General features: G+C 67.7%; 32 protein-coding genes. 6 read left to right on the top strand and 26 right to left on the bottom strand.

The annotated features are described in order from the left end of the window. The 3 genes from AB4Y79_RS20545 to AB4Y79_RS20535 all read left to right on the top strand — a co-directional run. On the top strand, nucleotides 1-218 hold a 218-nt coding region (locus tag AB4Y79_RS20545), incomplete at its 5' end, for a hypothetical protein (protein ID WP_441865877.1). A 102-nt stretch (nucleotides 219-320) separates the two neighbouring features. Continuing rightward, the gene (locus tag AB4Y79_RS20540; protein ID WP_441865875.1) at nucleotides 321-959 is read left to right on the top strand and encodes a VOC family protein; all 639 of its coding nucleotides are present in this window, start codon (nucleotides 321-323) and stop codon (nucleotides 957-959) included. Nucleotides 960-1,170: 211 nt separating this feature from the next. Continuing rightward, nucleotides 1,171-3,057, top strand: a complete 1,887-nt coding sequence (locus tag AB4Y79_RS20535) for an HNH endonuclease signature motif containing protein (protein WP_441865873.1) — start codon at nucleotides 1,171-1,173, stop codon at nucleotides 3,055-3,057. Nucleotides 3,058-3,169: 112 nt separating this feature from the next. Here AB4Y79_RS20535 and AB4Y79_RS20530 read toward each other — a convergent pair whose 3' ends face one another. From AB4Y79_RS20530 to tdh, 6 genes are all read right to left on the bottom strand, one after another. Continuing rightward, complete coding sequence (locus AB4Y79_RS20530) at nucleotides 3,170-3,949, bottom strand: CPBP family intramembrane glutamic endopeptidase (protein WP_441865871.1); 780 nt, start codon at nucleotides 3,947-3,949, stop codon at nucleotides 3,170-3,172. Between the two features lie 108 nt (nucleotides 3,950-4,057). Beyond that, nucleotides 4,058-4,846 (bottom strand): DeoR/GlpR family DNA-binding transcription regulator, encoded by a 789-nt coding sequence (locus AB4Y79_RS20525; RefSeq protein ID WP_387453911.1) that lies wholly within the window; start codon nucleotides 4,844-4,846, stop codon nucleotides 4,058-4,060. A gap of 99 nt (nucleotides 4,847-4,945) precedes the next feature. Next, nucleotides 4,946-6,157 (bottom strand): imidazolonepropionase, encoded by a 1,212-nt coding sequence (hutI, locus tag AB4Y79_RS20520; protein WP_441865868.1) that lies wholly within the window; start codon nucleotides 6,155-6,157, stop codon nucleotides 4,946-4,948. Nucleotides 6,158-6,168: 11 nt separating this feature from the next. Beyond that, entirely contained in the window at nucleotides 6,169-7,284 is a 1,116-nt protein-coding gene (locus AB4Y79_RS20515) for an NAD(P)/FAD-dependent oxidoreductase (RefSeq protein WP_441865866.1), read from the bottom strand. 69 nt (nucleotides 7,285-7,353) lie between these two features. After that, entirely contained in the window at nucleotides 7,354-8,550 is a 1,197-nt protein-coding gene (locus AB4Y79_RS20510) for a glycine C-acetyltransferase (protein WP_441865864.1), read from the bottom strand. Nucleotides 8,551-8,558: 8 nt separating this feature from the next. Next, nucleotides 8,559-9,605, bottom strand: coding sequence for an L-threonine 3-dehydrogenase (gene tdh, locus AB4Y79_RS20505; protein WP_441865861.1), 1,047 nt, complete (start codon nucleotides 9,603-9,605; stop codon nucleotides 8,559-8,561). A 132-nt stretch (nucleotides 9,606-9,737) separates the two neighbouring features. On the opposite strand from tdh, the gene AB4Y79_RS20500 reads away from it, so the two are divergent. Next, on the top strand, nucleotides 9,738-10,649 hold the full coding sequence (locus AB4Y79_RS20500) for a LysR family transcriptional regulator (protein ID WP_441865858.1): 912 nt from the start codon (nucleotides 9,738-9,740) through the stop codon (nucleotides 10,647-10,649). A gap of 49 nt (nucleotides 10,650-10,698) precedes the next feature. Here the strand turns inward: AB4Y79_RS20500 and AB4Y79_RS20495 are convergent, their stop codons facing one another. The 5 genes from AB4Y79_RS20495 to AB4Y79_RS20475 form a co-directional block, all read right to left on the bottom strand. Next, nucleotides 10,699-11,364, bottom strand: a complete 666-nt coding sequence (locus AB4Y79_RS20495; RefSeq protein WP_441865855.1) for a DUF5666 domain-containing protein — start codon at nucleotides 11,362-11,364, stop codon at nucleotides 10,699-10,701. 205 nt (nucleotides 11,365-11,569) lie between these two features. After that, the gene (gene gatB, locus AB4Y79_RS20490) at nucleotides 11,570-13,078 is read right to left on the bottom strand and encodes an Asp-tRNA(Asn)/Glu-tRNA(Gln) amidotransferase subunit GatB (RefSeq protein WP_308931544.1); all 1,509 of its coding nucleotides are present in this window, start codon (nucleotides 13,076-13,078) and stop codon (nucleotides 11,570-11,572) included. After that, the gene (gene gatA, locus AB4Y79_RS20485) at nucleotides 13,078-14,649 is read right to left on the bottom strand and encodes an Asp-tRNA(Asn)/Glu-tRNA(Gln) amidotransferase subunit GatA (protein ID WP_441865852.1); all 1,572 of its coding nucleotides are present in this window, start codon (nucleotides 14,647-14,649) and stop codon (nucleotides 13,078-13,080) included. Before gatA ends, gatB begins: the two co-directional genes overlap by 1 nt. A 2-nt stretch (nucleotides 14,650-14,651) precedes the next feature. Beyond that, nucleotides 14,652-14,948 (bottom strand): Asp-tRNA(Asn)/Glu-tRNA(Gln) amidotransferase subunit GatC, encoded by a 297-nt coding sequence (gatC, locus tag AB4Y79_RS20480; RefSeq protein WP_018763018.1) that lies wholly within the window; start codon nucleotides 14,946-14,948, stop codon nucleotides 14,652-14,654. Between the two features lie 145 nt (nucleotides 14,949-15,093). Further along, nucleotides 15,094-16,572 (bottom strand): CitMHS family transporter, encoded by a 1,479-nt coding sequence (locus tag AB4Y79_RS20475; protein WP_441865849.1) that lies wholly within the window; start codon nucleotides 16,570-16,572, stop codon nucleotides 15,094-15,096. Nucleotides 16,573-16,784: 212 nt separating this feature from the next. On the opposite strand from AB4Y79_RS20475, the gene AB4Y79_RS20470 reads away from it, so the two are divergent. Further along, nucleotides 16,785-18,554, top strand: a complete 1,770-nt coding sequence (locus AB4Y79_RS20470; RefSeq protein ID WP_441865846.1) for an ATP-binding protein — start codon at nucleotides 16,785-16,787, stop codon at nucleotides 18,552-18,554. Then, nucleotides 18,547-19,209, top strand: coding sequence for a response regulator (locus AB4Y79_RS20465; RefSeq protein WP_441865843.1), 663 nt, complete (start codon nucleotides 18,547-18,549; stop codon nucleotides 19,207-19,209). Before AB4Y79_RS20470 ends, AB4Y79_RS20465 begins: the two co-directional genes overlap by 8 nt. A gap of 87 nt (nucleotides 19,210-19,296) precedes the next feature. On the opposite strand, the gene AB4Y79_RS20460 is transcribed toward AB4Y79_RS20465, so the two are convergent. The 15 genes from AB4Y79_RS20460 to AB4Y79_RS20390 form a co-directional block, all read right to left on the bottom strand. Continuing rightward, nucleotides 19,297-19,677, bottom strand: coding sequence for a RidA family protein (locus tag AB4Y79_RS20460; RefSeq protein ID WP_308931549.1), 381 nt, complete (start codon nucleotides 19,675-19,677; stop codon nucleotides 19,297-19,299). Nucleotides 19,678-19,725: 48 nt separating this feature from the next. Next, nucleotides 19,726-20,229 (bottom strand): GNAT family N-acetyltransferase, encoded by a 504-nt coding sequence (locus AB4Y79_RS20455; protein WP_441865839.1) that lies wholly within the window; start codon nucleotides 20,227-20,229, stop codon nucleotides 19,726-19,728. A 153-nt stretch (nucleotides 20,230-20,382) separates the two neighbouring features. Further along, on the bottom strand, nucleotides 20,383-21,192 hold the full coding sequence (locus AB4Y79_RS20450; RefSeq protein WP_441865836.1) for an inositol monophosphatase family protein: 810 nt from the start codon (nucleotides 21,190-21,192) through the stop codon (nucleotides 20,383-20,385). After that, complete coding sequence (gene ligA, locus AB4Y79_RS20445; RefSeq protein WP_441865833.1) at nucleotides 21,189-23,528, bottom strand: NAD-dependent DNA ligase LigA; 2,340 nt, start codon at nucleotides 23,526-23,528, stop codon at nucleotides 21,189-21,191. The genes AB4Y79_RS20450 and ligA overlap by 4 nt, the downstream gene beginning before the upstream one ends. A 79-nt stretch (nucleotides 23,529-23,607) precedes the next feature. Beyond that, nucleotides 23,608-24,231 carry a hypothetical protein gene (locus AB4Y79_RS20440; RefSeq protein WP_441865830.1) on the bottom strand — a complete coding sequence of 208 codons (624 nt, stop codon included), beginning with the start codon at nucleotides 24,229-24,231 and terminating at the stop codon, nucleotides 23,608-23,610. A 122-nt stretch (nucleotides 24,232-24,353) separates the two neighbouring features. Beyond that, a complete protein-coding gene (locus tag AB4Y79_RS20435; RefSeq protein WP_441865828.1) occupies nucleotides 24,354-28,799 on the bottom strand; it encodes an FtsK/SpoIIIE domain-containing protein in 4,446 nt (1,481 codons plus the stop codon). After that, on the bottom strand, nucleotides 28,796-29,500 hold the full coding sequence (locus tag AB4Y79_RS20430; protein WP_441865825.1) for a hypothetical protein: 705 nt from the start codon (nucleotides 29,498-29,500) through the stop codon (nucleotides 28,796-28,798). Before AB4Y79_RS20430 ends, AB4Y79_RS20435 begins: the two co-directional genes overlap by 4 nt. Nucleotides 29,501-29,588: 88 nt before the next feature. Next, complete coding sequence (locus tag AB4Y79_RS20425) at nucleotides 29,589-31,346, bottom strand: protein kinase domain-containing protein (RefSeq protein WP_441865822.1); 1,758 nt, start codon at nucleotides 31,344-31,346, stop codon at nucleotides 29,589-29,591. Then, nucleotides 31,343-33,430 (bottom strand): FHA domain-containing protein, encoded by a 2,088-nt coding sequence (locus AB4Y79_RS20420; RefSeq protein ID WP_441865819.1) that lies wholly within the window; start codon nucleotides 33,428-33,430, stop codon nucleotides 31,343-31,345. Before AB4Y79_RS20420 ends, AB4Y79_RS20425 begins: the two co-directional genes overlap by 4 nt. Beyond that, nucleotides 33,417-34,352, bottom strand: coding sequence for a PP2C family protein-serine/threonine phosphatase (locus AB4Y79_RS20415; RefSeq protein WP_441865816.1), 936 nt, complete (start codon nucleotides 34,350-34,352; stop codon nucleotides 33,417-33,419). The genes AB4Y79_RS20420 and AB4Y79_RS20415 overlap by 14 nt, the downstream gene beginning before the upstream one ends. Continuing rightward, nucleotides 34,349-36,079: an RDD family protein gene (locus AB4Y79_RS20410; protein ID WP_441865813.1), complete on the bottom strand. Its 1,731-nt coding sequence runs from the start codon at nucleotides 36,077-36,079 to the stop codon at nucleotides 34,349-34,351. The genes AB4Y79_RS20415 and AB4Y79_RS20410 overlap by 4 nt, the downstream gene beginning before the upstream one ends. Further along, nucleotides 36,076-38,718, bottom strand: coding sequence for a transglutaminase-like domain-containing protein (locus AB4Y79_RS20405; protein ID WP_441865810.1), 2,643 nt, complete (start codon nucleotides 38,716-38,718; stop codon nucleotides 36,076-36,078). Before AB4Y79_RS20405 ends, AB4Y79_RS20410 begins: the two co-directional genes overlap by 4 nt. Further along, nucleotides 38,715-40,058 (bottom strand): DUF58 domain-containing protein, encoded by a 1,344-nt coding sequence (locus AB4Y79_RS20400; protein WP_441865808.1) that lies wholly within the window; start codon nucleotides 40,056-40,058, stop codon nucleotides 38,715-38,717. The genes AB4Y79_RS20405 and AB4Y79_RS20400 overlap by 4 nt, the downstream gene beginning before the upstream one ends. Before the next feature lie 74 nt (nucleotides 40,059-40,132). Next, nucleotides 40,133-41,104: an AAA family ATPase gene (locus tag AB4Y79_RS20395; RefSeq protein ID WP_308931559.1), complete on the bottom strand. Its 972-nt coding sequence runs from the start codon at nucleotides 41,102-41,104 to the stop codon at nucleotides 40,133-40,135. A gap of 78 nt (nucleotides 41,105-41,182) precedes the next feature. After that, the coding region (locus AB4Y79_RS20390) for an Ig-like domain-containing protein (RefSeq protein WP_441865804.1) at nucleotides 41,183-46,622 on the bottom strand (5,440 nt) is incomplete at its 5' end.

The following is a 46,622-nucleotide window of genomic DNA, read 5'->3' as shown; positions in this document are numbered from 1 at the left end:
TCACCGTCACCGCACCCACCAGCTTCGGCAACATCACCGTCCACGCCGGCGGCACCCCCACCCCAGGAACCTCCAACCTCAACTTCAGCACCGACCAAACCACCCCCAACCTCGTCATCACCCCCGTCGCCGCCGACGGAACCATCGCCTTGACCAACAACTCCAGCGGCACCGTCCACCTCATCGCCGACACCTCCGGCTACTACATCGCCGGTTAGGGGCCGGGCTGCGGGGCCGGACTTTGACCACGGCCGGAGGCGAAAATCCAAATAAGGGTACCCTTAGCTGAGAGCCTGATCACAAAGTGCCAAGATGTTGCCATGCGCATGGATCACGTCTCTTACGCCTGTGAACACGATGGCCTCGCGGCCACTACCGAACGTATTTCAACTGCCCTCGGCGTTGAGGCAGTGAAGGGCGGGGTCCACCCCCGGTTCGGCACCCGGAATATGATCATCCCCCTCGCCGGGCACAAATACCTCGAAGTTGTGGAGGTCCTGGACCACCCGGCCTCGGATAAGGCACCGTTCGGACAGGCAGTTCGTGCCCGATCCGCAGCGGGCGGCGGCTGGATGGGATGGTGCGTCGAAGTGGACAACCTCGCCCCGTTCGAGGAACGCCTGGGCCGCGCCGCCGTGAACGGCAACCGCAAGTTCCCGGACGGCCGCGAACTCGTTTGGAAGCAGATTGGCATCCTGGGCCTCATTGCAGACCCCCAGGTTCCCTACATGCTGAAGTGGGAAGGCGACCCGTCCCTGCACCCGTCCAACGCCTACGAGAGCAATCTCAAGATGAGCTGCCTGACCATTGCCGGCTCCGCGTCGCGGGTGACCGAGTGGCTGGGCGAGCCGGTGGAGAAGCCGCTTGAGGACGTTGCGGTCGAATGGGTAGCCCCGCACGGCACCCCCGGCATTCTGTCCGTCACGTTTGAAACGGCAAACGGGGCCGTCACCATCTGATCCTCTCCTACCCCTCTCCGGCTTATTTCCGGAGAGGGGTCCTACGGGCCTGCGCCCAAACAGCTTCGGCCGCCATCGGGTGGTGACAACGGCGTCACCACCCGATGGCGGCCGAATTCTTTTAGGCGTCATCTGGCATCTCTGATCTGGAAGCGGCCATGAATCACACGCCTCGGCTTTGAATGTCAGACCCTCGTTGGATGATGTTTTTATGGGAATTGGTACGGATCCGGCGGTGGTGATGGAGGGTGTTCGTGCCTCTGTCGCTGCCTTGGATGCGCTGGACCTTGAAGATGCTTCCTTGGCTTCCGCCAGTGCTTGTGTTGGTGACGGTGTTGATGTGTTGGAGCGCCGGTATGAGATCCGCCTGGAGAGGATGGAACTTCGGTCCCGGCTGGCCGCGCAACTCGCAGCGGGACAGGCACAGGATGCCGTCGACGCTATCGAGTTCCAGCAGGCAATGCTTGCCCCGAACACCTCTGTTCAGGACTGCACGTTCGCGGAGATGTCAGTGGTGGAGGAGATTGCCGGGGTCCTGACGATCAGTTCCGGGGCGGCGGGGGCGTTGGTAGGGCAGGCACGGCGGGTCTGTTCCCTGCCGCCTTTGTTTGAGGCCCTGGCTGCAGGTGCCGTGTCCTGGCAGCACGCCCGGATTGTGGCCGATGAGACCGAGGGCCTCACGCCCGCAGGTGCTGCCGGGCTGGTGGCGCATTTCTTCGACCCCGACGCACCCAACCCCGCCCGAGGCGCCGCACCCGGTGAACTCGTTCCGTCCCGGTTCCGGGCGAAGGTCCGTGGGTGGCGGGAACGCCACCACCCCGAAACCCTGGAGAAACGCCACGCCAAGGGGGTGTCGGACCGGCGGATGGACTACACCCCGGACCGCGACGGCATGGGCTGGATCTCGCTCCACCTGCCCGGTGACACCGCCTGTGCCATCTGGAACCGCAGCACCGCCACCGCCCGCGGCCTCCAAGGCCCGACGGAAGAGCGGACCCTCACCCAACTCCGCGCCGACGTCGCCGCCAGCCTCCTCCTCGGCGCCGGGCTCAGCACTGCGGCTGCTGGGAGCACCAACCACACCGACCACACCAACCCGGCCCTCGGGTCCGGCACCACCTCCACCGGTGGCACCTCCTCCACCGGTGGCACCGAACACGCCAGCGCGGCTACAACTGGGGCCGGCCGCGACACGGCTCCGGTGCATGCCACCGGTATGGCCAGCACCGAGGGTACTGGGACCGACGGTGCGGGGACCGCTGGCGGGCTTGGGAAGGTTCCCGTTCCGCGGGCGGAGGTCCTGGTCATGGTGCCGGTGTTTTCGCTGCTTGGCCTCACCGATGAGCCAGCCGTGCTGGACGGGTTCGGGCCTATCCCGGCGTCGATGGCGCGGAGGCTCGTCGCGGACGGGGCGGAATCGTTCTACCGGGTCCTGGTCGACCCTCGCGACGGGGCACCCCTGGAAATCGGCCGAACCCGCTACCGGCTGCCCGAGACCATCAAGAAATGGATCCGGATGCGCGACGGTAAATGCACCTTCCCCGGCTGCAACAACCGCACCACGGACAACGACACCGACCACCTCACCGCCTGGGAACACGGCGGCACCACCGGCGCCAGCAACCTCGGCCAGCTCTGCCCCAAGCACCACCGGCTCAAACACGCCAGACCCTGGATACCAACACCCGCAACAACGAATGAGCCACCCGGCTGGACCTCACCCACCGGCCGACACTACAAACCTGAACAACCAGACCGGGAACCAACCCAGTGGCCACCAGCAACCCTGCCGGTGAATGTTGACGCGGGGCTAAATGAGAGGGGCGCCCCGCCGAGGACCTCAACTTCTCCGGAGGTGACGACCACTTCAACACTGCCGGACCCGGTATGGCAGCTGGAGGAGCAGCAGTTCCAGCAACTCATCGCCGGGATGCCCGCATGGCCGGACCCGCCACCCGAGGAACCACAAGGCAACCACCTCCTGGACCCGGATGAGTTTTGCTGCACTGATTCCCTGTGGGACGACTTCTTCGCCGTGCCATTCCGGTTGCCTGCCGACCCGCAAGCCGATTGGCAACAGCTGGCGTCGCACACCTGAGTGGGGCGTCACGCATATCAACCCAGTGCTCACGCTGTATACGATCCACGACTACCAACCCAGAGATCAACACCTTCCGCAGGGGCTGCCAGCGGCGGATAAAGTCTCCGTGCTACCCCAGCCCCACGGCCTTGCCAAAGAGGCTGAAGCCGACGAAAGCCACGATATCCAGCAGGGCGTGGGCGATGACCAGCGGCATCACGCGTCGGGTTCGGGTGTACAGCCACGCGAAGACCACACCCATGATCGCGTTGCCAATGAACGGCCCGAAGCCCTGGTACAGGTGGTAGCTGCCACGCAGCAGGGAACTGACGGCGATAGCGAGAGGTGCGCTCCAACCGAATTTGCCGAAACGGTCCAGGAGGTAGCCCACCACGATGACTTCTTCCAGGACGGCGTGCCTGATGGCAGACAGGATCAGGACGGGCACCGTCCACCAGTAGGCGTCGAGCGCGCTGGGGATGATCGCCGTCGTGATTCCCAACGCACGGCCGGCAGCGTACAGACCCAGCGACGGTATCCCGATCAGGGCGGCCAGTCCCAGGCCCTGCAGCAGGTCCCTTCCAGGCCGTGCAAAGTTGAACCCAAGTTTCCGGAACGCAGAACCCGATTGACCGGCCTCGCCCGGGGCAGCCTGGCGCTGGTCCGTGAGGAAGTAGAGGACCAGCAGCACGGGAACCAGAGCAAAGATGATGTCCAGCAGCTGGTAGGTCAGGTCGAAGTACTCGCGCGTACTCTGCGACCGGTTCAGCGTGGAGGTGCCCTCCGCCAGCGGCGCACGGGTCATCTTATCCAGCAGCTGCACCACAGAGTAGACAGCCGACTGGCCGAGGGACAGGCCCAGGACGATCCAGACTTCGAGCCGCAGGCGACGGCGGGAGGGAACCAGCATGTTCCCATCTTGCCTTCAGTTTCTGGATCCGGGCTGATGGAACGGCCGTGTGGGCCATTAGCCTTGGCGACACCGAGGAGCCAGGCGGGAAATCAGACACCGCGCGAGTCAGGCGGGAGCGATGATCACTTCCGTGCCTCGGGCTTCGAATGCCGCCTTGTCGCGGGCAGAGATGCCGGAATCGGTGATGAGCCGGGTGAAGTCGTAGCCGTCCATGGTGGCGAAGGCCCGGACACCCACTTTGGAGGAGTCGGCCAGGACGTAGGAAACGCGGGCCCGGCTGGCGAGCAGGGCGTTGACTGAGGCCTCCCCTTCGCCGGTGTTGGTTGGCCCCACTTCGGGATCGATGCCGTTGACGCCGATGAACGCGATGTCGAGCACCACTTTTTGCATGATGATGTCCGTGTACGGTCCCACCAGCTCGTAGGAGCGCGGGTTGAGGATGCCCCCGGTGACCATCACCTTGATGTTGGGCCGCACCGCCAGCTGGCCGGCAATGTTAATGGCATTGGTGACCACGGTGAGGGTTGGCTGGTTGGACGGGGCGTTGAGGTCTTCCCGGGTCGCCAGAATCTGCGCGAGCGCCGTGCTGGTGGTTCCCCCGCACAGACCAATGACTGCTCCGGGCCGGATCAAGGCCGACGCGCACTGCGCGATCTGTTCCTTGGCCTCTGCGTGATCGTCCCGGTTGTAACGTCCGGGCAGGTCGTAGGCCAAGGCGCCGGTGGTGGCGCCGCCGCGGGTTCGGGTCAGCAGCCGCCGCTTGGCAAGGCTGTCCAGGTCGCGGCGGGCAGTGGCCGGAGAAACATTGAGGGTGCTGACGATCTCGTCAACTTCCACTTGGCCGGTCTTGGCCAGCAGGTCAAGAATTGCCGTCAGCCGGTCAGTGCGCGTCATGCAAGAGGCCTTTCCATACACCAGCCACCACACCCGGATGACGTTTCCTGATTATAACCCAGGGCAAACAATCAAGAACAATCATCAATCCGGCGATTTTTACCGCACCCGCACTCCGGCCCGCCACACAGCGTACGTCAACGGCATGCCAGGGCGGTAAGCAAGGTGCGTCGCGGAAGGGGCGTTCAGCAGTTGCAGGTCGGCCCGGTGCCCGACGGCGATCGACCCCACGGCGCGTTCACCGTCCACGTCGCGGCCACTTTCCTTGTGCAACGCCAGCGCACCGCCGTAGGTGGCAGCGCGTACGGCTTCGTGCACGCTCAGGTGCATCTGGAGGACGGCGGTGGTGACGCAAAACGCCATGGAACTTGTGTAGGACGTACCCGGATTGCAGTTGGAGGCCAACGCCACCTGGACTCCCGCATCCAGGAGTGCCCGGGCGGGGGCCAGCGGCTGGCGGGTGGAAAGGTCGCAAGCGGGCAGGCAGGTGGCCACGGTTCCCCGGTCGCCCGTTCCGGCCGCGGGGTCCCACCCCGACCACGAGGCCGCCAGCGCCTTTACGTCCTGCCCGGAAAGATAGTTGACGTGATCCACGCTGGCGGCGCCCAGCTCAACGGCAAGTTGCACACCCGGCCCCTCGCCCAGTTGGTTGCCGTGCACGCGCAGGCCAAGCCCCGCAGCCCGGCAGGCCAGCAGGACGCGGCGCGACTGCTCTGCAGTGAAGGCGCCTTCCTCGCAGAAAACGTCGGCCCATTGGACATAGGGCCTGACGGCGGCGAGCATCGGACCACAGACCAGGTCCGTGTAGGTCTCCGGGTCCTGGCCGGCAGGAACCAGGTGCGCCCCAAGGAAGGTCACCTGGTCTGCCACCGTGGAAGCGATCCGGGCGCTTCTGGCCTCGTTTTCGATGTCAAGGCCGTATCCGGTCTTCGTCTCCAGGTAGGTGGTTCCCTGCGAGACGGCCTCGGCTACCCGGCCCATCGCCAGCCGCGTAAGATCAAAATCGGACGTGGCCCTGGTGGCATTCATGGTGACGGCGATGCCGCCGGCTGCGTACGATTCGCCCGCCATCCGGGCTTCAAACTCTGCCGTACGGTCCCCGGCAAACAGCAGGTGGCTGTGGGAGTCCACCCACCCCGGCAGCATGGCCCTTCCGCCGGCATCGACGGCGTCGTCCGCGGCGGGTGCGTCAGCCGCAGCGCCGATCCACGAGATGCGCTCCCCCTCAACCACTACCGCGGCGTCCTTCAGGAGCCGGTGTTCGAGGTCCTGCGTCATCAGCTCGGCGATATTGGTGATCAGGGTGCTCATGGGACCATTCTTCAGCGTCGGATGGACCAGCGGGTGGCAGCCAGTGCGTGCGCTGTCCGGTATTCCGGACTCGTCCCGCCTGTGTCGCCGCGTCCGGATTGTCCGGCAAGGATCTGGGTGGCCGCCAGCTCCGCCAGGGCCGCGGAAGTCTGGAAGCCGTAGCCGCCCTGCCCCGCAAGCCAATAGAACCCGGCTGCTTCCGCGTCGAACCCCGCCACGGGTACCCCGTCGGCCGCTTCGGTGCGCAGGCCCGTCCAGGCCCGGCGAACTGCCGTGATACCGAGGCTGGTGAGAGAGTTCAGCTTCTCCACCAGGCGCTCCACGTCGCCGGGCCGCGGCCGCGCGTCCTCCGGACCACTGGGCACTGATTCCGACGGCGAAATCAGCACATCGTCACCGTCCCGGCGGAAGTAGAACGTGTTGTCTGCTGCCGCCACCATGGGACTGCCTTCAGGCAGAGGGCGTTCGACGGCGGCAATCGCCGCAGTGCGCCGGTACGGTTGGAGGCCGAGCTTCTCGACGCCGCTGATCACGGCGAGCTCGTCGGCCCAGGCACCCGCCGCGTTGACCAGGACGCCGGCCTCAAAACCCTCGGCTCCGGCACCCACCTGCCATCCCGAACCCAGCCGCTGGGCCGAATGGACGCGGGCACCCGTAATGATGTCCGCCCCTGCGGCGAGCGCGCTCTTGCGGTGATCTTCCAACAGGACCGGTGCATTGCAGCCGAAGGAACCGGTGTCCAGCCCGGCCGCCGTGAATGTTCCCGGCAGGAGGGCTGGACACAGCTCGAGGGCACGGTCGACCGTGATCGGCTGCATGTGTCCGCTGGCCTCGGAAGCCACCTCCGGCTCGGAGCCGATCAGCATGAAACTGCGCGGCGTCAGGACCGGTTCCTGCAGTTCCTGATCGCGGGCCGAGAGCAATTCAAGGGTCCGGACGGTGAGTTCCTGCACCACGGGTGGTCCGTAGCTGGGGATGAGCTGGCGGGCGGAGCGGGAGGACGTATGGTACGCCAGCTCCTGCTCCGCCTCCACCAGCGCCACGCTGCAACGTCCCGCCAATGCGGACGCCAGGGACAGGCCGGCAATGCCGCCGCCAACGATCAGGACATCGTAATGTGCTGCCATCGGTCCATCCTCGCAGAGATAGGGCCCGCAGGAACTCCTGCCTGGCTGGAAGTCCCCCGGCGCTCCCCTTTAGGCTGCGGCCCCGGCACGGCTGGCGACGAAGGCACGAACGCATGCTTCGACGTCGTCCGCTGAATGCGCCGCGGACAACTGCACCCGGATCCGGGCGGCACCCCGCGGGACCACGGGGAAGCTGAACGCGGTGACGAAGACGCCGTGCTGCAACATCCGGTCGGCCACGTTGGCCGCCATCACGGCGTCGCCGAACATGACGGGCACGATCGCATGCTCGCCCGGGAGCAGGTCGAAGCCTTCCTCGGTCATCCTGCGGCGGAACAGTGCGGCGTTCTCGAACAACTGGCGCCGCAGTTCCGCCGAATTCTCCACGAGGTCGAGCGCCTTGACCGTCGCCGCCACAATAGCGGGAGCCAGCGAGTTGGAAAACAGGTACGGCCGTGCCTTTTGCCGCAGCATGGCCACGATCTCGCCGCGGCCGGACACGTAGCCGCCGGACGCCCCGCCCAGGGCTTTGCCGAAGGTTCCCGTGTAGATGTCCACCCGGTCCGAAACCCCTGCATGCTCGGGGGTGCCCGCGCCGGTTGCCCCCATGAAGCCCACCGCGTGGGAATCGTCCACCATCACCATGGCGCCGTACTTTTCGGCGAGGTCGCAGATGGCCTCGAGCGGGGCGAGGAATCCGTCCATCGAGAACACTCCGTCGGTGACGATCAGCTTCCGGCGGGCGTCCTGTGCCTCCTGCAGCCGGGCCTCGAGTTCGGCCATGTCCTGGTTGGCGTAACGGTAGCGGCGGGCCTTGCACAGGCGGATGCCGTCGATGATGGAGGCGTGGTTGAGTGCGTCTGAAATGACGGCGTCGTCGGGGCCAAGGAGGGATTCGAAGACGCCGCCGTTGGCGTCGAAGCAGCTGGAGAAAAGGATGGTGTCCTCGGTCCCCAGGAACGCGGACACCCTGGCTTCAAGTTCCAGGTGCAGGTCCTGGGTGCCGCAGATGAACCGGACGCTGGCCATGCCGAACCCGCGTTCATCCATGGCGGCTTTGGCCGCGCTGATAATGTCCGGGTGGTCTGCCAGGCCCAGGTAATTGTTGGCGCAGAAGTTCAGCACGTCGGTACCCGGAGTGCCGATCTGCCCCGCGGTGATGTGGCTGGACTGCGGTGAGCTGATGCTGCGCTCGGTCTTATAGAGCCCGGCAGTGCGGATCTCATCCAGTTCGTCGCGGAGCTGGTCCTTGATGGAGGTGTACATGGGGTTCCTTACAGTCGGGTCCAGTCGAGGACAACTTTGCCGCCCACACCGCTGCGGGCGATGCCGAAGCCCTTCTCCCAGTCCGTGGCGGGCAGCATGTCCGTGACCACGGCGGAGATTCCGGCGTGCAGCACGGGGTTGGAGGAGAGCATGGCGCTCATGGCGTACCAGGTTTCGTACATCTCGCGGCCGTAGATGCCTTTGAGCGTGAGCATGTGGGTGACCACCTTGCCCCAGTCGATGGTGATGTCCTGGCTGGGCAGCCCCAGCATGGCGATCCGGCCACCGTGGTTCATGTTGTCGATCATCTCAGGCAGGGCGGTGGGGTGGCCGGACATTTCCATCCCGACGTCGAAGCCCTCCCGCATGCCAAGCTCCCGCTGGGCGTCACGGACCCGGGTCGTGGAGACATCGATGGCGAGGTCGGCGCCCAGTTGCTTGGCCAGCTCCAGGCGGGGCCGTGAGACATCCGTGATGGCGATCTTCCGCGCCCCGGCGTGGCGGGCGACAGCGATGGCCATCAGGCCGATGGGACCTGCGCCAGTGATGAGCACATCCTCGCCCACCAGGGGGAAGCTGAGCGCGGTGTGGACGGCGTTGCCGAACGGGTCAAAGATGGCTCCGAGTTCCGGCGTGACCGAGGGGTCGTGGTGGACCCAGACGTTCGTCTCGGGGATCACCACAAACTCGGCGAAGGCGCCGTCGCGCTGGACTCCCACGCTGACCGTATGGATGCACATCTGCCGGCGCCCGGCACGGCAGTTGCGGCAGATGCCGCAGACCACGTGGCCTTCGCCGGAGACACGGTCGCCGACCTTGACCTCGCGGACGTCCTCGCCCACTTCCACCACTTCGCCGTAGAACTCGTGGCCGGCGATGAGCGGAGCCTCGATCATTCCCTGCGCCCAGGCATCCCAGGACTGGATGTGCAGGTCGGTTCCGCAGATCCCGGTGGTCATCACCCGGATCTTGACGTCCGCCGGGCCAGCCGCGGGTTCCGGACGGTCAACGAGTTCGAAACCGGCTTGCGGGCCGGCCTTGTACAGAGCCTTCATTGGCATCCTTACTTCTTGGCATTCATGTCAGCGGTGTTGGTGTCCTCCTCATTGAAGCCCCGCTAAAGCATTAGCACAACAGGAATCTTCTCAATCGACGATTTAGCTTCTCCTAATGGATACACTGGCGGAATGGAAATTCATCAGCTGGAAATCCTCCGCGAGCTCGGTGCGCTGGGAAGCGTGAAGTCGGTGGCCGACACCCTCATGGTCACCCCGTCGGCGGTATCGCAACAACTGGCTCATCTGCAGCGGACAGTGGACGTGCCGTTGACGCGAAAAGAGGGCCGGAACCTGGTGCTGACGGAGGCCGGCCAGGTCCTCGCCGACGCGGGCGCCGCCGTCGTCAGTGCCATGGCCGATGCCCGCGGCGCGCTTGGCACTTACCACGGCTCGCCCGCCGGCAGGGTGACCCTCAGTGGCTTCCACAGTGCGGGGCAGGCCCTCTTTGGCCCGCTGGCCCGGATGCTGGACCGGCCTGAACACCCACGGATTGAGCTCTCGGACGAGGACGTTGCCCAGCAGGACTTCCCTGCCCTCACTGCCCGGTATGACCTTGTGCTGGCACACCGCATGGACCACAGCCCCCGCTGGCCCACCGAACGTGTCGCCGTGATCCCGCTGGCGCATGAGCCGCTGGACGTAGCGCTTCCAGCCGGGCACCCGTTGGCCCGTCAGGACACGGTCACCGTGCACGACGTCGGCGCCGAGGCCTGGGTGACCAGCCACCCCGGCTACTCCCCCGCCGACGTACTTGGCGCCGTCGCGGCCGTCTCCAGCCGGGAACCGAACATCATCCACCGGATCAACGACTATTCCACGGTGGCGGCCCTGGTGGCCGCCGGGGGCGTGGTGGGGCTGCTGCCCAGGTACACCGCCGGGCCAGTCCTGAATCCGGACATCGTCCTGCGCCCGCTGGAAGGCATCAGCACACGCCGCCGGATCGATCTGCTGGCCAGGCCGGAGAACCTGAAGCGGCGGGCTGTGGTGCTGGTCTGCGAGGCGCTGGAGGACATTATGGCAGGGCTGGTGCGGCAGGGCTAAGCGGGGCTTCCCAGGAGGGCCCAATGCCGGTGCGGCTGGACTGGCGGAGTTACGCCCCTTCGTCATCCTGCTGGTTGCCCGCACCCATCTTGTGGCCCATGCCATGCCCGCGACCCAACCCCAGGCCGGGGCCGTCGCCGGCACCCTCGACGATCCGCTTGGCGGTGGCCTTGTCCCCGTCCTTGACGCCCGCTATGCGCACGGTGTCCCCGGTGGCGATGTCCGCAATGGTTCCGTCCGCCGGCTTACTGCGCGTACCGTCGTCGGCCGCTGGAAGTTTGGTGATTTTGGTGTCCGCGTTGACGGTATAGGACTGGGTGAAACCGTCCTCGCTCTTGACGGTGATGGCGGAGTCGCTGACGGACTCCACGGTTCCGCGCTGTTCGAGGACTGTCTGGAAGGTTCCGTCGGGCTGCATGACCACTCCCTCACCGTGCAGCGGCTGTGCCCGCTGGGCCTTTTGTTGGCCGGGTGCCTTTTGCTGCCCTGGCGCCTTCTGCTGCCCTGGCGCCTTTTGTTGGCCTGGCGCCTTTTGTTGGCCCGGCGCCTTTTGTTGGTCCCGTGCAGTCTGGGAGGGCTTTGGCGCGGCCTGCGAGGGGGACGGTGTTGGCGTTCCGGTTGCCGACCAGGCGAGGGCAACCCCGGTCCCGGAAAGAGCCAAGGCCACCGCCCCGGCCAGTATTGCCTTGCGCATCCTCAATGGTTCCCGGACCATGGTTGTTCCTCCCGCAGCGCTGCCAGGGCATCGGCGCCCTGTGACCACCTGTGCCCTGTGCGCTCCAGTGTAAGTCCGCTACGCCAGCGCGGCCACGGGTACTTTGCCGCCTGTGGAAACTGAGTACCTAACGAAAAAACCGGGTAGCAGCCACTGCCGTTTCGAGGATCCGAAACGGCGGTGGCTGCTACCCGGCAAAGAGGGACTAGGCGTTGACGCCCAGCTTCTCCAGGATCAGCTCGCGCACGCGGGCGGCGTCGGCCTGGCCACGGGTGGCCTTCATGACCCCGCCCACGATAGCGCCGACGGCCTGCACCTTGCCGGCGCGGATCTTGTCCGCGACGTCGGGCTGCGCGGCAAGGGCGGCGTCGATGGCTTCCAGGAGGGGCCCGTCGTCGGACACGACAGCGAGGCCGCGCTTTTCGACGATCTCTTCCGGGGTGCCCTCGCCGGCCAGCACGCCATCCAGCACCTGGGAGGCCATCTTGTTGTTGATCTTGCCCGCCTCCACCATGCGGCTCAGCTCCACCACGGTGGCAGCCTGGACACCCAGCTGGCCCGGGTCAACATCGGCGGCCTTGGCGCGGCCAACGATCTCGCCCATCCACCACTTGCGGGCCACGGATGCGGAAGCCCCGGCAGCGATGGTTTCCTCGATTTCGTCCATGACGCCGGCGTTCACCACGTCGCGGAATTCCAGGTCTGAGTAGCCCCAGTCGGCCTTGAGCCGCTTGCGGCGCTCGGCCGGCGGTTCGGGCAGGGTGGCGCGGAGTTCCTCGACCCATTCGCGGGAAGCGACCACGGGCACCAGGTCAGGTTCCGGGAAGTAGCGGTAGTCGTCGGCGTCGGACTTCGGCCGGCCCGAGGTGGTGGTGCGGGTGTCCTCATGCCAGTGGCGGGTTTCCTGGACCACCGGGTTGCCGGAATCCAGGACGGCGGCGTGGCGCTGGATCTCGTAGCGGACGGCGTGTTCGACGGCGCGCAGCGAGTTCACGTTCTTGGTTTCGGAGCGGATGCCGAAGCGTTCGCGGCCGTGCGGACGAAGCGAGACGTTGGCGTCGCAACGGACGTTGCCGCGTTCCATCTTCGCGTCGGAGACGCCGAGGTTCTTGACGATTTCACGGACGGCAGCCACGTACGCCTTGGCGAGCTCCGGCGCACGGGAGCCGGCACCCTCGATGGGCTTGGTGACGATTTCCACCAGCGGAACGCCTGCACGGTTGTAGTCCACCAGGGAGAAGTCGGCGCCCTGGATGCGGCCGGTGGCGCCGCCCATGTGGGTCAGCTTTCCGGCGTCCTCCTCCATATGGGCGCGCTCGATCTCGACACGGAACACGGTGCCGTCTTCAAGCTCGATATCCAGGTAGCCGTCGTACGCGATGGGTTCGTCATACTGTGAGGTCTGGAAGTTCTTGGGGGTGTCCGGGTAGAAGTAGTTCTTCCGGGCGAACCGGCAGGATTCGGCGATCTTGCAGTTCAGCGCCAGGCCGATCTTGATGGAGGACTCGATGGCCGTCCGGTTCACCACCGGCAGCACACCGGGCATGCCGAGGTCCACCTCGTTGACGTTGGTGTTGGGCTCGTCGCCGAAGACGTTGGGCGCGGAGGAGAACATCTTGGTCTTGGTATTGAGCTCCACATGGACCTCGAACCCCAGGACGGGATCGTACTTCTCCATGGCCTCTTCGAAGCTCAGGATGTCATCGGTGCTCATTATTTTGCCTCCTGGGTTTCGAGGGATACAGCGCCCAACGCGGGAGCCTGGGCCAGCAGCGGGCCGCCCCACTTGGCTTCCAGCAGTGATTCCAGGACAGCGCCCACCCGGTAGAGGCGGGCATCCTCGCGGGCCGGGGCCAGCAGCTGGATGCCCACGGGCAGGCCGTCCTCGTCCGCCAAGCCGCCGGGGAGGGACAGGCCCGGCACCCCGGCCAGGTTGGCGGGAATCGTGGCGACGTCATTGAGGTACATGGCCAGCGGGTCGTCCAGTTTTTCGCCGAGCGGGAACGCCGTGGTGGGGGCGGTGGGCGAAATCAGGACGTCGGCCTGGGCGAAAGCGGCCTCGAAGTCCCGTTGGACCAGCGTGCGCACCTTCTGGGCCGAGCCGTAGTAGGCGTCGTAATAGCCTGCGGACAGGGCGTAGGTGCCCAGGATGATGCGGCGCTTGACCTCGTCGCCGAAGCCGGCGGCGCGGGTGGCGCCCATGACGCGTTCAATGGTCATGGGGCCATCCTCGGGCAGGACCCGCAGGCCGTACCGGACGCCGTCGAACTTGGCCAGGTTGGAAGAAGCCTCGGACGGCATGATCAGGTAGTAAGCGCCCAGGGCGTACTGGAAGTTGGGGCAGGAGACCTCCACGATCTCCGCGCCGGCGTCCTTGAGCAGCTCCAGGGCATCGTTGAAGCGGTTTTCAACGCCGGCCTGGTAGCCCTCGCCGTGCAGTTCCTTGATGATGCCAATCCGCAGGCCCTCGACGTTGCCGGTCTTGGCAGCGGCAACAAGGTCAGCCAGCGGCTCCGGCAGGGAGGTGGAATCGCGGGGGTCGTGGCCGCCGATCACCTGGTGCAGCAAGGCGGAGTCCAGGACCGTGCGGGTGACGGGGCCGATCTGGTCCAGGGAGGAGGCCATGGCGATGGCACCGTAGCGGGAAACACTGCCATAGGTGGGCTTCACGCCGACGGTGCCGGTAACGGCGCCTGGCTGGCGGATGGAACCGCCGGTGTCCGTGCCGAGCGCCAGCGGGGCCTCGAAAGCCGCGACGGCGGCCGCTGAACCGCCGCCGGAGCCGCCCGGAATCCGGTCCAGGTCCCACGGGTTGCGGGTGGGTCCGTAGGCGGAATGTTCGGTGGAGGAGCCCATGGCGAACTCGTCCAGGTTGGTCTTGCCCAGGATGGGCATCTTCGCGGCGCGCAGGCGTTCCACCACGGTGGCGTCGTACGGGCTGTGCCAGCCTTCGAGGATCTTGGAACCGGCGGTGGTGGGCTGGCCGATGGTGACGATGAGGTCCTTGACGGCGATGGGGACGCCGGCCAGGACGTGCAGGGCTTCTGCCTCGGCGCCGCCCGCGGCGCGGATGGCGTCCACCTCGGCGGCGACGGCGAGCGCTTCTTCGGCGTTGACGTGCAGGAACGCGTTAACCTGTCCGTCCACGGCGGCGATCCGGTCAAGGTACGCCTGGGTGGCCTGGACGGCGGTGACCTCGCCGGCGGCGAGCTTTTCTGCCAGCTGCGCAGCGGAGAGGCGGATCAGGGTTTCGGCGCTGATGCCTGTGGGGTTCTGTTCAGTCATGGTTATGCCTCATCCAGGATGGCCGGGACCTTGAAACGGTTGTCATCGGAATCCGGTGCGCCGGAGAGTGCCTGTTCCGCCGTGAAGGTGTGTCCTACGACGTCGTCGCGGAAGACGTTGGTGAGCGGGATGGGGTGGGAGGTCGCCGGGACGTCATCCCCCGCGGCCTCGCTGACGGACTTGACCGAATCGACGATGACGGCGAGTTCGCCGGCCATCCTGTCCAGCTCTTCGGCACTCATCTCGATGTGAGCGAGCCGCGCGAGATGCGCGACGTCGTCACGGTTGATCGCAGCCATGGATCTCCCCTGCAAAGTTCGAATTGTTTTCCGATCCAGTCTAGTGGGGAAACGCCGATGCCCGTCTGACATCCCCCAGCGGGCGTCAGACGGGCACCTTCGAGCCAGGCCCTGCCTCGGGGACAGGAGCACAGGCAGCTACAGACTAACCGATACCAATGGCTCCGGTCAGCATCCCGACGCCAAGCATGACCAGGGAGATGACGGCGGTGCGCCACAGGACTTTCTTGTGGTGGTCGCCCAAGTCCACCTTGGCGAGCGAGACCAGCAGCAGGATGGCCGGAACCAGCGGGCTCTGCAGGTGGAATGGCTGGCCGGTGATGGAGGCCCGGGCCATGTCCGCGGCGCTTACTCCATAGTGTGCTGCTGTCTCGCTGAGGACCGGCAGGACGCCGAAGTAGAAGGCGTCGTTGCTCATGAAGAAGGTCATGGGGATGCTCAGCACACCGGTGATGACAGCCATGAACGGGCCCATGGAGGACGGGATGATCTGGACCAGCCAGGCGGACATCGCTTCGACCATGCCGGTGCCCTTGAGGACGCCTGTGAGGACGGCGGCGGCCATGACCATGCTGACCACGGCGACGATGGAGGGTGCGTGCGCAATGAGCTGCGCGCCCTGGTCCTTGACCTTGGGGAAGTTGACCAGCAGGGCAATGGCGGCGCCCACCATGAACACGAACGGCAGCGGGATGACGTTGGCCACGAGGACCACCATGACGGCGACGGTCAGGGCCAGGTTGAACCAGAACAGCTTGGGCCGCAGGGTGCTGCGGTTGGGATCCAGCGCGGTGTCGGCGAGTCCGGCGCCGCCGTCCTCAACGAGAGTGTCGGTACGCTCCAGCACGGCCACGGAGGATCCCGCCGGGAAGCCGTCGACGGCGGGGGCTGCTCCGCCGGGGGTGCCGCCCTTGCGTCCGCGGCCGGTTCCGGCAGAAGTGCCGCCGGTGGAGGCGCCGCCGTCGAACTCTTCCGCAGTGTCAGGCACGCCCCAGATCTCGGGAGCGGTGGCACGGAGGCGGTTGCGCTCCTGCAGGCCCAGGAGCCAGGCGAAGGCGAAGACGACCACCAGGCCGGCCACCAGGGACGGGATCATGGGGACGAAGACGTCGTTGACGTCGATCTTCAGGGCGGTGGCGGCGCGGGCCGTGGGGCCGCCCCAAGGCAGGATGTTCATGGTGCCGTTGGCCAGGCCGGCGACGCAGGTGAGGACGACGGGGCTCATCTTCAGGCGCAGGTAGACCGGCAGCATGGCCGCCGTGGTGAGGATGAACGTGGTGGACCCGTCGCCGTCCAGCGATACGGCCGCCGCGAGGATGGCGGTGCCCAGGACAACCTTGGCGGGGTCGTTGCCCAGCTTGCGGAGGATGAACTTGACCAGCGGGTCAAACAGCCCGACGTCGATCATCAGGCCGAAGTAGATGATGGCGAACATCAGCAGGGCCGCCGTGGAGGTCATGGACTTCATCGAGTCCATCACCATGTCGCCAATGCCCAGGCCGGCACCGGCGAAGAGGCCAAAAACAGTAGGGACGATGATCAACGCCAGCACTGGCGTCAACTTCTTCGTCATGATCAGCACCATGAAAACCGCGATCATGGCGAATCCAAGTATTACCAGCACAGCCGGCTCCTTCTTGTGAACAGCGGCACAGCGGTGTGACGCGTGCTACAGACTGTAGGGTGGCCCCCGTCACGGCGGTGCCTTTGCCTCGATTGATTGGCATACTGCTTATTGGGAGCATTTTGCTCATTGTGCTCACGCTGTTTCGGCACCTGCCGGCAGCCGTTACCGTAGAGCCATACCTGTCACGCCACGCCCGTCAAGGAGGATGAATGCAGCGTCCCGCGCCCCGGCAACCGCTGCGCTTTTCCACCCAGATGCTCCTGCTGCAGGTGGCCGTGGTGCTCCTGGTGGTGCTCCTGAGCGCCGCGGTGCATGCCTGGCTGACGTACGACCGTGTGGGCAGCGACGCGGAGAACCAGGCGCTGACGCTGGCCCGGACCGTAGCATCAGATCCGGAGGTCAGGGCAGACGTGCTGGCCATCAGCGGGCAGCCCGGCACTCCCCCACCCGCCGAGCTTCTGGCCGGCCCGCTGCAGGCCTCCGCCGAGGCCGCACGGACCAGGACCGGCGCCCTGTTCGTGGTGATCACCGACGAAACCGGTATCCGGCTGGCCCACCCGGATCCGCAGCGGCTCGGCGAAAAGGTGAGCACGGATCCCTCCGAGGCGCTGTCCGGGCAGGAAATCACCACCCGGAACACCGGAACGCTGGGCCCTTCCGCCGGCGCGAAAGTTCCCGTTTACGCGCCCGGCACCGCCACGGTGGTGGGTGAGGTGAGCGTGGGCTACTCCATGGAAACCGTGGCCCAAAGCGTGAGCCGCGACATCGGGCCGGTGGCCCTGACGGCTGCCGGAGCCCTGCTGGCCGGGGTGCTGGGGTCCTTCCTGCTGCGCCGCCGCCTCCAGCGCCTCACCCTGGGGCTGGAGCCCGAAGAGATCAGCACGCTGGTCCACGACCAGGTGGCGGTGCTGCAGGGCGTGGACGACGGCGTCATCGGCGTCAGTGCCGACGGCCGGGTCAGCGTGTTCAACGCCGCCGCGCAGCGCCTGCTCGATTTGCCCGACCTGTCCGGGACGCGCTGGGAGGACGCCCCCGTCCCTGCGCAGCTGAAGTCCCTCACCAGCCCCGTCCCCGTAGCCGCCGCTCCCCGGTTGGCTGCCGCCGGTCCGGAGGCGAACGCCACGGGACCGGACGCCCTGGAGCTGGTGGCCGGCGGCCGGGTCCTGGTGGTGAATGCGCGCAAAGCACTGCACCGCCGGGAGGATCTGGGCTGGGTGGTCATGCTGCGGGACCGGACCGAGCTGCAGGAGCTCACGCGGCAGCTGGACGCCGTGGGCACCATGTCCACCGCACTGCGCGCCCAGCGGCACGAGTTCGCCAACCAGCTGCATACCCTGGCCGGATTCCTCGGCATCGGGCAGCACCAGGAGGCCCGCGACTACCTGGCCGGGCTGGCCGCCACCGGTCCGCTGAAATTCCCGGTGGACCAGGCCGAACTGCTCCAGGACCCCTACCTGCAGGCGTTTGTGGGGGCCAAGGGCGTGGAGGCGGACGAGCGCGGCGTCGCCCTCCGCATCGGCCCCGAAACCCTGGTCCGCGGCCACGTCACGGAGGCCCAGGATGTGACCACGGTGCTGGGGAACCTGATCGACAACGCCGTCAACGCCGCCGTTGCAGGATCCTCGAACGACCGCTGGGTTGAGCTCGAGGTACTGGATGAGCCGGGCGACGACGGCGGGACGCTGCACATCGTGGTGGCGGACTCCGGCGACGGGCTGGCGGAAGGCACCGATCCCGAAGGCGTATTTGCCGAAGGTTTCACCACCGCCGCGGGCCCGGTCCGTGCCGGTGGCGGGCAGGGCTTCGGCCTTGCCCTGGCCCGGCAGCTGGCACGCCGCCGGGGCGGGGACGTAAAGGTGCTGGACGGTGGCACCGCCGGCGGCCCGGGCGCCGTGTTCATGGCGGTCCTTCCGCACACGACGGCGGGAAACCCCGCCGCCAAGACCCCGGGAGCCGCCGGAAAGGATAACAATGGCTGATGATTTTCGGGTCCTGATCGTGGACGACGACTTCCATGTGGCCAAGCTGCACGCAGCCTACGTTGACTCAGTGGCCGGGTTCCTGGCCTTGGCCCCCGTTGGCACGGCCTCGCTCGCTCTGCAGGCCATCCACAGCCTGCGCCCGGACCTGGTGCTGCTGGATGTCTACCTGCCGGATGCTTCCGGCCTGGACCTGCTGCAGCAGCTGGATGTGGACACCATCATCCTCAGCGCCGCCTCGGATGCCGCGTCCGTCCGGGTGGCGTTCCGCCGGGGCGCCCTGGGGTACCTGCTCAAGCCCTTCACCGCCGAGTCGCTGTCCCAGCAGCTTCGCTCGTACGCTCGGTACCGGCGCCTCCTGAGCCAGGCCGGGGCACTGGACCAGGAGGCGGTGGAGCGCGCAAAACGGTCGCTGATCCCGGGGGACGTCACGTCGTCGTCAAAACCCCGCTCGGCAACCGAAGCGGCGGTGCTGGAATCACTGGCTCCGGGCGAACAGTATTCCGCCGCCGAGGTGGCGGCCCGGGTAGGCGTCTCCCGTGCCACGGCGCAACGGTACCTGTCGTCGCTGGCCGACGACGGCGCGGTGGACATCCAACTGCGCTACGGCACCACGGGCAGGCCGGAACACCGCTACGGCCTGCCGGGGAGGTAGGGCAGGAAAACGCTAAGCGATGCAGGCATCCGGAAGCGTGCGTCTAAGCGAGGCACGAGCGAGCACGCGGAGGATTGCTGCATCGCTTTACGCGCTCTTCTGGGCGACCAATTCGATCTCGACGAGCATGTTCGGGTCCAGGAACGGCAGCACGTGCACCAGGGACAGGGTGGGCCGGATCTCACCGAACACTTCGCCGTGTGCCTTGCCTGCTTCCTCCCACTTACTGATGTCCGTCAGGTACAGCTTGGTCTGCACCACGTCTTCGTAGGCGAAGCCGGCGTCGGCCAGGACCTTGCCGAGTTTCTGCAGGATGTACTGGGTCTGCGTGTAGAAGTCATCTCCCACGATGCCGTCCTCGCCGCTGGCCGCGGTGGCGGAGATGTAGAGGGTGTTGTCCACCTGGACGGCGCGGGAGTAGCCGAGGGTCTGTTCCCAGACGGAGCCGGTGCCGAAGGTTTTACGCATGGGTGGGCCTTTCAAAGCCGGAATTGGGTCGCCACCACTGTAGGGCCGCTACAGGTCGCGCCGGTAAACCAACAGTTTTGTGTCGGTTCCGGGAACGAACCAGTCCCGTTCGGGCACCCGGTGGAAGCCGGTCCTGCGGTACAGGCCGTGCGCGCTTTCCCAGTCTTTCCCCGTGGTCAGCGCCACCGCGCGGATGCCGGGCAGGGTCCGGGCGTGGCTGATGATGGCTTCCACCATGGCCCGGCCGGCGCCGCTGCGCTGGACGGCAGGGTCCACCACCAGCATCCGGAATTCCAGTTCGTCCGGCAGGGCAATGTCGGCATAGGGTTCACCGGCGAGTGCCAGGGTGACCGAGCCGATGACGGTGCCCTGCCGTTCGGCCACCCAGATGGTGGCCTGTTCCGCGCGGGCCGCAACATCCATGACCTTGACCATGTACGGGTGGGCGGCGTCGTCGAAATACCCTGCGGCAAGGTAGGAGTCGCCGGTGATGCGGGCGACGTCGCCGAAGTCGGCCTCGACGGCGGGACGGATGGTTAGCTGCGGCTGCACCCGTCAATGGTAGTGGCGAATGGGGTCCCCACCGGGCAAAACGGGGCTTTCCGTGATCGAACTATCAGTACCGGCACGGCTTGGTGCCTCAACCCGTCTTTCCCACGCGTCCCCCAAACCTGCCCAAGCGGGAACGTTCCGCGGGGGTCCTGCTCAGAGCGGAAACTTCCCGGACAGTTCCAGGCTGGCGGCGCAGGTCCAGGCGTCCAGGCGCTCGTCGTCGGAAGGACCGCCGTCGAGCGGGCTGGTCAGCCGGGGCCTGCGCACCCAGCAGCCTGCTTCTTCGGCGATCAGGGCGCCGGCCGAGAAGTCGTGCTCGTTCAGGCCGCGTTCGCCGTAGGCGTCGTGGGTTCCGTCCGCCACCATGCACAGGTCAAGGGCAGCGGAACCGAGCCGCCGGACGTCGGCGAAGCCGTCCATCAGCGTGGCGAACGCGGCCGCCTGCTCGGAGCGGACGGCAGGCTCGTAGCTGAAACCGGTGGCGAGGATCTGCCCGGTACGGCCGGAGACCGGCCCTTCCAGCCGGGTGACGTTCCCCCGCTCCTCCAGCCACGCACCCTGGCCGCGGGCGGCGTAGTACACCCGTCCCAGGGCCGGGGCGTTGACGACGCCGGCCTGCCAGACGCCGTCGGCATCGGCGACTGCCACAGAGGTGGCGTAGTAGACGATGTTGCGGATGAAGTTGGTGGTGCCGTCAAGGGGGTCGATGGACCAGCGGTAACCGGTGGGGTTGGCGGGGCGGGTGGTTCCCTGTTCCTCCCCGGTGACGACGTCGCCAGGGCGGGTGGCCACGATGACGGCCCGCACCGCGTCCTCGGCGGCGACATCGAAGGCAGTGACCCAGTCCCCGGCGGCGCCCTTGTTGCTGGGGTCCAGTGCGTTGCCATCACGGCCGGAGAGTACCTGTGCACCAGCCGCGGCGGCCTGCCGGGCCACGTCCAGCAGTTCAGAAGTGGACATCATGCGCTTTCCTCCGCGGTGGTGTCATCGAGTGTAATTTGGCCGGCACTGTCTTGTTCCGCGGCGCCTTGGTCCGCGGCGTCGCCGTCCGCCGTGTTCCCGTCCGCTGCGGCGTCGCCCAGGGCTGCCGGGCCGCCGTCGAGCAACTGCCGGAAACCGTCCTCATCCAGCACCCGGACGCCCAGCTGTTCCGCCTTGTCCAGCTTGCTCCCGGCGCTTTCGCCCGCCACCACGTAACTGGTGTTCTTGGAAACAGAGCCCGCGGCCTTGCCGCCGCGCAGCAGGATGGCTTCCTTGGCTTCGTCGCGGCTGAAGTTCGGCAGGGAGCCCGTGACAACCACGGTGAGCCCTTCGAGGGTGCGCGGCATGGACTCGTCGCGTTCGTCCTCCATGCGCACCCCTGCGGCGGCCCAGCGTTCAACGATCTCCACGTGCCAATCCTCTGCGAACCATTCCTTGAGCGCCGCGGCGATGGTGGGGCCTACGCCATCCACGTGGGCGAGCTCCTCTTCGCTGGCGGCCCGGATGCGGTCCATGGTGCCGAAGGCCTGGGCCAGGGCCCGTGATGCCCGCGGGCCGACATGCCGGATGGACAGCGCCACCAGGACCCGCCACAGGGGCTGGGCCTTGGCCTTTTCCAGTTCAGTGAAGAGTTTCCGGGTGTTGGCCGTGGGCGCAGAGGGCGACTTGGCCGTGCCCTTGCTGTAGAAGTACGGCACCAGTTCGAACTCCCCGGTGGGGACGCCCTTGGACTTCTTCTCCCGGCGGATCCGCACGCCGGCCAGGTCCTCCGGGGTGAGCTCGAACAGCCGCGCTTCGGACGTCAGCGGCGGCACCTCCGGTTCGGCCGGCTGGGTCAGTGCGATGGCTGCTTCCCAGCCCAGAGCCTCAATGTCGAATGCCCCCCTCCCAGCCACATGGAACACCCGCTCGCGGAGCTGGGACGGGCAGGACTTGGAATTGGGGCAGCGGACGTCCACGTCCCCCTCTTTGGCGGGGGCCAGCGGGGTCCCGCAGGAGGGGCAGTCGACGGGCATCACGAAGTCCCGGACCGGCGGGTCCTGCTGGTCGCGCAGGGCCAGGACCGGGCCGACGATTTCGGGGATGACGTCCCCTGCCTTCCGCAGGATTACGATGTCGCCGATCTTGACGCCCTTGGCTTTGACCACGTCCTGGTTGTGCAGGGTGGCCATCTCCACGGTGGAGCCTGCCACCTTGACCGGCTCCATCACGCCGAAGGGTGTCACCCGGCCCGTCCGGCCCACGTTGACCTGGATATCCAGCAGCTTGGTGTGCACTTCTTCCGGCGGGTATTTGTAGGCCACGGCCCAGCGGGGAACGCGGGTGGTGTAGCCCAGGGCCCGCTGGGTGGCGAAGTCGTCCACCTTGATGACGATGCCGTCGATTTCGTGGAGCAGCTTGTGGCGCTGGTCCCCGTACCGCTGGATGAAGCCCAGGACGTCGTCGCGGGCCGCCAGCACCTCGAAGTAGGGGCTGACGGGCAGGCCCCATTCCTTGAGCTGCTGGTAGGTTTCCGACTGGCTGCGGGCGTCAAGCCCTTCGCGGGCGCCGATGCCGTGCACGAACATCTTCAAGGGCCGCTTGGCGGTTTCCGCAGGATCCTTCTGCCGCAGCGAACCCGCCGCCGCGTTGCGCGGGTTCGCCAGCGGGGCCTTGCCGGCCTCGATCAGGGCTTCGTTGAATTCGGCGAACGCTTTGGACGGAATGAAGACCTCGCCGCGGATTTCCATCTCGGCGGGAAAGCCGCTGCCGTGCAGTTCCTGCGGGATTTCCTTGATGGTGAGCAGGTTGTGGGTGATGTCCTCGCCGGTGGTCCCGTCGCCGCGGGTGGCCGCGCGGACCAGCTTGCCGTCCCGGTACAGGAGGTTGACGGCGAGGCCGTCGATCTTGAGTTCGGTAAGCCACGCGGCCTTGGTTCCCCCGTCACCGATCTTCCCGATGCTTGCCTCCGCCCGGTTGAGCCACGCTTCGAGTTCCTCCAGCGAGAAGACGTCTTCCAGGCTGTACATCCTCTGCAGGTGCTCCACCGGGGCGAACGCGGCGGAAACTTCACCGCCCACCTCCTGGGTTGGCGAGTCGTTGGCCACCAGTTCCGGATGCAGGGCCTCGATCTCTTCCAGGCGGCGGAAGAGGGTGTCGAACTCGGCGTCCGACACCAGGGGCGCATCCTCCTGGTAGTAGGCGAACCGGTACTTCCGCACCAGGTCCGCGAGGTTCTCGTATTCCTCGCGGAGGGCTTCGGTGGGGATGGCCTCGGGCTCGTGTGGGGCCGCGGTCCGGGTGGCGGTCTGTTCTGCGGGTCCTGGTCCTGTACTCACAGACCTATCTTGCCCTACCCCTCCGACGATTTCCTTGGCAGGACGGCACGGGACGAACCACGGCCGCCCGGAGGCGGCGTCAGTGCGACCGAAGCCGGTTGCGGTTCCACCAGGCGAACGCGCCGGCCGCTATGGCCAACAGCACCGTTCCAAGCGCAATAGGCAGGAGTGCCGGTCCGCCAGGCTCCTCTCCGCCGGCAGGGGAAACGGCAGCCAATTGGGTTGGCGCGGCGGACCGGGTGACCGGGCTGTTCCAGTCCTGCCCGCTGGACGGGCCGGTGGGCGGCCGATAACCGGCCTCGGCTGATGGGGCTGCGGTTGCCGCGCCGTCGGGGGCTGCCTCCGCGTCTGCGGATTGGGCCGAGGCGTCGGCCGGTGGCGGGGTGCCGGCCGGGGGTTCGGCAGGCTGTGGCGGCTGGACTGGCGCGTCCCCGGCGGGAGGCGCCGGGGACGCGGGCGGCGATACCGGGTCCTTGGATTTACGCGGCCGCCCCGTTTGGCCGGTGTCCGGGCTGCTGGCAAGGACGGGCAGGCAGAGCATCCCGCAGTCTGGGGTCGTCTGGGTCCCTGACGCCTGGGTGGGCGACGGCTGCGGGGTGGCGGCGAGCGCCGGGCCGGCCGGAAAGATGCCGAAGGCCAGGGCCAGGACAGCTGCTGTTGCCGTCGTCGAAACAGTGCGGAGAACCGGTGCGGACGGGGCCATTGCTACCTTTCGCTGCGCGCAGTCCCCCCACCGCGGCTTTCTGGTGTCCCCGGTAGTCTTCTACAACGCCCTGCGGGGCCGCAAATCCGCGGCTGTGGCGGCCCCGCTATTGTCCGGGCTGTTCAGTCCCGGTTTTCAGGCGGCAGCGCCACCTGGATTTTCCGTGCTTTGCCGCGTCCCACCACGTAGCCACGGCCGGGAATGAAGTCGGGGCTGACCCGGCCCAGGGAAGTGTTGAGCAGGCTGTCGCCCTCGATGTCCCCCGGGTTGAGCAGCAATCCCCGCCGGCCGGATTTGAAGGGCTGGGCAAGCTGCCAGGCCGAGGACCAGGTGGAGGACTCGGACTCGCCGATCACCCACTGGTCTGCCTTGAGGGACGCCGTGACCAGCTGCGCGATTCCGGATTCCGCGATGGTGTCGGTGAACTCGGTGAGGCCCTCGATGAAGATCGCCACCGATCCCGGGTTGCCGGTGGAGTGCTCCACCAGGTCCTCCACCACCTCGGCGAGGTCGTCCGGGCCCACCACGGACCGGTTCCAGATGGGCAGCGAGGCGACGGCGGACCGGCGGGAACCGATGTAGATCAGCTCGGTGGCGGGGTTGGACCGGCGCAGCGAGTATGCCAGGGTGACCAGCGCCACGGTACGCCCGGCGCCGGGCGGGCCTGCCAGCAGCAGCGGGCCGCGGGCCATGACCTCGGCCGGCTGCAACGACTCGTCGTCCACGCCGATGACGGGCAGGTCAGGGCTGCCGGCGGGCAGCACGTCCAGGTCCACCTGGTCCGGGAGCCGTTCGATCCCGGGGGCGGTGTCCAGGCCCTGGCGCTGCATGGCTTCGCTGAGTTTGTGGACTTCGCGGGCCTGCAGGGCCAGGTTCGAGTTGCCGCCAAGGACCGCCAGCTGGACTTCGAGTCCGTCGAGGAGCCCGCGGCCCGGAGGGGAATTGGCGGTGAGCACGTCCCTGGGGACGTCCATGGAGATGTAGTCGTCCTCGTTGGAGAGCCGCAGGACCAGGCGGCGCTGGATGGAGGCCAGCAGTGAGGCGGGCACGGCGTTGGGCCGGTCCCCCGTCACCACGAGGTGGATGCCCAGCGTGCGGCCGTCGGTGGCCAGCTGGAGGAAAATGTCCCAGAGCCCGGAGAGTTTGCTGTGCTCGTAGGCCTCGCGGAAGGCGGACATGCCGTCCACCAGCACGAAGATCCGTTTCTCGTGCGGCCGGTTCGCGAGCTTCCGGTATTCAACGATGGTGGACGCCCGCACCTCGGCGAACTGCGCGGAACGCAGCTCGGCGATGTCCCGCAGGAGCCGCAGCAGGCGCCCCACGCGTTCGACGTCGTCGCCGTTGATGATCTCGCCGACATGTGGCAGTTCCTCAAGCATCCGCAACCCCGACGAGCCGCAGTCGATGCCGTAGACGTGCACCGGTCCCCCGCGCGGGGTCACAGCTGCGGCAATCGCGATGCCCCGCAGTGCGGCCGACTTGCCCGAGCCGCCCGTGCCGTAAATGGCCATGTTGCCATCCCGGTCCGGTTCGTAGAACACGGTGGGCTGGTCCTGGTGGACGGGGTCGTCCGCGACGCCCAGCAGCAGCTGTTCGTCCGTGCGGGGGTTGGGCAGCTTGGAGAAGTCGTAGGTCTTTGCCAACTCATCCAGCCACGGCTTGCGCGGCGGCCGGATGTCCAGTGTGTCCGCCGCGTGCACGATGGTAGAGGTCATCCGCGCGATGTCGTTGGGGCCGGCCGGCTCCGGCGCAGCAGGCTTGTCGGGCGCGGGCGCTTCCCAGCTGGGACCGGACCCGAAGGCCATCTCCACGATGTCGATCTGCGGCCGCTGCGGCTTGTCGGTGGTCCAACCGCCGGCGTAGCCGGTCTGGAACCCCTGGATCCTGCCCGGTCCTGTCTTGGCTGCACCGCGGCCGGGGATGGCGGGGTCGAAGTAGGCTGCGTCCGGGACACCGAGGATGTCAGTGGCGTCTTCCTCGTCGGCCATCCGCAGGGCCACGCGAAGGTTGGTGTTGGCGCGGAGGTTGTCCTTGATGACGCCGGCCGGCCGCTGGGTGGCCAGGATGAGGTGCAGGCCCAGTGAGCGGCCACGGGCGGCCACGTCCACCACCCCGTCCACAAACTCGGGAACATCGTTTGCCAGGGCGGCGAACTCGTCCACGATGATGACCAGGTAGGGCGGGGCATCCGGATCAGCCTCGCGGTGCAGTGCCAGCAGGTCCTTTGCTTTCTTCCGGTTCAGCAGCTGCTCACGGTAATGCAACTCGGCGCGCAGGGATGTCAGGGCCCGGCGCACCAGGTGCGGGGAAAGGTCCGTGACCAGGCCCACCGTATGTGGCAGGTTGATGCAGTCCGCGAATGCGGCGCCGCCCTTGTAGTCCACAAACAGGAAACTGACCCGGTCCGGGCTGTAGGCCGCGGCCATGCCCATCACCCAGGACTGCAGGAACTCGGACTTGCCTGCACCGGTGGTGCCGCCCACCAGGGCATGCGGGCCCTCATTCTTCAGGTCCAGGTAGAGCGGTTCGATACCTTTGGAGCCCACCAGGGCCCGGAGGGTGCCGTTGTCCTTGCGGTTTGCCACGGCGGTGGCGTGCACGGAGTTGTTTTCCGTCCAGCGCTCGGCCACCGCCTGCGGGTTGTCCAGGAAGTCCTTGCCGATCAGGGTCGCATAGGACACGGCCCGCGGCAGGTCGGAGTCGTCGTTCACCGGCTTGCCCACATCCACCACTGGCGCCAGCATCCGGGCGAGCTGGGCCGCCAGCCCGGCGTCCACGCTCTCGCAGCTGACGGGGTAGGTATGGCGGCCCAGGCGCACCTGTCCGGTGGTGGTGCCGTGGTCGCCGTCCACCACCATGAAGTCGCGGCAGGCAGCGGGGAGTGCCTGGATGTCGGTGGCCACCCACAGGACGTGGACGCCGGAATCCGGTCCCTGCTCGGCCAGCCGGGTCAGGCGGCCGCGGTCAACCGGCGCGTCATCCTCCACGATGACCAGCACGGCGGGCAGGACGGGCTCTTCCAGCTCGTGCTTGGCGGGGTCGATGCCGGGGCGCAGCTCCGGGCCTGTGCGTTTGGCCGCGGCTTCGCGGGCGTCCACCAGGTCCTCAAGCCGGGCCAGCAGGGAGGAGCCGCCGGCGGAGCCGGCCGCGAGGTGGTCCCCGCCCAGCGGGCTGTGGCCCGAACCGACATGCGGCAGCCACTGCAGCCAGTCCCAGCGTTGCCGCGACTGGGCGGACGTGATGGCGGTCAGGACAACCTCGGCCGGCGAGTGCAGGCCCACCAGTTGGAGCACCATGCCGCGGGCAACGTCGTCCACCAGCCCGCGGGCACCGGCGATGCCCAGGGCACCGGAGGTCCGCAGCCGGGAGACTACGGGCACGCCTTCGATCTCGCTGAATTGCTTGATGCAGTCCTGGATTTCGCGGCTGTACTGGACTTCGGTGTCATTGCTGGAGGGTTCCTCCAACGGGACGCGGGACGGTGCGGTGCCCAGGCCGAAGCGGAGGCCCAGGAACGAGGAATGCTCCGGGCGGTGGGTCCACAGCAGCGGGCCCAGCTTGTAGATGGCGTCCACGGTGTCGCTGACCGACGGCGCTTCCTGCAGCCGGACGGCCCGTTCCACTTGCTGCAGTTCAGTCAGGTCCTGCCGGAACGCCGCCATGGACGCCCGGAACTGCTTGAGCTGTTCCTTCTGCTGCTTCCTGGTCCGCATCTTCTGGTCCACGTAATGGCCCACAATGAACAAGGGCATCATCAGCATGAACACCATGGAGAGCACGTTCTGGGTGACCGCGAAGATCACCGCGCCCATCATCAGTGGCGCCACCAGCATGATGTAGGGGAAGGGATGGTCTTCGGGGCGCTTGGGGCCTGCCGGCAGGACGCGTGTGGGCACCTCGAACCGGGGCACCACCCGCGGGGAACGGTTGAAGTCCACCAGAGGCGACGTCGGCGCTGCCGCATGGTTGTGGCCCAGCGGAACCACGGTGACAGTGGTGTCCCCCAGGGTCACCGTGTCGGAGGAGTTCAGGGTTGCGCGCGTGACGGGAAGCCCGTCCATCAGAAGGCCGTTGGCGGAGTTCGTGTCAACGATCTCGATGCCGTCGGCCACGGTGATCCGGGCGTGCCGCTTGGAAGTGAGCGGGTCCGTCAGGCGGATATCGACGTCCCGGTCCCTGCCGATGTAGCTGGTGCCGGTGGGCAGCGAAAATTCGCGGCCGACGTCGGGCCCTGACAATACGCGCAAGGTGGCGGCGGCCGGTCCGCGGTTGGCGCCCGGCTCGTGGAACTGCTCGCTGACCTGGGCCAGCGATACCACCGAACCGGGGCGCAGGCCCGATTCGAGCAGGTTGTCCTGGCGGGCCAGGACATTTCCGGTGATGCCGGCGCCGACGAAGGCTTCGTCGATGCGCAGCGAGAGGTTCTCCGGCGGGGGCGTTCCCTTGCGGTCCGGGTCCGCCGCCCACAGCACCGTGGCGATGTCGGCCACAGTGGCAAGGCCGTCCACCGTGACGGCGAGGTCCTTGGCGTCGGCGGGCTCGCGGCGGAGTGTCAGGCGGATCCTCATCCTTCGTCCACGCCCCTCATCTTTTCCAGCAGGTACAGGTCATCAGGTGTCACCAGGTGGGTGGTGACGGCGTGCTCCACCAACCGGGCGCGGCGGTTGGTGGCCAGTTTGCCGCCGCCCCCGCGCAGCCCCACAACACCCACCCGGTCCAGCTTGTCGCAGACGTTGTCCAGTTTCCGGTTGAAGCGGGTCAGCGCCCAGCCGAGCGTCCTGGCGGCTGCGGCCGAGGACGGAATGGTACTGAAGCCGGTGCCTTCGCGCCGGAGAACCGGCTCGGCGAGCGCCACGATGAGTGCCTTCTGGGCGTCGGTGAAGACCACCGGTCCGATCGTGGTGTCGCCGCCACTGCTGTCTTCACGGGCTTCCCGCCGGAAGGACGGGGTCTTCAGGTGCACCGCGAACTCGTACGTGGTGGGCCCGGCGGTAAAAATAATGTTGGTGTGGCTGAATACCAGCGGGATCCGTGCGCCCGGGGAAAGCCAGGCCTGCATGCCGCCGGAGGCGTCGGCCACCGTGGCGGACAGCATGCTGCCCACGTTGCTGAGCCACCAGATGCCGTCGTAGCGGGCAACCTGCAGGAACTGCCGGTGCAAGTACGGGTTGTCGTCCACTTCAAGGTCGCCTTCGCGGCCGATGTTGAAGATGTCCTCGTCGGATGGCTCGTACCATTCGCCACAGAAATCTATTGCGAGATCCCCCATGATCTGTGCCTCCTCAGGGCAGAAGTGTTGCGGTAACCGTCAAAGCTGGTGGTGCGGAGCTGCCGGCCCGTTGGAACGGGCGGGCCGCTCATTGGCCGGTGCAGGCGATGGAGCCCTCCTCCATGGGTGAAAATGCGCCGTCAGTGCGCACGATCATCACCTGGATGCAGGTCTGTCCGCCGGGATTGGGCCGGATCCGGACCGGCGGGTTCGCCACCGACGTGAATTCCGCGCTGTTGCCGCCGATGGTGTACACCTTCCACTTGTAGGTGTCCCCGTCCTTGGGCTGCGGGTTGGTCCACGTGAAGCTGGCTTCACCGTCGGCGCCGATGGTGCCCTTGAGCCCTTCGACGTCGGGAACGGTGCCGTTGTCCAGGGCGTCCGCGGGAGGTTTGCTGACCTGTTGGGTTTCCACAGTTTTGGGGGTGCCGGTGGCCGAATTGGCCACGACGATGCCCACCGCTGCCGCAAGCGCCAGGAGGGTTCCGCCGGCGATTGCGAGCCAGAGGTTGCGTTTGCCGTGGTCGGCCTCCGCAGCCGCCGGCGGTTCGTCCGCCTTCACGGACCGCTGGACCGTTGCGTCAGCGGTGTATGCCGTGTCCTCCCCGCTGCCCGCCGGGCCGGTGACCGGCGCGCCATAGTGTGGTGCCCCGGCACTGCCCCGCAGCACGGTGGACTGCGCCCACTCCCCCTGCCGGGCGGCGTCGGCCGTTTCCGGTGCGGCGGGGCCGGCTGGAAGGTGGGGTACGGCCGGGGCCGGCTGCCACTGCCCCGGCGTGGCGGGAGTGAAGTGCGACGGCGGGACGGCACCTCCCCTTGGACCGGTTGCGTCGGTGCCGCCGCCGGGCTGGTTGGGGCGGGTGCGCGCCGGGAACGTTGGTGCGCTGCCGGTCCGTTCGGGATCGATGGCGGCGATGCTGCGGACGCGGGTTTCCTCGGTCCCGTCGTCCGGGTGGCTCTCGTCCTGCTGCGGTTCCTCCAGCACTTCGAAGGGGGTGACGGAGAGGTTGAGTTCGGCCTGGATGCGCTGCAATGCCAGGGCGAAGGCGTGCGCGGAACTGTAGCGGGACTGCGCGGACTTGGCCATGGCCGTGGACAGCGCCAGTTCCAGGGATTCCGGCACGTCCGCCCGTCCCAGCCGCGGCAGGGCCATGTTGCTGATCCTGTTGATCAGTTCGCGCTGCGAGTTGTCGGCCCCGGGCATCACGAAGGGCGAGCGGCCGGCCAGCAGGGTGTACAAGGTGGCACCGAGGGCCCACACGTCCACCATGACGCCGTCAACGCTCCCGTCGCGGAACTGCTCGGGCGGGGACCACGGAATGGACATCCCCGAGTCGTCGTCCGTGTCGCCTGCCAGGGTGCCGGAAATGCCGAAGTCGGTCAGGGCCGGGCGGTTGTAGTCCGTCACCAGGATGTTGGCGGGCTTGATGTCGCGGTGCGCGATGCCGGCGCGGTGCGCGGTTTCGACGGCGGACGCCACCTGGATGCCGACGGCCAGGACCTCATCGACGCTGAAGCGCTGCCGCCGGTAGCGCACGTCCAGGCTGGGCCGGGAGCAGTACTCCATGGCCAGGTAGGAATGCCCGTCGTCGGTCACTTCCGCTTCGAAAATGGTGACGATGTAGGGGTGCGAGGACAGCTGGGCCATCAGGTTGGCCTCGGACTCGAAGCGCCGGCGGGCACCCTCGGTCTTCAAGTCGGAGAGCAGCACCTTCACGGCGACTTTCCGGCGCGGCCTGTCCTGCTCGTACAGGTAGACGTCGGAAAACCCGCCCGAGCCGAGCAGGCTGATGTAATTGAACCCCGCGATCCGGGGCGGCGGCGCTACGGGCCGTTTGGAACTCAAGGAATCTCCTCAAAACGCAGTGAGATGTTGTCGCCAAGCTCCGCGATGTCGCCATCGAGCAGGATGGCCATCTCGTTCTGGGCCAGGCGGCGCGGCGGCTGGCCTTCACGCACCAGGACAGTGCCGTTGGTGGCCTTGAGGTCGCAGAGCATGACGTGCCAGCCCTCAAGCCGGACCTCCACGTGGGACCTGGAGATGTCACCGCCCGGGCTCGCCACCTGCACCAGCCGCGGCATCACACCGCCCTGGACGCGCGATACCGACGGCTGCCGCCCAATAACCATCGACTGGTCGAGGTCCAACAGGTCGCCGGTGGACAGGCGCACCCGTCCCAGCCTGGGGCGCGCCACCTGGACGGCGTCCGGCAGCAGGGTGCCCCCGCAGGCACTGCACAGGGCGCGGGTGGGCGGGTTGGCATGGCCTTGCGGACAAACCCGGGCCAGCACCATCGGTCCACCGGCCGTGTCCTGGCCGGTGGCCGGAGCCGCCGGATGCGGAGCCATGCCGGGGAGGCTGCTCTTCATGACGGTCTGGCCGTCATGGTCGGGATCGAAGCCGGCGGCAGGTGCCTGGTCCGGAGTTCCTGCCGCAGGTGGCCGGCCTGCTGGGAAGCCGGGTGCGGTGCCGGCGTTCGCAGATCCTCCGTTCGCTGCCCCATCGGGGCCTGCCGGTGGGGCGAAGGCAGGCGGCGTCCCCACGGATGGGCTGGACGGGGCCGACGACGGAACGGACGCCGCTCCTCCGGTGCGCCACGGTACGGAATCGATGAGGACGCCGGTGGGAGCGGGGGCGGGAGCCTGAGCTTCCGGGCCGGTATCCGGGGTGGGGCTGGGGGATGAGTCCGTGCCAGCGGAAACTACCGCCGCGGTTCCTGGCGCCGTGTCGGGCCCGGAGGACTGCCCGGCCGGGGAGGGGTCTTCGGCTGCGCCCAGGGCGGGGAGCTGTTCGGCCGCCGTCAGCGCAGGCTGCGGGTTGACGGCCACGAGGCCGGAGTTGGCGTCCGGATCCTCACGGACTGCCGCGTCCTCGATGTTCCGCATCACGGTCCGGTCCCACAAATGGTCGTAGGACGTAGTCATTTCCACCGCAGGGGCCGCGTCAGCCGATTCGGATGCCCCGGCGGGCGGCGCATCGTCCTCCGGCTGAACCGCGTCCCCCGTGCCGGCATTGACCGCCGGGTCAGCGGCGAAGATGGCGCCGGGGGCGATCGTGGCGTCGAGGTCGGCCGCCTCCCCGACAGCTGCCGGGTTGGGGCCGTCTTCCACCTGCAGCCCCTCCTGGTCCTCGTCAAGCACTCCCAGCACCGTCTCGGCAGAGGCACCATGCTCGGGAAGGAGGGTGATGCCGGGCAGGTCCTCCTGCTCCTCAGGGTCGGGACTGGTGAAGCGGTCTGCCGTGCCGGCGCCCCCGCCCGTGCCGGGGGCATCCCCCGCAACCACGCTTTCGACGACGACCGGACTTTCGGGCGCAACTACGTTTTCCACGACGACGGGGTTTTCGACCGCAACCACGTTTTCCACGACAACCGGGGTTTTCGTCCCGCCCGCGGCTTCTGCGTCGGCAGGAGCTTCTGCTGCATCCGGGTTTTCCATGGCGGCGGCCCGTTCCGGGGCCGCGGGGGCGGTAACCGCTGCGGGGCCGGACGGGACGCCGAGCGTCAATGCCTGCAGCAACACCACCCCTTCGCCGAACGGCAGCTCGGGCTGGTCCCCGGGGCCGCCGTCAGCGATGTCCAGCCGGCACATCCCGGGGACGGCAAACCGGCGCTCGTTCCAGGTGGTGACGTCCCGGCCGTCCAGCTCCACGGCTCCGCCGGGCTGCTCCACGCGGAGGTCGAAGTTGCCGCGCAGGAAGACCCGCAACGGTCCGTTGAAGTCCAGGATGCCGAAGGAGGGTATGCGCGCCAGCGACCCGCCCGAGCTGCTGGTCACGGCGGCGAGGACCTCGTGCGGTTCGGGCCGGCCGGCCAGGAGTTCCCAGAGGGCACCGGCGAGTTCGGCGGGTGACTCGGGGCCGAGGAGGACGGCCGTACCGGACCGGACAACGCCAAGCCAGGTGCCGGGGATGTAGCTAGCGCAGGTCATCGTCGCGCTCCCCTTCGCCGTCCGCGCCGGCCTCCGCCTGTTCGGGCAGGGGCTGCGTCACGGCTCCGTTGGCCAGCGGACGCGGCAGCGTCTCCTCGTCCCCGTCCCCCGGCCTGAATCGTGGCGCGGTGGTGCCGGCGCCGTCGTCGTTCGCTACGTTCCTGGCGTCCACCACGATGGCCGTGACGTTGTCCCTGCCCCCACTGCGCAGGGCGGCCTGGATCAGGGCGTCCACCGCGTCCTGTGGCTGGGCCACGGTACTGAGGATGCGGAGGATGTCCTCGTCCGCCAGCTCCCCGGTCAGCCCGTCGGAGCAGACCAGGACCCTGTCTCCCTCCTCGACCGGCAGGAGCCAGTAGTCAGCCTCCGTCTCGTCCCCGGTGCCCAGGGCCCGGGTGACAACGTGCCGGCGGGGATGCACGGCGGCTTCCTGGGCGGTGATTTCGCCCGCGTCCACGAGCTCCTGGACCTCTGAGTGGTCCACGCTGATCTGCTCGAAGCGGCCCTGGCTGAGGCGGTAGGTGCGTGAGTCGCCGATGTTCAGCACCAGCCAGTACGGCATGCCCATCTGTTCCACCACCACGGCGCCCGTGAGGGTGGTGCCGGCGCGGGCACCGGCGGCCTCACGGATCGAGTTGTCCGCCCGCACCAGGTACTGCTGGAGGACCGCCGCCGTGATGCTCCGCTCCCCCGTGGCGAGCTGCGGGATACCAGCCAGGGCCCGCACGCACAGGCCGCTGGCTATCTCGCCGGCCTCGTGGCCGCCCATGCCGTCGGCCACGGCGAAGACGGGATCCGCGGCGATGTAGGAATCCTCGTTCAGCTCCCTGCGGAGTCCCCTGTCCGTCCCATAGCCGTAGGTGAGGCTGAGGCCCGGCCCCGGCTGGATGGTGGAGGAAACACTGGCGGGGTGCTGGTTCATGCCTGTCCTAGGTAAAAGGTACGGTCTCCAAAATGCACGCTGGAGCCCGGGGTAACAAATGTTGGGACGCCCGGCGCCAACGGGGTGCGCAGGCCGTCGGGGGTGGTCACGGCGCTGCCGTTGGTCGACTGCCGGTCAGTCACCCAGATCCCTGCACCATCGGTGAGCAGGTGCAGGTGGGTCTTTGAGATGGAGCGTCCGGGATCGTCCACGGCCAGAAGCTGGGCATGCTGTTCCCCAGGCTGGCCCACGGGGTTGCGGCCCACCAGGACGCTGCGGTCCAGCTGGAAGTCGCGGCCGTCGTCCAAGCGGATCCGCAGGACGGCCATGGGGGCCGGGCCGCCGGTATCCGGGCGCACCTGGGTACGTTCGACGTCGTCGTCAGCGTGCGGCCCGGGCAACCGGTGGCCTGCGGTGGAAGCTGGCGCCCCCGGCGCGAACCCTTGGCTGCCACCCACCGGCTGCGCGGCGTGCGGCGGGGCGGGCTGCGCGTCCTGGGACGCTGCGGGATACGCGGCGGCCTGCGCGGGCGGCGGCGCGAAGGAGGCAGGGCTTGTGTAGGGCATAGTCTGCGACGGCATGGTGGCTGAGGGCGCCGGAGTCTGGGGTGGAGCGAATTGGGCTGCCGCCGCTTGGTTTGGGGCCGCCTGCGCCTGCGGCGGAGCGGTCCGGGGCAGCGGAGTCTGGGCAGCCGGTGGCTGCGGCGCGGGCAGCTGGGCGGCAGCCGCGTGGGCCGTCGCGGCCCCGGCCACCGGGGACAGCACCTGCTGGACGGGCGGAAGGTCCAGGGGCGCGAAACTGTAGGGGCCCTGGATGCCACCGGTGGCGATGGGGTCGCGGCCTGCCTTGACGTCGAACATGAGGGTCTTGGCGGCGGTGTCGTTCCAGGCCCGCAACCCGCCGTTCTTGTCCCACTGGCTGGAAACCACCACCAGCACCGCCCACACGGCACCCAGCAGGAGCAGCGGGCCGAGGATGAACAGGGCGGCGTCAAACCACTTGAAAACCACCACCAGGACAGCAGCCAGCAGGGCCAGCAGGATGCCTGCGCCGGTGATCACTCCCCGCAGGAAGACGGCGCCGGCCCCGGGCGCGTAGCCGTCCTGGTCCGCACTGCGGATGCCCATCAGCAGGTTGCCGGGGGTCTTGCCGGTACGGGCTTCCAGGCCGAGCACCACAAAGAGGTAGGCAAGGGTCAGGCCGAGGCCGATGCCGCCGAACAGCACCAGGGACGAGGTGTCGTAGACGATGAAGCCGCCGCTTCGGGTCCGGGTGATCCCGGCGAAGCCGATGGCGAACGTCACCACCAGCACTGCCACGCCGGGCAGCCAGTCGATGACGGCAGCGCCCAACCGCTTGCCCGCCGCAGCCGGAACAAGCTCAAGGTTAACTGCCATTCCCGTTCCTCCCCCTGGAGCGGCCCCCACCCTGGTGGAACCGCCGGCACTGACCGGATCGGTGCCCGCAGGTGCGGTACCCGGATATGCGATGCCCGCCGGCTGGGCTGCCGCAGGCCTTTCTACTACCGGGATAGTACCGGGAATCCCCGGCGCGTGCGCGGCGCCCGCGGTCCGGGCCCCGGCCTGGTCGCCGTGCGCGCCGGGGGTCTGGGTGCGGATGCGGCGGGCCGCCCGGTTGGGCAGTGGCGAACCGCAGGCAGCGCAGAAGGTGGCACCCGCGCGGATGGTTTGCTGGCAGCGCGGGCAGCGGTCGGCGTCTGAAGTCACTGCTGGCTTGGTCCTTGCTGGTTGGTTCCAGGACCGCCGGGGCCGTGCTGGCTTGGTCCTTGCTGGTTGGTTCCCGGTTGGCCGGCACCCGGCTGACCGGGTCCTTGCTCGCTTGGGCCTTGCGGTTCGCTTGCCGGTGTGCCGGGCGTTCCAGTGCCGCCCGGGACACGACGGCGGCGGCCGCCGAACACGGACGCCGGCGCCGGCAGTCCCTGCCGGAGGCGGCGCAGCGAAAGCCCGCTGCCCGAGTTCATCGCACTCCGAGCGTCGCTGAGCAGCGAGCGTGGCGAGAACCGCGCCTGTTGCCGGCGCCAGAACCCCACGGTGGCGGTCATCTCCTTGAGCGAGCCATCAACGATGGTCCAGTACTCCTTGACCTCCTCTTCCGTGGGTTGGCCGGCGCCGAAGATGGAGGCATCGGCCCGGCGGGCAAGGAGCGTCGTGGTTCCCTGGCTGGCAGGGAACGCCTCGGCCAGCGCTGCGGCGCTTTCCCGGCGCGTCGAGCGGGCGTCGACGGCGGCGCCCATGTCCGTTGCCAGGCTCACCACCTCGCTCCACCCTCCGCCGACGCGCTGGGCCGGATGGCCGTCGCGGAAACGCTGCTTCCGCCGTCGCGTCTTCAACAAGGCGATCAGCAACAACGGCAAGGCAATGATCACCACGGGGATGGCAACGACGCCCAGCGCACCCAGCAGGGCGCCCCAGAACAACCACGGATTGTTCTTCTTCTGGTCAGCGTCCAGCGCGTCCGGAGAAGAGTCGGGCGGCAGGTCCGCGGGCTCCTGTGGCGGGGGCGGCGGCTGCAGCACCTGGGGTTTGGGCTTGGACTTGCTTTCCGGGTCCGGTGGGATGGGGATGTTGTCCTTGGGCGGGGTGGGGTCGAAGCTGACCCAACCCACGCGCTCGAACGCAACCTCCACCCAGGCGTGGACGTCCTTACCGGTGATCTTCACTTCGCCGGCACCGTTTTCGGGGCTGGTCGGCTCAGGATAGAACCCCATCACCACCCGGGACGGGATGCCCAGGTGCCGGAGCATCAGGGACATGGCCACGGCGTACTGTTCATCGTCGCCGAGCATCTGCTTGGCAGTGAGCAGGTTCCGGATCCGGGCCGCGCCGTGGCCGGAGACGCTGGGCAACTGCCCTTCGCTGACCAGGCCGTTGCTGAAGGCACCCGTCTTCTGGAAATGCGCCTCGATCTGGCGGACCCGGTCGATCGCCGTGGGGGCATCCGCGGAGAGGTCGTTGGCCTGGGAGCCCACGACGGGCGGCACTTCCAGGGGATCGGGCAGGGAGACTTTCGCGAAGTCGTACTGCGTCAGCTGGCCGTGCTCAAGTTTGACGGGATCCGAAACCTGGACGCTGTACGAATCGCCGCGGGTGAGGCCGTTGGTGGTGACGGCGGTGTCCGTGCCGGGGTTGAAGTAGAGGCCGGCGGCCGCGGCGGAGCCGGACTGGTCAAAGCTGATGCCGGTGGTCTTGCGGCCGCCGGGGACGAAGAATCCCTGGTAGTCCTCGATGTTGATGCTGATCGAGTAGTCGTTGGTGGGCACCACCCCGGCAGCGTCGGCAAGGGTGTTGATGGACTTGGCATCGCCCACCTTGCTGAAGTTGCCGGAGCCGTTGGGGTCCATGTTGTAGTTGGTGCCGTTGAAGGCGTCCAGCGCACCCAGCCGTACCCGGCCGTCCCGCGGCAGCCCCTTGACGACGAAGAGGGTGTCGTCCTTCTTGTCCTTGACGTAGGTGCGGAAACTCGCCAGCGGCGTGACGTAGTCCTTGGGGTCGAACGGCGGGACCACCACGTTGCGGAGGACCTTCCGGTCCTCACCGGCGTTGACCAGGGGTGCGGCCACGGCGGTGACGCCCACGCTGAGGGCGATCACGCCTGCCGCCATCCCCAGGCGCCGGATCCGGGCGCGCCGGGCGGTGCCGCTGTCGGTCTGCGGGGAGTTGACGGCCACCCGCCGGCTGTTGTCCCGCCGCAGGATGTCCCGGCGGAAGGTGGCCCAGGCAATGCCGAGGACTGTCAGGCCGATTCCGCGTTCCAGGGTCAGGAACGCGGCGTTGGTGCTGAACGCGATGCCGGTAACGAACAGGACCAGGACAGGCAGCAGGGGCAGGTAGGGGCTCCGCGCGCGCCAGGTCAGGAGCGCGGCCACCAGTGCCGTGATGAGCGAGCTGAGGAAGGGCACGATGAGCACGCCGCCGGCAGTTCCCACCGGCACGCCGACGGTGAGCATGTCCTTCCAGGCGAAGACGACGCCCAGGAGCAGGGTCCGCAACGAATCCAGGGAGGGAACGAAGCCGGCGATGGCCGCGTCCGGCACCGCCAGCCAGGTCCCGAAGACCAGGTAGGCCGCCAAGGCCAGGGCCGTGGTGATCAGCAGGCCAAGTCGCAGGTGCGCGTTGGCGGCACCGATGCCCAAGCCAAGGATGATGCCGCCGAATCCTGACAACAGGTAGTACGGGTCGCCGCCGAAGCTCAAACCGAACCCGAGCAGGCCCAGCCCCAGCAGGACAACCAGGGCCCCGGCGTCGAGCAGGAAGTGCCAAGGCTGGCCGTGTGCGAAGGCGGACTCCGGGCCGGGCGCTTTGCGGCGGGTACGGGTTTGCGGGAACTGGCCCGGTGCGGTGCTCATGCGGCGGCCTTTCTCAGCACGATGGCAAGGTCGGCCAGGTCGCCGAGGGTCAGGACGGTCAGGTCTGCGATGTTGGCCCTGGTGGGGGCTGCGCCGGCTTCCACCCGGACGGCCAGGCTGCGGACTCCCGGTGGGACGGAGGCCGATGCGGAGCGGAGCTGGGTGGCGGTCACGTTGCTTCCCACCACGAAGAACACCACGGAGGCGTTGGGCACGGTGTCCGCCAGGGTCCGGGCAAGGTCGACGGCGGTGCGGCGCATCGGGGTGCCGACGATCCGGGTCATGTCATCAAGCAGGTTGCGGCCCGTTTCGCAGCGCAGCGGCCCCTTCTGGGTGAGGACGTCCAGCTCGCGCTGTTCGCGGATGGCCTGCCGGCCGATGGACCCTGCCACCGAGATGGCCATCTCGAATTCGTTCTCGGAGGCGTATTCGTCCGTGTTGATGGACAGCGAAATGGCCAGGTGGGCGCGGCGGGTTTCCTCGAACTGGCGCACCATCAGCTTGTTGGTCCGGGCGGTGGTCTTCCAGTGGATGTGCCTGCGGTCATCACCGGGTACGTAGTCGCGCAGGGCGTGGAAGGAGACGTCGGCGCTGGACAGGTCCGTGGTCGGCATGCCCTCAAGGTCGCGGATGAAGCCGGCCGCGGAGCCGGCCAGGGCTACGGTCCGCGGATGCACGAAGAGGTCCTCCGGCTCGGTCCAGAGGACCTGGCGGCGCAGGAGATGAAGTGGATCGGCGCGGACGGAGCGGACCGGTCCCACCACGATGACTGCGCGCCGGGCGGTGGGGATGGTGAACAGGTCCTCGTGGACCTGTCCCGGCTTCATCCGGGGCAGGTGGAACACGGCAGTGGTGCTGCCAACCGGCAGTTCCAGGGCGGCGGGAAGCAACGGCCGGGCGGAGGTGTTGGAGACGGCGATGCTTCCGACCGCGCTGTCCCCCACTGCCACGCGGGTCCGGGCAAGGTCCAGGACCACGCCGTAGGAGGACCGGCCGAGGATGAAGGCCACCGCGATCACGAACATGGCGAAGGCTGCGATGGCGGCTGCAGTGGCCTCCTGCCATCCGTACGCCTGGCCGGTGATCCACAACAGGACGGCAGCGGCCAGGACCGACCAGCCCAGGATGCTGACCACGGACAGGACCGGCCACACGTGCTTCAGCCAGGTGCTGCGGACGGCCCGCCAGGCCGGGGTGAGGGCAAGGAGGGCCGTGTTGCTGGCTTCTGACCATACCGCTGCCGGATGCAGGCGGGTGGGGCGGCCATTCCTGTGGAAGAGGAGCTGGATCCGCTCCGCGAGCCGGGTCAACGGGGTGCCGCTGGACGTGCCGTCGGACATGTGGGTGTGCCTTCGTTGTTGCGTTGGAAAGGGATGGGGGCCGGCGTGCAGCGTTTGGCTGGGCGCCGGACCGGTCAGGCGTTGGTGCGCTGCTGAGGGGCGGCGACGTCGGCCAGGATCCTGGTGAGGACGGCCTCCGGGGTGGCGCCGGAGAACTCAGCCTCGGGGTCCATCACGAACCGGTGCGTCCACACCACGGGTGCCAGTTCCTTGATGTCATCCGGCAGGACGAAGTTCCGTCCCTGCGAGGCAGCCCAGACCTTTGCGGCCCGGACCATGGCCAGTGCACCACGCACGGATACGCCGAGCCGGGTTTCCGGGGCGCTCCGGGTCTCCTCGCACAGCCGCGAGATGTACTCCAGCACTGCGGTGTCCACGTGCGCGGTGGCGGCGAGGTCTGCCATGTCCGCCACTGCCTGGGTGGTGATGACGGCGGACAGGTCCTGGGAGCGGTCCTTCAGGTTGTTGCCGCCCAGCAGCCGCACCGTGGAGGCGTGGTCCGGGTACCCGATGGAGGTCTTGATCAGGAACCGGTCCAGCTGCGCCTCGGGGAGGCGGTAGGTACCGGCCTGCTCGATCGGGTTCTGGGTGGCCATGACCATGAACGGCCGGCCCGCGGAGTAGGTGACACCATCCACGGTCACCCGGGATTCTTCCATGACCTCCAGCAGCGCGGACTGGGTCTTGGGCGATGCCCGGTTGATTTCGTCGGCCAGGACGATGTTGTTGAAGATCGGGCCCTTGTGGAACTCGAACTTCTGGGTCTTCTGGTCGTAGATGGTCACACCGGTGACGTCGGAGGGAAGCAGGTCCGGGGTGAACTGGATCCGGTTGTTGGACCCCTGCACGGTGGCGGCGAGTGCCCGGGCCAGTGAAGTTTTGCCCGTTCCGGGTGCGTCCTCGAACAGCACGTGGCCCTCGGCCAGCATGGCAGTGAAGGTCAGCCGGATGACGTGTTCCTTGCCCAGCACCGCCTGCCCCACGTTGGCAACCAGCTTTTCGAACGTACCGGCAAACCACTCGGCCTGCTCCATGGTCATGGTCATGAAATGTGCTTCCTTCTGATGGGTCGAATTGTCCTTGTGGGCCCGGAAGACCCGGGCCCACAAGGCGTGATGCGGTTGCTAGCGGTTCGGCATGCCGTTTGGTGGGTTGCAGCCCACGTTGGAGGTGTCGCAGCGGAGCCAGTTGCCCGAGGCCATACCGGAGTTCAGGTGGTACCAGATACCGCTGGGGTTGTTGGAGGTCTTGTACCAAACCTGGTAGCGGTCGGACGTGGACGGGGCACCGGCATCGAGCCAGATACCACCACCGGTGCACTGGGACGGGTTGCCGGGGACGTAGCTGTCTGTTCCCTTGCGCGGCTCCGTGCAGCTGCGCACCGGGCTGGCCGTGACGTTCCACTCCGTGGGTGGCGGCGGGGTGTTGTCAGGGCCAGAAGTGGATGTGGTGGGTCCACCGATGGCACCGTCCACCACGGTCACGGCCTTTACCCTCAGTCGGTGGCTCTGATTCCATCCGCCGGCGTCACGGTCATAGCGATTGGCCTTATTCACGTTGATCCAGCCGCCACCGTCGTAGCTGACTTCGTAGTGATCGAGAGCCCTGCCGTTCGTCGCCGGATCATTCCAGGTCCAATGCACCTGGCCATCACCCTTCGCCGAGGTGCCGCCGTTGACGTTCGGCGCGTTGGCCGGCCCATACGGGTTGCCTGTGCCGATGGCTTTGGCGTCGCCGGACATGGTGTTCTTGGTGGACGTCGCGATGATGGTCACCGTGATGTCCCTGCCGTTGGTCATCCCGCTGATGGTTCCGCCACCGGCCGCGATCGCACCGCTCTTGCCGTCAGCGTTGTACGAGTAGGCGATCTCGCTCGCTGTGGACCCGTTCCGCTGCGCCTCTGACAGGGGGGCGAAGGTCACCTTGAGCTGCCCGCTGGTTCCGGTTTCCGCAACGGTTCCGCTGCTGACCTGGCCTGGCTTGCCTGCTGCCCGGATGGGGGCGGACTGGGCGCTCGTGCCGCTGGTTCCGGCCTTGTTGGTGGCCGACACCGTGAAGGTGTAGTTCGTTTCCGAGTTGTCCACGGTGACGTTCTGCGACGTGCCGGATACCTGCTGGCTGGCCACCGCCGCACCGCCACGGAGTGTGGTCAGGGTGTAGGAAGAAACGGCGTCACCATTGTTGTTGGGCGCGGACCAGACCACCCGCAGCTGGCTCTGCGAGCCCACCGGCGTTGCCTGCGACACGCTTGGCGCAGTGGGCGTCGCGGGGACCCCAGCGGGCACCTCCGCGGCCGAATACGGGCTCCATTCGGACGGTTCCTTGGCGTCGTTGCGCGCCAAGACCCGGACCTTGTAGGAAACCCCGTTCTGCAGCCCCTTCCAGACGTAGCTGACCGACGTGAGGTTCTGGATCTGCGCGTTCTGGCCGGCCGGCGCCGGCGAGATTTCCAGGTCATAGGACTTCACCGGTGACCCCTTGCTGGCCGGCTGCGTCCAGTTGACGGTCAACTGCTTGTCGCCGAACTTCAGCGACGGCGCCATGGGAGTGTCGGGCTTCACGTCCGGCCGGACATCGGCCGAAGCCGGCGAACGGTCGGACTCACCGAACTCATTCGTGGCCGTGACCTGGAAGTGGTACGTGGTGTTGTTGGTCAGGCCGTTGAGCGTGCAGGTGTTGGCCGGGCAGTCCTGGCGGAACCCGCCCTCGCCATACACCGTGTACTTGGTGATGGGCGAGCCCCGGTCCGCCGGGGCGGTCCAGTTCAGCAGTGCGGTGCGGTCCCCCACGCTCTGTGCCTGCGGCGTGGTGGGTGCTGCCGGTTTGTCCTTGACGGTGAGCCGGATGCGCGCCGTGGCGTGCCGGGACGCGTCACCGGTCTTGTCCTCAACCGTGTAGGCCACCACCATGGTTCCGGTGAAGCCAGGCGCCGGCGTGACGGTCACCGAGTCGCCGTTGACGCCCACGTTGCCACTGCCCGTTTCGGTGTTGGCGGCAATGATCTTCAGCGGGGTCTCGGGGAACGGGTTGGCGTCGTTGGCCAGCACGTTGATGCTGACGGGCTTGCCCGCGGCGGCGTTTGCTTCGACGTCGTCGTTGGCCACCGGCTTGGGCCGGTTGGAGGCGGTCACCGAAAGCTGGTACGTGGCCGTTGCCTCGAGCCCCCGCGGGTCCCTGGCCTTGACCTGGACGGCCGCCCTGGTGCCGGTAGCGGTGGAGTCCGCCGCCGAAGCCTTGAGGGTCTTGCCGTCGATGCTCACGTTGAAGCCGCCGGGCGATCCGCCCACCAGTTCATACTTCATCTTCTCGAGGTCGCCCTGGTCCGGATCGGAGGTCAGCTTGCCCAGGTCCGTGCTGGCCGTGTCCCCCTTGGGAACGTCCACGTCCGAGCCGAGCAGCTCGGGCGGGTTGTTCTTGTTGGGGTCCGGAAGCACCTTGGTGCGGATGCTGAGGGTGGACTTCAGGCCAGCAGGATCGTCCGGTCCGGTCCCGTCGGTCACCTCGAACGTGAGGGACCCGGGGCCCACATAGTCGGTTCCTGCGGTGTATTTCAGGCCCGTGCCGTCGCCGATCACGGGGTTGCCGTTGTCGGCGCCGATGAGTTTGATCCGGTCAGCCTGGGTCAGCCGCGGCGACCTGCCCTCGCGGACCTTCACCCATTCGTTGAGGTTCACGTCCACCGACTGGCCTGCCACCACCTCGAGGACCTCATCCTTGGCCAGGGTGGGAACCTGCTGGCCAAGGCCCGGCACCCAGATGACCGCGGTGGACTGCAGTCCGTCCACGTCTTCCACCGTATACGGGATGAGCTGGGGATCCTTGGTCAGGTCCACCAGGACGTTGCCGTTGCCGCCGGGCCGGGCGGTGGTGGCCTCCGTGCTGATCTTCAGGTTCTCCCCCACACCGTCCGGGTCCTCATCGTTCTTGAGGACCGGAACATCGACGGCGGTCTTGCCCATCGCTTGGGCGGACGTCACCCGGTCGTCACGGGCTATGGGCGCCTTGAGGGGCACGTTGTTGTCCACCACCAGCCGGATGGTCGCCTGCGCGGTGGCATCGCGGTCATCGGCGATGGTGTAGCGGACGTTTACGGTCCCGGCCTCGTTCGGTGCCAGCAGGATGATGCGGCCGCTGTTCTTGCTGACGTTCGCCTGGAGAGCGGGATCGGCCTCGATGCCGTCAGTGAGGATACGGATGCGGTCGCCGTCGGGATCGGTGTCGTTGGCGGTGGCGTCGACGGCGATCTGCCGGCCGGGCCGGACCCGGACTTCATCGTCCACGGGGGTGGGCTTCTGGTTCACCTCGCCGCGCGGGGCGATGCCCACCGTCACGGTGCCTGTGTTCACGGCGCCCTGGCGGTCAACCACCTTGTAGCGGAAAGTGTCCGTGCCCGCGCCGTCACCGGCGGCGGTGAAGTCGATGAAGTTGCTGCCCACGGTGGCGGTTCCCATGGCCGGGGTGCTGTCGATACCCGTCAGCTGGACGGAGTCGCCGTCGGGATCGATGCCGTCCAGCGGAACCGGGATGCGCACGGTGCCGGCGGCCACCACCCGGGCGGTGAGGTTCCGCGGCTGGGGCCGGGAGTTCTCGGCACCTTCCAGTGGAAGGATGTGGATGGTGACCGCGGCGGCACTCTTCTGGCCTTGTGGATCCACGGCGTTGTAGATGGCGCGGACCGTCTTGGGCTGGCTGCCCGCGATGAAGCGGAGGGTGTTCTCCGAGACGAAACTCTTGCCATCTGCAGGATCCACGGCCTGCGGCAGGACAGGATCGACGGTCAGTTCCTGCCCTTGCGGGTGCGTGTCGTTGTCAAGGACAGGGATGGTGACGACGTCGTTGACGCGGACGTTCACCTCGTCCGGCTTTGGCTGGGGTGCTTCCAGCACGGCGGGCGCCGGGACGGGCACCACGGAGACACTCCCAGTGGCGGACTTCTTGCCATTGGACATGGTGTATTCGAACAGCAGGGGATCCTTGCTTCCGAGGATGTCGGTGATCCGCAGGACGCTGTGGTTGATCACGCTGACGGACACCGGGGCGTTGTCCGGGATCTTGACTGACTGCAGCACCAGGACGCCGCCGGAAGGGTCGGAGTCGTTGGCCAGCGGGTCCAGCAGGACGCTGCCGCCCGTGGGCATCAAGGCGACGTCATGGACTGCCACGGGATCGCCGCCGTCGTTGCCGGATTCGACGTCGACGCGGATCAAGCCCTGGCTGCTCTGCGGCCCGTTGCTGGCGATATACGTCAGGTAGACCGGCCCAGGGGTGGTGCTGCGGAACGTGAAGGTGCCGCCGTCGGTGACGGGGCCGAGTTCGGCCGGACCGTTGGCCTCCACCTGGGCGAGGCGGAGGGCACCACCGTTCGGGTCGACGTCGTTCTTCAACGGTGAGATCACCAGGTCCTGGCCCACGACGGCGGTGACATGGTCGGCGTTGACCACCGGCGCCAAGGCTCCGGGCGGCTGGACGTTGACCACCACCTTGCCGGTGACGGTGGCGCGGCCGTCCCAGATGGTGACTTCGACGTTCTTCTTGCCGGCTGTCGCACCGGAGTCCTGGAAGGTGAGCAGGCCGTCCCGCCGGACCTTAACCTGGTCCTGGTCGTTGTCTGCCTTGGCGTCGAGCAGGACGAGGTCGTCGCCGTCGGGGTCGATCCAATCCGTCAGGATGTTTTGGCTGACCGTTTTCCCTTGTTCCACCAGCATGGTGGTGTCCTCGCCGCGCTTGAACTTCGGCGGCTTGTTTTCGTCGGGGCCGACAACGCTGAGCGTGACCTGCCCGGTGGCGGACAGCCCGCGGCCGTCGGAGGCGCTGTAGTTGAAGGTCTCCGTGCCGGGTTTGGCATCCGCCGGTACGGTGATTTGGAAGGCAGTGCCGCCATAGATGTTTTCGAGCGTGCCCGACTTCGGCCCTGCATCTCCCACGGATGCGGTCAGGACGTCGCCGTCAGGATCCGAGTCATTGTCCAGCACGCTGAGGATCGTGGTGCGGCCCGGGCGGACGCCGATGGCGTCGGGCTTGGTTTCCGGCGGCCGGTTCGGTTTGGTCCGGTCCGGAAGCACGTTGATGGTGTTGTTGTCCGCCGACTCCTGGTCCTGGTCATCGGACTGGTTCTTGGGCGGGACGACGTCGTCCCAGTTGTTGACCAGCTGCATGTTCTGGTTCACCAGCCACACATTGCCCGAGTTCACATCATTCAAGACCACCAGGTCCCGGTTCACCCGGAACACATACGACGGCGACGCACTCGCCTTCGGCACCGCAACATTCTTATCATCAGCATCATTGGTGCAATCACGAACATACTTATTCGCCCCCGACCACGCCGCATGCACACACCCGCCCAACTGGACCGGCGCAGCAGGCACACCCTCGCCATCAAACGACACCGTCTTCGCCGCCGCCCCATCAAGAGGCTGCTTCAACAACACCTTCCGCGTCGCAACAGCCACAAAATCACTGCCCGGCCCCGCCTGCTGCAACTTCGCATCCCGCGCATTCTCCAACACCAACCGCTTACCACCAGGCAAAAACAGGTTCCCCGCCGCAGCATCCAACACCACC

Source organism: Pseudarthrobacter sp. YAF2 (genome assembly GCF_052113345.1).
GTDB lineage: Bacteria > Actinomycetota > Actinomycetes > Actinomycetales > Micrococcaceae > Arthrobacter.
The sequence above is the reverse complement of the archived record's forward strand: the minus strand, read 5'-3'. Positions and strand labels throughout refer to the sequence as shown.

What these genes read in the sequence shown, in the direction of transcription:
- AB4Y79_RS20540 (WP_441865875.1), top strand. Translation starts at nt 321, where the DNA reads ATGCGCATGGATCACGTCTCTTACGCCTGTGAACACGATGGCCTCGCG.
- AB4Y79_RS20535 (WP_441865873.1), top strand. Translation starts at nt 1,171, where the DNA reads ATGGGAATTGGTACGGATCCGGCGGTGGTGATGGAGGGTGTTCGTGCC.
- AB4Y79_RS20530 (WP_441865871.1), bottom strand. Translation starts at nt 3,949, where the DNA reads ATGCTGGTTCCCTCCCGCCGTCGCCTGCGGCTCGAAGTCTGGATCGTC.
- AB4Y79_RS20525 (WP_387453911.1), bottom strand. Translation starts at nt 4,846, where the DNA reads ATGACGCGCACTGACCGGCTGACGGCAATTCTTGACCTGCTGGCCAAG.
- hutI (WP_441865868.1), bottom strand. Translation starts at nt 6,157, where the DNA reads ATGAGCACCCTGATCACCAATATCGCCGAGCTGATGACGCAGGACCTC.
- AB4Y79_RS20515 (WP_441865866.1), bottom strand. Translation starts at nt 7,284, where the DNA reads ATGGCAGCACATTACGATGTCCTGATCGTTGGCGGCGGCATTGCCGGC.
- AB4Y79_RS20510 (WP_441865864.1), bottom strand. Translation starts at nt 8,550, where the DNA reads ATGTACACCTCCATCAAGGACCAGCTCCGCGACGAACTGGATGAGATC.
- tdh (WP_441865861.1), bottom strand. Translation starts at nt 9,605, where the DNA reads ATGAAGGCTCTGTACAAGGCCGGCCCGCAAGCCGGTTTCGAACTCGTT.
- AB4Y79_RS20500 (WP_441865858.1), top strand. Translation starts at nt 9,738, where the DNA reads ATGGAAATTCATCAGCTGGAAATCCTCCGCGAGCTCGGTGCGCTGGGA.
- AB4Y79_RS20495 (WP_441865855.1), bottom strand. Translation starts at nt 11,364, where the DNA reads ATGGTCCGGGAACCATTGAGGATGCGCAAGGCAATACTGGCCGGGGCG.
- gatB (WP_308931544.1), bottom strand. Translation starts at nt 13,078, where the DNA reads ATGAGCACCGATGACATCCTGAGCTTCGAAGAGGCCATGGAGAAGTAC.
- gatA (WP_441865852.1), bottom strand. Translation starts at nt 14,649, where the DNA reads ATGACTGAACAGAACCCCACAGGCATCAGCGCCGAAACCCTGATCCGC.
- gatC (WP_018763018.1), bottom strand. Translation starts at nt 14,948, where the DNA reads ATGGCTGCGATCAACCGTGACGACGTCGCGCATCTCGCGCGGCTCGCT.
- AB4Y79_RS20470 (WP_441865846.1), top strand. Translation starts at nt 16,785, where the DNA reads ATGCAGCGTCCCGCGCCCCGGCAACCGCTGCGCTTTTCCACCCAGATG.
- AB4Y79_RS20465 (WP_441865843.1), top strand. Translation starts at nt 18,547, where the DNA reads ATGGCTGATGATTTTCGGGTCCTGATCGTGGACGACGACTTCCATGTG.
- AB4Y79_RS20460 (WP_308931549.1), bottom strand. Translation starts at nt 19,677, where the DNA reads ATGCGTAAAACCTTCGGCACCGGCTCCGTCTGGGAACAGACCCTCGGC.
- AB4Y79_RS20450 (WP_441865836.1), bottom strand. Translation starts at nt 21,192, where the DNA reads ATGATGTCCACTTCTGAACTGCTGGACGTGGCCCGGCAGGCCGCCGCG.
- AB4Y79_RS20440 (WP_441865830.1), bottom strand. Translation starts at nt 24,231, where the DNA reads ATGGCCCCGTCCGCACCGGTTCTCCGCACTGTTTCGACGACGGCAACA.
- AB4Y79_RS20435 (WP_441865828.1), bottom strand. Translation starts at nt 28,799, where the DNA reads ATGAGGATCCGCCTGACACTCCGCCGCGAGCCCGCCGACGCCAAGGAC.
- AB4Y79_RS20430 (WP_441865825.1), bottom strand. Translation starts at nt 29,500, where the DNA reads ATGGGGGATCTCGCAATAGATTTCTGTGGCGAATGGTACGAGCCATCC.
- AB4Y79_RS20420 (WP_441865819.1), bottom strand. Translation starts at nt 33,430, where the DNA reads ATGACCTGCGCTAGCTACATCCCCGGCACCTGGCTTGGCGTTGTCCGG.
- AB4Y79_RS20415 (WP_441865816.1), bottom strand. Translation starts at nt 34,352, where the DNA reads ATGAACCAGCACCCCGCCAGTGTTTCCTCCACCATCCAGCCGGGGCCG.
- AB4Y79_RS20405 (WP_441865810.1), bottom strand. Translation starts at nt 38,718, where the DNA reads ATGAGCACCGCACCGGGCCAGTTCCCGCAAACCCGTACCCGCCGCAAA.
- AB4Y79_RS20400 (WP_441865808.1), bottom strand. Translation starts at nt 40,058, where the DNA reads ATGTCCGACGGCACGTCCAGCGGCACCCCGTTGACCCGGCTCGCGGAG.
- AB4Y79_RS20395 (WP_308931559.1), bottom strand. Translation starts at nt 41,104, where the DNA reads ATGACCATGACCATGGAGCAGGCCGAGTGGTTTGCCGGTACGTTCGAA.